Origin of the sequence: Vreelandella rituensis, from assembly GCF_003336665.1 — a bacterium.
Lineage (GTDB): Bacteria > Pseudomonadota > Gammaproteobacteria > Pseudomonadales > Halomonadaceae > Vreelandella > Vreelandella rituensis.
In genome coordinates, this window is the sequence record NZ_QPIJ01000039.1 from 1 (window position 1) to 44907 (window position 44907).

The following is a 44907-nucleotide window of genomic DNA, read 5'->3' on the forward strand; positions in this document are numbered from 1 at the left end:
CGATACCCACCATCTTGGGGGTAATGGACAGTGATTCGGCGTCCACTTTGCACAAGCAGCTAATGAAATAGCGACCGGCGCGGTCTTGGGACACGGTAACGGTGCTGGGGGCTGACGGAAGTTCGCGGCTCCAGCGGATGGGCAACGCCAATCCGATATGCATATGCCCTCCCTGGCATCCTGGCTGGGTTAAATCCCATCCATGGCGGTTGCCCTACCTTATATGGATAATGGCTCCCACCCCATTACGCGAGTAACTGACATGCCGCGCCGGTTCCTGCAGCGCTACATGCCCCGACCCGACACGCTCAGCCGCCAACGTTCGCTGCGCTTCATGGCGCCGTTGATTGCTGATCCAGCGCTTTGGGTGCTCTCGCGACGCAGCGTGGCCAATGCATTCAGCGTCGGGTTGTTCTGCGCCATGCTGCCCATTCCCTTCCAGATGGTGGTGGCTGCCTTGGGTGCAAAGTGGAGTCGCTGCAATCTGGCACTTTCCGTGGGGCTGGTATGGATCACCAATCCCCTGACCATGCCGCTGTTTTTTTTCGGCAACTATCGTCTGGGCGCCTGGTTACTCGATACGCCGCCGCGAGAGGCGCCCAGTCGTGTATCGACTCAATGGATTGCCGAGCAGATGACCGACATCATGCCTGCACTCCTGCTGGGCTCGGTAGCCACCGCCCTGCTATTGGCCGTGGCCGCCAATGTCGGCATACGCTTGATCTGGCGCTGGCATGTCTCGCGACACTGGAAACGTCGCCGGCTGAAGCGCCAGCAACGCCGTGAGCACATCGAATCGGAATTCGACGATTAACCAACTTCTTCCACCAACTTTCCACCGTCGAGCTTGAGTACTCGATCCTGATGCGCAGCCAGACTGACGTCATGGGTGACGATCACGAAAGCACAGGCACTTTCACGGGCCAATTCGTCCATCATCGCCAGAATGCTCGACGCCGTGGTCTGATCCAGGTTACCGGTCGGCTCATCCATAAGCATCAGGCTCGGGTCGGTGACCAAAGCGCGGGCAATCGCCACGCGTTGACGCTCACCGCCGGAAAGCTCACCCGGCTTGTGCTCGGCGCGCGCCTGCATCCCCACTCGTTCGAGTATTGCCATGGCGCGTTTTTCGGCGTCTTTTTTACGCAGGCCGCGCACAATCAGCGGCAAGGCGGCATTTTCCACGGCGGTGAACTCCGCCAGCAGATGATGAAACTGATAGACGAAACCGATATAGCGATTGCGAAAACGGCCTAACGCCGCCTCCTTCAGTTTGTCCAAGGGTTCACCGCCAATCATCACACGGCCGGCGCTGGGCCGATCAAGGCCGCCCAGCAAATTAAGCAACGTAGTCTTGCCCGAACCGGAGCTTCCCACAATGGCGACACGCTCGCCGGCGTGCACTTGAAGATCAAGCCCATCCAGCACGGTAATATCCTGAGGCCCTTCATGGTAGATGCGCGTCAAGCCCTGGCAGTCCAGCATGATGCTCGGCTGACTGGAAGCAGTTGGCGCAGCGGCCGGCGGCGTGGCGGTAGTTGGCTGTATCATGGCACCCTCACTCATAGCGCAGAACATCGGCCGGCTGAACACGCGCTGCGCGCCAGGCCGGATACAGGGTGGAAAGGAAGGTCAGGCCGAAGGCCGCCAACACGATATCGCGGACATCCGCCCAGTGCAGGCGTGACGGCAGATCACTGATGAAATACACCCCGGCATCCAGGAACTGAATACCAAAGGTGCTTTCCACCCAGCCGATCAAATCGGAAATGGTCCACGCCAGAACCACCCCCAGCGTCACTCCCACCGCAATGCCGATCACCCCGATCGCCAGACCCTGGACAATGAAAATACCCATGATCGAACGCGGTGTGGCCCCGATGGTGCGTAAAATGGCGATATCGGCGCGCTTGTCGGTCACCACCATCACCAAGGTGGAAACGATATTGAAGGCGGCAACGGCAATGATCACGGTCAACAGTAACGCAATCATGCGCTTTTCCATCTGGATGGCCTGGAAGAGGTTACCATGGGAAAACGTCCAGTCGCTGCCGCGGTAGTTGGGTCCCAGCTCATTGACGATGGACCGGGTTACGCTACCGGCAACGAACAGATCATCCAGCTCCAGGCGCACCCCGTCCACCGCATCGCCCATGCGCGCAAGCGTCTGCATGTCTTCGAGATGAGCATAGGCCAGGTTGGCGTCCAGCTCCGCTCCCACGCTGAAAATGCCGCTCACGGTGAAGCGTTTAAGGCGTGGAAAGACTCCGGCGGGTGTGATCGACGCCTCAGGGACCAACAAGGTCACTCTATCACCGACACCCACCCCCAGGTTGCGGGCCAGCATGGCGCCCAGCACCACATTCCATTCTCCCGGCACCAGGTCGCTCAAATCCCCTTCAAGCATGTGCTGACCGATGATCGAGACCTGATCCTCCCAGTCGGGATGGATGCCATAGGCCATGACGCCTTCATTGCGCCCACCCATCGAGAACATGCCCTGCTGCTCGATGAAGGGGGCAGCGCCGACCACTCGCTCACGCTGCACCAGACGCTCGGCAAGTGTTTCCCACTCGACCAGGCCGTCGCGGGCTTCGATCTTGGCGTGCGGCACCATCCCCAAGATGCGGGTACGCAGTTCATGGTCAAAGCCATTCATGACCGACAGCACCAGTATCAATACCGCCACGCCCAGCATCAAACCCAGCATGGACGTCAGGGAAATAAACGAAATAAAATGGTTCCGGCGTTCGGCTCGCACATAGCGCAACCCAACCAGGAAAGGTAAACGATCAAGCATGGAGGTCATTCCTTGTCAACGAGCGGCCATGGTACGTTTTTTTGATATGGCCTGCATGAGAAATAGCGAGGATTGGCGGGGGATTTGCTTGCAACTCACCAGCGCAGCACATACATTGCGCCGGTTTTCGATCCCCGCCTTGCGCGAGGGTTCCCTGATCGCCGGACGGCGTTTTCCCGAGTACGGAACATCATGACCTATCGCTTGCTTCCCGAATGGCACCCGCAAGACGGCGTGCAACTCACCTGGCCACGCCCCGACGGCGACTGGGCCACGCTGTTACCCCGTATCGAAGCGACACTGGAACTCATGGCGCTGGCGATCAGCCGCAAACAGAAGGTGTTGATAAGCGTACCCGATGACGCCACCCGCCAGCGCCTGGAAAAAACCTTTGAGGCTTATCGCATACCGGCCGAGCGCCTGCAACTCGTCGTGGCCGAAACCGACGACACCTGGGCGCGGGATCACGGTCCTTTGGCGGTCGCTCATGAGGATGGCCTGCTGCTGCTGGATTACACCTTTACCGGCTGGGGCGGCAAGTTTCCCGCCGAGCGTGACAACCGCCTGACCGGGCAACTGGCCAAGGCGGGTGTATTCGCCTGCCCGGTAGAGCGACGCGAGCTGATCCTTGAAGGCGGCGCTCTGGAAACCGATGGTCAGGGAACCCTCTTGACGACCGAGGCCTGTCTGCTCAACCTCAACCGCAACCCGCAACTCGACCGCGCCGCCATCGAAGCCAGGCTTGGCCGGGAATTAGGTATTCAGCGGGTCCTGTGGCTAAGCCATGGGCATCTGGAAGGCGATGACACCGATAGCCACGTGGATACCCTGGCACGCTTTTGCGACCCGGCGACCATCGCCTATGTGCAATGCGACGACCCCGATGATGCCCATTACCCGGGGTTAAAAGCCATGGAAGCCGAACTGCAGGCTTTTCGTCAGGCCAATGGCAAACCTTATCGCTTGATCCCGCTGCCTTGGCCCCAGGCATGTTTCGACCCTGAGGACGGCCATCGCCTACCCGCCACCTATGCCAACTTCCTGATCATCAACGGCGCCGTGCTGGCACCCACCTATGCTGACCCGGCCGATTTCGCGGCCCTCAAGGCGCTGGCCCGAGCATTTCCCGAGCGTGACATCATTCCGATCGATTGCACCAGCGTCATCCGCCAGCATGGCAGCCTGCATTGCCTGACCATGCAACTCCCCCAAGGAACGCTGGTCGAAGGCCCGCTCCCTCTTACCTGAGATTGCCCACCAAGGAGTCCTTTCATGGCGAAAACACTCAGTGTCGGCCTGGTTCAGCAACCCGCCTGGCCGGACAAGGCCAAAAGCCTCGCGGAAAGCGAAGCGGGCGTCCGTGAACTTGCCGCCCAAGGAGCCGAGCTGGTATTGCTGCAGGAACTACACAGCACGCATTATTTCTGCCAGTACGAAGATACCGCCCTGTTTGACCTGGCCGAGCCGTTGGATGGCCCTTCCGGGCAATTTCTGGCACGCCTGGCCCAGGAGCTGGATATCGTTCTTGTGGGCTCGCTGTTCGAACGCCGGGCGGCTGGGCTGTATCACAACACCGCCGTGGTCTACGACCGTGACCGGGGGCGTGTCGGGCATTATCGCAAGATGCACATCCCCGACGATCCGGGCTTTTACGAAAAATTCTACTTTACGCCGGGCGATGCGGATGCCGCGCGTCACGAAGGTTTCACCCCTATCGACACTTCCGTGGGGCGTTTAGGGGTACTGGTGTGCTGGGATCAATGGTACCCGGAAGCCGCTCGCCTGATGGCCCTCGCCGGTGCCGAGCTACTGCTTTATCCCACCGCCATCGGCTGGAGTCCAAGCGACGACACGGCCGAGAAATACCGCCAAAAAGACGCTTGGACATTGATCCAACGCTCGCATGCGGTGGCTAACGGGGTGCCCGTGGTGGTCGCCAACCGTACTGGCCACGAACGCGACCAGTCGGAAGTAGGAGAAGGGATAGATTTCTGGGGAGGCAGCTTCATCAGCGGACCCCAGGGGGAGCTGTTAGCGCATGCCGGAGAAGGGCCGGAACGCCTGCTGGTCCAACTCGACTTGGCGCGTAGTGAAGAAGTCCGGCGCATCTGGCCGTACCTGAGAGACCGGCGTGTGGATGCTTATGCGGATCTGACCCGGCGCTACCGCGACTAGACCTTTCCATACAAAGCCATCCCGAGCCAAGCCATCCCAAGCAAAACAATAGCCCCGCAAGCTTTGCTGGCGGGGCTATTTACGTTACGTTTCGCTTACTTCCAGAAGCTACTTCCAAAAATCTCGAATCGAGGCAATGCCTTGGGCACCAACGGCGCGGGCGTGGTGAGCATCGAAGCGCGTCATGCCGCCGAGAGCGAACACCGGCATACCGGCGCGTTCGACCAGCTGCTGGAAATCGTGCCAACCCATGGGAGCCACTTCCGGGTGAGAAGGTGTCGTACGCAGCGGCGAAAGCGTGACGAAGTTGCTACCCAACACCACCGCTTGGCGCAATTGATCACGATCATGTGTCGACGCAGCGAGCAATTTATCGTCGGCAATCGGGCGACGCTCCAGTGACATCAAACGCTCACTAGTGAGGTGAATGCCGTCAGCATCCACGTCGTCGAGCAGGTCAGGTTCGCCATTGAGCAACAAGCGCGCCTCGTAGGCCTTGCACAACGCAAGCGCGCGTTCCGCTCGTGCCAGGTAAGCCTCTCGACTTAAATGCTTGTCGCGCAACTGCACCAGGCGTACCTGATCCTCCCGCAGGGCTCGCTCCAGACGCTTATCGAACAGCGCCTCGTCATCCTCCTCCGCGGTGATCAGGTATTCGGTGGGCAGTTTGACGGCTTGGAGAATCGGCAAGTTGGCGGCGGGGAATGGATAGTTGGCCAACTCATGCATGGCCACCCAACGTACCGCTTGGCCTTCACGGCCGAAAGGCTCTCCGGAAAACTCATGGACCTGCCATACATCCAACAGGATATGCTTATCCGGATATTCGTGGTGTACACGGATCAATGGCTGAGCGCGAACAATCTCCACGCCTAACTCTTCGTGCAGCTCCCGCTTCAGCCCTTCAAGCCCAGTTTCATAGGGGGCCAGCTTACCGCCGGGAAATTCCCATAACCCACCATGGTCGACACTGGAAGGACGGCGAGCGATAAGCACCTGTTTTTTATCGGCACTAATAATTGCCGCCGCTGCTACGTGTACCCGTCGTTTTACCATTGCATTCATTCTGTGTTGTCCACTTTTTAACGTAAACCTGGACGGCCTCACCGCCAAAGCAGGTCAGCTACGGTAATCGGCATTGATTGAAACATAGTCATGCGACAAGTCCGAGGTCCACACCGTGGCGGCCTCTTCCCCACGTCCCAGGCCGATATGAATGATGATTTCCTCTTGGGCCATCACCTCGCTGCCCGCCGCTTCACTGTAATCCGCGGCACGACCGCCATTTTCCACCAGGTGGACGTTACCCAGGTTGATCACCACTCGGCTGACATCGAAATCGCTGACATTGGCCCGGCCTACCGCCGCCAGGATCCGACCCCAGTTGGCGTCACTGGCGTACAGCGCCGTCTTGACCAGCGGCGAATGAGCCACGGTAAACGCAACCTCCAGCGCTTCTTCGCGGCTGGCCGCATCGGTTACCTGCAGGGTCACGAATTTGGTCGCGCCTTCGGCGTCACGGATGATCGCCTGGGCAAGCTCGGTCATCACTCGCTGCAGGGCGTTGCGAAAGACGGCCACCTGTTCCTCGGTGACCACTGCGGCACCGGCGCCGGTGGCGACCAGCAGGCAGGCATCGTTGGTGGAGGTGTCGCTATCCACCGTGATGCAATTGAACGAGCGATCGACGGTTTCCTTGAGCAATTGCTCGAGCAAAGGCTGCTCGATGGCCGCATCAGTCACCACAAAGCCCAGCATGGTGGCCATGTTGGGCTTGATCATGCCCGAGCCTTTGGTAATGCCGTTGATGGTTACCTGGTGGTCACCGATAGCCACCGTCTGGCTTGCCCCTTTGGGGCGCGTATCGGTGGTCAGTATTCCCTCCCCCGCCAGCCGCCAGGCTGGGCCGGCACTATCACAGGCATCCAGTGCCGCCGGCAGCGCCGCCAGCAGGCGCTCCATGGGCAGCGGCTCCCCGATCACACCGGTGGAAAACGGCAACACACTTTCGCTGACCACACCAGCCAGGCGGGCAAGTTCGGCACAGCTAGCACGCGCATCGCGCAACCCAGCCTCACCGGTACCGGCGTTGGCATTGCCGGTATTGATCAACAGGTAGCGCGGTGCTTTGCTCTCAGCATGGCAAGCTGCAAGGTGTTCACGCGCCACCGTGACCGGGGCCGCACAAAAGGCGTTGCGCGTGAAGACAGCGGCCACTTTAGCGCTTTCCGGTAGTTCAATGACCACCAGATCGCGCCGCCCGGCTTTCTTGATACCCGCCATTGCGGTTCCCAGGCGCACCCCTGGCAAGGGTGGCATATCGGGAAAATCAGCGTTACCCACAGCCATGAACGTTTCTCCTCAAGGTTTGGCAGTTCGGCTTATAACGCCGTCAATCAGTTCAACTTACCGCAACATTGCTTGTATTTTTTACCGGAACCGCACACACAGGGATCATTTCGTCCCACTTTGGGACCTTCACGACGCACCGGACGCGCATCAATACCCGCCGTTTCACGCGCAGGCTGTGCTTCTCCACTTTCTTGGGTGGCGTTCGGGTCGTCGTGGCGGCTATCAGCCGTTGCCTGTTCACGTGCCAACGCCTCACGACGCTGGCGCTCGATAGCTTCGACCTCTTCCGGCTGGCGCACTTGCACATGGCTGAGAATACGCGTGATATCCACCTTGATGTTGGTCAGCAAGTGCTGAAACAGTTCAAAGGACTCGCGCTTGTATTCCTGCTTGGGGTTCTTCTGGGCGTAGCCGCGCAGGTGGATCCCGCGACGCAAGTGATCCATCGATTGCAGGTGTTCCTTCCAGCGCGTATCCAGCACTTGCAACATGACCTGCTTTTCGAAGCGCCGAATCAGAGTCTCACCCGCCGAATCAATTTTGGCCTGATACGCTTCACGGTGCATGGTTTGCAAGCGCTCACGCAGCTGCTCTTCGTGGAAACGATCATCCTCTTTCGCCCATTCCACTACCGGGGCATCCAGATTGAACTCAGTCTTGAGATAGGCTTCAAGCCCGGGCAAATCCCACTGTTCAGCCAGACTCTGCGGCGGCACGAAATCGCTGATGGCAGCTTCCATGACTTCTTCACGGATGCCCTTCACGGCTTCGGAAACATCGTCAGAAGCCAAGATTTCGTTGCGCTGTTCGTAGATGACGCGACGCTGATCGTTGGCCACATCATCGTATTCCAGCAATTGCTTGCGAATATCGAAGTTACGCCCTTCGACTTTCTTTTGCGCCCGTTCTACGGCGTTGGAAACCATTTTATGTTCGATGGCTTCACCGCGCTCAAGGCCCAGCGCCTGCATCAAGCGCTTGACTCGATCCGAGCCGAACAGACGCATCAGGCTATCTTCCAGCGACAGGAAGAAGCGTGTCGAACCCGGGTCACCCTGACGCCCGGCACGGCCGCGCAACTGGTTATCGATACGCCGTGATTCATGGCGCTCCGAACCCACCACGTGCAAGCCTCCCGCCGCCAGTACCGCCTCATGGCGCGCCTGCCATTCAGCCTTGAGCGAGTTGATTTGTGCCTGGGAGGGGTTGTCCAGCTTGGCGACTTCAGCTTCCCAGTTACCCCCGAGCACGATGTCGGTACCCCGACCGGCCATATTGGTGGCAATGGTCACCGCGCCCGGCCGGCCGGCCTGAGCGATGATCTCGGCCTCGCTCTGGTGCTGCTTGGCGTTGAGCACATTGAACGGAATCCCCGCTTCTTTCATCAAGCTGGCCAGGTATTCAGAGGTCTCGATGGACGCGGTACCCACCAGGACCGGGCGACCCGCGTCAGTTTCGGTCTTTACATCCTTGATGATGGCTTCGTACTTTTCTTCAGCGCTCAAGAACACGAGATCATTGAGGTCTTTACGCGTCAGCGGCCGGTTGGTGGGAATGACGATCACATCCAGGCCGTAGATCTGACGAAACTCGAACGCTTCGGTATCCGCCGTCCCGGTCATACCAGCCAGTTTTTCGTAAAGACGGAAATAGTTCTGAAAAGTGGTGGAGGCCAGTGTCTGGCTTTCGCGCTGGACAGTGACGCCTTCCTTGGCCTCCACTGCCTGGTGCAAACCTTCCGACCAGCGACGTCCCGGCATGCTACGGCCGGTATGTTCATCGACGATGACCACCTGACCTTCAGTGACGATGTAATCCACATCACGATGATAAAGATGACGAGCGCGCAGTGCGGAATGGATGTGCTGCAGCAGATTCAGGTTCTGTGCGGCATAAAGCGATTCGTCTTCGCCGAGTAACTTCTCGGCGCGCATCAAGTCTTCTACCTTGTTGTGACCTTCCTCGGTGAGCTCGACCTGCTTCTGCTTTTCATCCAGCAGAAAGTCACCCACCACGGATGACTCGTCGCCTTCTATTTCTTCGCCTTTTTCCAGCTCCAGCGCCAGCCGGTCAGCCACCTTGTAAAGCTCGGTGTTCTCATCCACGGCACCGGAAATGATCAAGGGGGTACGTGCTTCATCGATCAGAATGGAATCCACTTCATCGACAATGGCGTAATGCAAGCCACGCTGAACCTTGTCTTCCAGCGAAAACGCCATGTTGTCGCGCAGATAATCGAAGCCGAATTCGTTATTGGTGCCGTAGGTAATATCGCACCGATAAGCATGGCGCTTTTCATCACCGTTCTGGCCCGAAAAGATAACGCCGATCGAGAGTCCCAGAAACTCGTACAGGGGACGCATCCATTCAGCATCACGCCGGGCCAGGTAGTCGTTTACGGTCACTACATGCACGCCTTTTCCGGGCAATGCATTGAGATATACCGCCAATGTGGCCACCAGGGTCTTGCCTTCCCCGGTTTTCATCTCTGCAATACGTCCCTTGTTCAAGGTCATACCACCGATCATCTGCACATCGAAGTGGCGCATTCCCATCACACGTTTACTGGCTTCACGTACGTTGGCAAATGCGGCTGGAAGCAACGAATCCAGCGGTTCGCCATTATCCAGCCGTTTGCGCAGCTCCCCCGTCCTGGCCTGCAAGTCGGCATCGCTCAGTGCTTCGAGTTCGGCTTCCAGAACGTTGATGTGATGCACGCTCTTATGCATGCGTTTAACTTCACGATCGTTCTTGGAGCCGACTACTTTGCGTAATAAATTATTAATCATGAACTATCCAGTAAATCACGTATGTCCGTCCCGGGCATGGCCCGAGCCCCACGTATGTCGTAGTCATTTTGCCGAATGGCATCAGGTCGAGACAGGAGGACCGCGTTGTGTCAACACATCATGAGCGGCGGGCATGGGCAATTTCATGCCGAGGCCAAAGGCCGGTGGAAGCAGCACGGCCAGTACGGGAAGGATACGCAACACCCGGGAGCGGGGATGCGCCTTGCGACGCTTGGCAAACCAATGCGAACGAGCACGCAAGATAGCCGGCATCCAGAAACATACCGAGACCACGCGTTCACCAATACGCAAGGTGTCGGTTTGGCCAAGCCCCGCAGGCAGTAAACAGCTAACCAGCAGGCCGGCCAACCACCACCGGGCAATCCCATGGCGACGTTGGCGCCTCGGTGCGGCAGCCGGCAAGACAGAAGGCAACGACATGCTGTGGACTGGCTCCTGAGCGTGTTAGGCTCTTGCGCTGAATGAATACCGGTGCGACGCTACACGCCGAACCGAAGCAATCTGAATCCGGAAGAACTGTCTTTAAGAACTATCTCGAAGAGCTATCTCTGAAAGCAGATCCTGCAAAAAAATTCAGGAAAATACTTCGGAGAATACAAGATGAGGGAGTTTCCCCAGGAATCAAGGCCATGAGTATAAAGGTTAAGCGTTCACGCGCCCAGCCCATCTCCCGACTCCTGAACGAACCAGGCGGGCTGGGCCACTTGATGCGCCAGTCGCGCCTGATTGATCTGGCCCAGCGCCATTTACGTGCACACCTGCCCGAGGAAATGCGGGAATACGTCTTCGTAGGGGGGTATAGCCAAGGACGCTTGACCGTAATTACCAACCGTGCCGTCTGGTTGACCTGGCTACGTTTCGAACAATCTCGGCTGATTTCACTGCTTCATCAACTGCCGGGCTTCGAATCGATTACCGGCCTGACACTCAAGGTGCGCCCCGTTCGCCCACCGAAAGCGCCTGTTCGCAATACCCGTACACTTTCCGGTACAGCAGGCGATACCTTGGCGCGCTGCGCCGATGATGTCGCTGACCCTGGGCTAAAAGATGCATTGCAACGGCTTGCGAGCCACGCGACACCTCCCCGGACACCATGACTCCGCCACAGCATAGATTCGATCACCGTGACTGCGCCCCACCCTAAGTCGCTCCGCGACCACGGGTGAGGCTTCCAACTTCTCAGGCAGCAAGCGGCGCGTGGCCGGATTTACGCATGCCTCCGCTGGCTGAGGCCGACAGACCTGTGGCCTTTAATTTTAAAATGCCTTGCTGCCGGATATTGATCGCGGCATTGATGTCGCGGTCAATACCGATGGTGCCGCAGGCTGGACAATCCCAGCGACGAACACTCAGCGGCATCGACTCAACCTTATGCCCGCAGCAGGCGCAGGTTTTGGAACTGGCAAACCATTGGTCAATCTTGACCAGATATTTTCCCTGTTCCTTGGCCTTATAATCCAGCTTCTGGATCAAGCCTGACCAACTGGCGTCGGCAATATGCTTGGCCAGCTTGCGGTTCTTGAGCATGTTTTTGACGTTCAGTGTCTCGACCACCACCGCTTGGTTGTCGTCAATGAGTTGTCGAGACAGCTTGTGCTGGAAATCAGCACGCGCATTCGCCAGGCGCTCGTGCGCCTTGGCGAGTTTTAGCCGCGCTTTCGCACGGCCTTTGCTGCCTTTTTGGCAGCGCGAGAGGACTTTCTGCTTGCGCCGAAGGTTCGACTGAGCGCGTTTTAAAAAGCGGGGATTAGCCGTTTTTTGGCCCTTGGAGTCGATGGCGAGGTGCGTCAAACCCATGTCCACGCCGATGACCGTCTGAACAGTTTGCGGCGGCGCCGGGGCATCCGCGCCATCTTCCACCAGTAGCGAGGCAAAGTATTTGCCGGTGGTGGTGCGGGTCAGCGTGATGCTTTTCAGCATGCCGGTAAGCTCCCGATGAATCCGCGCTTTGATCGGCGTAAGCTTGGGCACCTTGATCCAACCATCACCCACTTTGATGCTGGTGCAGTGATAGCTCGACTGCTTACCGTGCTTGCGCTTAAAGCGCGGATAGCGCGCCTTGAGCTGGGGGTTGAAAAAGTTCTGGAAGGCACGATCCAGGTTGATACAGGCTTGTTGCAACGCGATGGAGTCGTAGTCTTTTAGCCAATAATACTTCCGCGATTTCTTGGCCACCGCCAACAAGGGCTTGAGGTCTTTTTTAGCGCGTAGTTTGGTGCCATGCCGGTTGTACTGCGAGCTGATAATGTGCAGTGCCTTGTTGTACGTAAACCGCACCGCCCCGAACTAGCGGTTCAGAAACTCCGCCTGCTCAGGGGTGGGGTAAATGCGTACCTTGGTGGCTTTCAGCACGGCGTTTCCAACTCATGGGCTGTATGGATGTAGCTATGTTGGTATCTGCTGTTGGTATGCTTTAAAAATACTGTATAAACTACTGTATATCCAGCTTGACTCTGGAGTACGCCATGAAAAAAGCAGACCTCAAATCCCTCGAGCAGACACTGGCTAGTCTCCCTGTTGATCTCAAGAAATACTTAGCAGATCAGCTTCTTGCGCAAATTAGCTCCCAAGTGGTTACCCTTCTCGACACCACGAGACCTTTCCCCCCGTGCCCGCACTGTGGCGGCGAACACCCCGTCAAGTGGGGGCGTAGCGGCGGCCTGCATCGGTATCGGTGTCGAAATCCCGATTGTCACAAGACGTTCAATGCCCTCACAGGCACCCCCCTAGCCAAAATGCAGCATCGTGACAAATGGTTCGATTACTTGCGCTGCATGCGCGACAGCCTGACATTACGCGTCTCGGCAGCCCGAGTGGGGATTGATTTGAAGACGGCCTTCCGCTGGCGTCATCGGTTTCTGAAAGAGAGCGCCAGTGCCAACGGCAATGCCTTGTCCGGCATTATCGAGGTAGATGAAACCTTCTTTGTGGAATCCTGCAAGGGGAAGCGTCACCTCACGCACCGGGCGCCTCGCAAACGCGGTGGCCAAGGCAATAAGAAGAAAAAAGCAGATAAAATTCCGGTCATTATCGTGCGTGATCGCCATGGCCATGTCAGTGACCTGGTGGACCCGGCGCTCCAGAAGGCCACTGTCCACGACTTTCTGGCGCCGCTAATCGATCGCGATTCGATTTTATGTTCGGACGGGCACAGCTGGTATAAGACCTTCTCTGCTGAGCATGGTATTGCCCATCATCGGCTAATCACACTCGATAACCAGCGAGTGATCGGCAAGGAATACCACATTCAGAACGTCAACAGCTATATCAGCCGTTTGAAGGGCTGGATAGGGCGCTTTCATGGGGTGGGGACAGCGTACTTACCGAATTACCTGGCATGGCGGCGGTTGTTTGAAACCGCTAAGCCATCCGAGGAGGCGTGGCTTCGCGTGGCGATAGGCGCTGACCAACAACAGATACCAACATAGCCATGGATGTATAGTATCAGAGCCGACCCCCACTGCAACACCCCAGCAGCGCTATCGCGCTGCCCGCTTGTATACGCCCTTCAGGCGAGGGTTTACGCGGGTTTTTGCTAACTTGAACACCCAAAAGCAAAAGGCACCGCGAAAGTCGCAGTGCCTTTAAACATCATGGAAAAAAAAGTCGCTACCTTATGCCATCGCCGGCGCTGAATAGGAAATTGGAGCGATGGCTTTTTCCTCTTCAAAGGTAACGATTTCATAGGCATCCGGCTGAGCCAACAACTCACGGCACAACTGGTTATTCAATGCATGGCCTGATTTCACGCCGCGGAATTCGCCGATCAGACTATGCCCCAACTGGTAGAGGTCGCCGATGGCGTCCAGCACCTTGTGCTTGACAAACTCATCTTCGTAGCGCAACCCGCCTTCGTTCACGATCCGATAATCATCGATCACGATGGCATTATCCAGGCTTCCACCGAGCGCCAGGTTATTGGAGCGCAGAAATTCAAGATCGCGCATGAAACCAAAAGTGCGTGCTCGGGCCACTTCCTTGACAAAGGAGGTCGTGGAAAAATCGATCAACGCTGTCTGCTTCTGCTGGTCGAACACAGGATGATCGAAATCAATCGCAAACGACACCTTGAAGCCATGATGGGGCAGGAACGTGGCTTCCTTGTCATCCGCCTGAACCGATACTTTGCGCTTGATACGGATGAATTTCTTAGGTGCACCCTGCTCCAGGATACCCGCGGACTGAATCAGGAATACAAAAGGGCTGGCGCTGCCATCCATGATCGGTACTTCAGGGGCACTGACATCGACGTAAGCATTGTCGATGCCCAAACCCGCAAATGCCGACATCAGGTGCTCCACGGTTGCCACCTTGACCCCCTCAAGCGACAAAGCCGTGCACAATGTGGTGTCTTCGACCAGCGCGGCCCGTGCCGGCACTTCAACGACAGGGTCGAGATCGGTCCTGACGAAAACGATACCAGTATTGACCGGAGCTGGGCGCAGCGCCAAGTGCACCTTCTTTCCAGAGTGCAACCCCACTCCAGTGGCACGGATGACGTTTTGCAGGGTGCGTTGTCTGATCATGGGCGATACCCGGGTTCTAGTGACGGTGACAAAATAAACATAAAAACGGAAAACCAACTTAACGAACAGTGTTCACTTTAACAGAAAACGAGCATTTCCACAAAAGAAACGCCCGTTTGCTATTGCAATACACTGCTTGGCAAGGATCAAATTACTCAGGTCAATCCGCTTGACGGCGTAAAAACGCCGGAATGTCCAGATAGTCGTCCGCCTCACTGGCTCGCCGCTTTTCTGGGCGCGGCTTTGCCGGCTCCTTGGCCTCTGCACGTGCCGTGGCCTGCTGGCGCATGACGGTAGGCTGCTGTAGCTTGCGATAATCCGATGAATCAGCAGCGGTACGTCGAACAGGCTCACGCGCTGTTTTCTTGGTCTGCTGACCATCCAATCCAGCCGCCACGACGGTAACACGCAGTTCGTCAGACATTTCCATGTCGATGGAAGTACCCACGACAATAGTCGCTTCCTGCGAAGCAAACTCCTGCACCGTCGCACCGACATCATTGAATTCGCCAATCGACAGGTCAGGGCCGGCAGTGATATTGACCAGGATGCCTCGAGCACCGTGCAGATCGATATCTTCCAGCAATGGGCTGCGAATGGCCTTTTCTGCCGCTTCACGGGCACGATTCTCACCGGTCGCGCCACCTGTACCCATCATCGCCATGCCCATTTCCGACATGACTGTGCGAACGTCGGCAAAGTCGACGTTGATGATACCCGGGCTGGTGATCAGCTCGGCGATACCTTGTACGGCACCCAGCAACACATCATTGGCAGCACTAAAGGCGGTCAACAGTGTTGCGTTCTTGCCCAGGACCGACAATAACTTTTCGTTGGGAATAGTGATCAAGGAGTCGACATGCTCGGAGAGCTCTTTCATGCCCTCTTCTGCTGCGCGCATGCGCTTCGGCCCTTCAAACGGGAAAGGCCGGGTCACGACGGCAACCGTCAGAATACCCAACTCCTTGGCTACCTGAGCCACCACCGGCGCGCCACCGGTTCCCGTGCCACCACCCATGCCGGCAGTGATGAACACCATGTCGGCACCACTCAAGAGCTCAGCGATGCGATCCCGGTCTTCCATCGCGGCCTGGCGCCCCACATCGGGGTTTGCGCCAGCACCAAGCCCTTTGGTTATCTCGCTGCCCAACTGCAGCACAGTTTTGGCGGAAACACGCTTGAGTGCCTGAGCATCTGTATTGAAACAGATGAACTCCACGCCCTCGATATTGCTTTCCACCATGTGATTGACAGCATTACCACCACCACCGCCAACACCCACTACCTTGATGACCGCACTGCTCGAGGGTGCGTTATCTATCAATTCGAACATAAGCCCCGTCTCCTGAACCGCACTTGCGGCCCTGTCAGAAATTTCCTTTGAACCAGCCTTTGATTCTTGCCAGCGCCGTATTGCCATCCTTGGCATCGCGCCGGGAGACGTCATGACGCCCCGTTGATGCCGAGCTTACTCCCACTTGGCTTTGCCGACCATGGCTATTAGGCCCTTCTTTAAGAGCATAATGCAGTAAACCGACGCCCGTGGCATAAATCGGGTTACGAACCACATCGGCAAGCCCTTTCACATTCTGCGGTGACGCGATACGCACCGGCATGTGAAAAATTTCTTCGGCAAGCTCACTGACACCTTCCATACGCGATGTTCCGCCGGTCAATACGACACCTGCGGCCACCATATCTTCGTAACCACTACGCCTCAGTTCGTCACGAATTAAAGTAAAAAGTTCTTCATAACGCGGTTCGACCACTTCCGCCAACGCTTGACGCGATAAATCCCGCGCCGGTCGATCACCCACACTCGGCACCTTGATCATTTCATCACTAGCGGCAAGCTGTGTCAGTGCGCAGGCATACTTAACCTTTATCTCTTCAGCGTGCTGAGTCGGCGTGCGAAGCGCCATGGCAATATCATTGGTAACCTGGTCGCCCGCAATGGGAATCACCGCCGTATGGCGAATGGCACCCTCGCTGAATACCGCCATGTCAGTGGTACCGCCCCCGATATCCACCATGCAGACACCCAGTTCGCGCTCATCTTCCGTCAACACCGCCATGCTTGAGGCAAGTTGCTCCAGAATGATCGCATCCACTTCAAGCCCGCAGCGCCGTACGCATTTTTCAATGTTCTGCACGGCATTCATGGCCGCTGTCACCAGATGCACTTGTGCTTCAAGGCGCACTCCCGACATACCCAAGGGCTCGCGGATTCCACCTTGTGCATCGATAGAAAATTCCTGGGGCAAGACGTGAAGTACCCGCTGACCTTCGGAAATGGCCCGTGCACGTGCGGAATCAATGACACGTTCAATGTCCGAAGGCGTGACCTCCCGCTCTTTGATCGCCACCACGCCATCGGAGTTCATTGAACTGATATGACTACCGGCAACGCCGACATATACCGAGTGAATATCGCAGCCGGCCATTAATTCCGCTTCCTCGACCGCGCGCTGAATCGATTGAACCGTGGATTCGATATTAATCACAACGCCACGTTTCATACCACGAGAAGGATGCGAACCAATACCGGCAATTTCAATTCCTCCGTCATCAGTTCGTTGACCGACTATTGCGACGACCTTGGACGTTCCGATATCCAGCCCGACCACCATGTTGGATGCGTTGGATAAGCCTGCCATGAGTCGGGTGTTCTCCTTCTGGTTACTTCAAAATAGTAGTCTTTAGCCCCTGATGCTAACGACAACAAAACATAACAATTTATTTAACACAAGATATCCAGCTGGCGTTTTTAGCAAACGTTCTTCGCCGCTGCCTGCATTGACGAACCACCCAAGGGCAAGGCGGCCAAGAACTAGCGGGAGATAAGCGCAAAGTTATCAGTAAAATAATAAACTTGGCATACAAAATTCACCCACTTTTGGCACTTGAAGATCCATAGTATAGGAACACAGGATGCTATACGACTGGTTCCACCTACAATACTGTTCCTTCAAGACAATTAAAACCCTGCATAGAGCGTTGGCAACCACTTACTTTTAAGTGAAAGGAACCTAAGGCTCGAATTTTCGCTTCGAGCCATACTTTATAATTAGCAAATCCAAAACCCTTCAGCCACTAAATGCTTAAGGCGTTTTAACGACTTACTTTCAAATCAACGACCTTTAGGCGCAGCCTCATCCGGGGCAGCAGTAGAATCAAACTCGCTTTCTCCGTGCCAGGCGACAGCCACCCCGTTAGGATAGCGCAAGTCTATGTAGCGTATTTGGTTCGCCTGGCGATGCAGTTCACGCTCCCAGGAAGCCGACAAACGCGCCAGACGCACCTCATGTTGACGGCGTCCCAACATTACCCAAACTCGATCATCCATCTGTAGCCGCCATGCACCGCGCGGTTCAAGCCTAAGTTGCGTCAATTTCAACGCTAGAGAGTCGAATTTGGGGACAAGACGTTGATAATAACCCAGCACTTCTTTACCACTGCCCGCCGGCCCCGCCAGATCGGGCAGTTCCGCCGGCACCGGCAGGGGCGAAAATCCAAAGGGCTCACCCTTTGGGTTAAGCAGAAAGTCATCGTTCCAGCGTGCCACCGGCTGTTGTTCCACCAGCTCGAAGGCCAAGGCATCGGGCCACTCCCGCGACAACCTGACTTCTTGCAGCCAACCTATCTCAAGCGCTTGTTCGCGCAATTCGCCCAAGTCTACCGACAACCAGGTCGACCCTTGCACCAAGGGGGCAAGCTGAGTTTTCAGATAGTCCGCGCTGACATGCGTCCATTCACCGTGAATGGACACTCGCTCGATCGGGCGATCCAGCCATAGCCACAGCGCCCTGCCGCCAGCCCCTAGCAGCAGACCCAGCAATAACACGCCCCACCAGGCATTACGCCGTGTCATTGTCCGCTCTGCTTCCCGGCTGTCTCGAGTATCCGACAAACCAAGGCATCAAAGTCGATACCGGCGTAGGCGGCTGCCTGAGGCACCAGGCTGTGGTCGGTCATACCCGGAACGGTATTGACTTCCAGTAACCAGAAGCGCCCCTGAGCATCACGCATGACATCCACACGCCCCCAACCTTCTCCGCCGATAGCGGCATACGCTTCCTGGCAGAGTCTCGCAAGCGCGGCTTCATCGGCTTCATTCAACCCGCAGGGTAGGTGGTAACGGGTGGTATTGGAAACGTACTTGGCCTCGTAATCATAGAAGCCGCCAGGTACCTCGACTCGAATCGCCGGCAGCGCTTGATCACCCAGCAGAGCCACTGTGTACTCCTCTCCCTGGATGAAACGCTCGGCCATCACTCGAGCATCGAAGCGAGCCGCATCCTGATAAGCGGCTTCCAAGGCAGCCTGGCTTTTGACGATACTGATTCCCAAGGTTGAGCCTTCGTGCACCGGTTTGACGATCAAGGGCAAGCCCAGCATCTCTACCACTTGACTCCAATCCGAGTCGGGCTCCAGCATGATGCTTTCCGGAGTAGGCAGGCCAAGTGCTTGCCATACCTGCTTGGTGCGTTGCTTGTCCATTCCCAGCGCGGAAGCCAGCACACCGCTTCCGGTGTAAGGAATGTCGAGCAATTCCAGAGCGCCCTGAAGGGTGCCGTCTTCACCGCCACGGCCATGCAAGGCAATGAAAACCCGTGAAGGCGACAGGGTTTCCAGCCCTCCCAGGCCGCCTTCAACCGGGTCGTAGCCAAAGGCTGAAACCCCTGATCGACGAAGCGCTTCCAGCACTGCGGCACCACTTTTAAGCGACACCTCGCGTTCGGCGGATCGACCGCCGTAAATCACCATGACGTCGCCCAAGCCTGAATCCTGAGAAAGCGATAATTTGCTCACAGCACCACCTCCTCCATCACCAGTTTCGCTTGCGCCAAACGCTGGGCAATACCCCCTACATCCCCCGCGCCTTGAGTGATAAGAATGTCTCCCGGGCGCAAGATACGCGCCAATAACGGGGGTAATTCGTTTTTATATTCCACAAACAAGGGATCCACCTCGCCACGCTGACGAATCGAGCCTGCCAGGGTACGTCCCTCGGCTCCGGGAATCATCGCCTCTCCAGCACTGTATACATCCAGCAGTACCAAGGTATCCACGCCCGATAGCACACGCACGAAATCTTCGTAGAGATCTCGGGTCCGGCTGTAACGATGAGGCTGGTACAGCATGACCAGGCGACGCTCCGGCCAGCCGGCGCGCACCGCCTGGATAATCATGTCCACTTCACGGGGGTGGTGTCCGTAGTCGTCCACCAGCATGACCTCGCCCTCGACACCCGGCAGGGAGAAATTTCCATGCACCTGAAAGCGCCGGCCGACACCGGCAAAGCCTGCCAATCCCCGCAGGATCGCAACGTCGTTCACGCCGGCATCGGTAGCCACGACAATCGCTGCCATGGCATTCAAGGCGTTATGGCGTCCCGGCATCGCCAAATGCACATCAAGAGATGCAGCCCCCCCCGGCCGCAGGGCGGTAAATTGCACCTCGCCGCCGGCCTGGCGGAAATCGACGATGCGATAATCGGCATCCTCGTCAAAGCCATAAGTAACGAACTGACGCTTGACCTGATCACGAAGGCCGCGCACATGGGGGTCATCGATACACAGCACTGCCAGACCATAGAAAGGCAGGTTATGCAGAAACTCGATGAAGGTGCTTTTCAAGCGCTCGAAATCACCGCCGTAGGTCGCCATATGATCGGCATCGATGTTAGTGACGATCGACATCATGGGTTGCAGATGCAGAAAGGAGGCATCCGATTCATCGGCTTCCGCCACTAGGTAATCGCCCTCTCCCAAGCGCGCATTGGTCCCGGCGCTGGTCAATTTCCCACCGATCACGAAGGTCGGGTCCAACCCGCCTTCCGCCAACAAGGTGGCCGTCAGGCTAGTCGTGGTAGTTTTTCCATGAGTTCCCGCCACAGCGATACCATGGCGAAAACGCATCAGTTCGGCCAGCATTTCGGCGCGGCGCACTACCGGTACTCGGTGTTCGTTGGCCCAACGTATTTCCGGGTTGCTCTCGTCGATCGCGCTCGACACCACCACCACATCAGCACCGCTGACATGGGTTTCCGCATGCCCGATCATCACGCGAACTGCGCAGTCACGCAGGCGCTGCAATACCGCCGACTCCTTGAGGTCGCTGCCGCTGACGGCATACCCCTGGTTGGCAAGAACTTCGGCGATGCCGCACATGCCCGCCCCGCCGATACCCACGAAATGAATGCGGTGGATACGGCGCATTCCCGGCCCCTGGGGTGTGGCGGGAATCGGCCGGGAAAGGGGCTGAATCGAAGAATCGGTCACGCGGTGTCTCCTTGAAATGCTAGGGCCATGCAGCCGGCTGCCAGGCGTTGGGTGGCGTTGAGGCGAGCGGCCTGGCGTGCCTTGGCAGCCATGGCGGCCAGTATCTCTGGCTTGAGCAGCTGAGTCAGCTGCCTCTTGAGTTCGTCTTCAGAGAGTGCCGATTGCACCACGCAGACGGCGGCACCGGCATTTACCAATACCTGGGCATTGATTCGCTGATGATCATCCACGGCGTAAGGGAACGGCACCAGCAAGGAGGGCTTGGCAGCGGCAGCGAGCTCCGCCACCGTCAATGCACCGGCACGGCACACCACCAAGTCGGCCCAAGCGTAAGCTTCCGCCATATCATCGATAAAGGCGCTGACCTTCGCCGGCACAGCATATTTACGATAACTCGCCGAGGTATCCTCATCCCTGTCACGCCCGGCTTGATGCCATACCTCGGGACGCTGCTCGGTGGCAAGTGTGACCAATGCCTGTGGCAGACGTTCATTCAGCGATACCGCCCCCAGCGAGCCCCCGACCACCAGAAGGCGCAAGGGGCGTTTCTGCATCTCCTCGACCGTGCGGGGATTGTCCCCCAATGCGGCGATGTCCTCACGCACCGGGTTACCCACGACCTCTGCACGGTCACCGAATGCGTCAGGAAAAGCAGCATAGGTTTGCCGAGCCAGACGTGACAACACGCGGTTGGTTAACCCCGCCACGGCATTTTGTTCATGCACCACCAACGGCTTGCGACACAGCCAGGCAGCAAGCCCCCCGGGGCCGCTGGCGAACCCTCCCATTCCCACCACCAGCTGAGGGTCGAAGTCAGTGATCACTCGGTGTGCTTGCCACACCGCACGGCTGAGGTTGAGCGGCGCTTTGAGCCAACCACTCAGCCCCCTGCCTCTCAAGCCGCTGATAGCGACATGATGCAAGGGGAAACCTGCTTCCGGCACCAGGCGGTTTTCAATCCCTCTTGGACTTCCCAGCCACTGTACTTCAACGCCCTGGGCGCTTAATGAGCGCGCCAGAGAAAGCGCGGGAATCACATGGCCGCCGGTTCCCCCCGCCATTATCAGAATGCGTCGAGCTGATGTCGTAATCACTGTTTGCTCCTTTGAACCGATCGCGACCTGACACCGCTCCGCGACAGCCGAGGCTCATGACGCGCCTTGTAAGGAGTGGATGCACGCTTGGGTTGGCGACGAGTTTCAACATCGGCGCGCAGCAAAAGCCCCAGCATGATGCCGGTAACCAATAGACTCGAGCCGCCATAACTCATCAGCGGCAGCGTCAATCCCTTGGTAGGTAATAGGCCTGAGCTCACCGCCATGTTAATGAAAGCCTGAGCGGCAATGATAAAACCGATGCCGTAACTCATGTAGGAGGCGAACAGGTGACCGGCCATTTCCGCGCGCCGCCCGATCAACATGGCCCGGACAATCAGCAGGGCGAAAAGCAGCACCACGCTAATTGCCCCCAGCATACCCAGCTCTTCGGCCACCACAGCGAAAATGAAGTCGGTATGCGCTTCGGGTAGGTAGTGCAATTTCTGTACGCTGTTACCCAAACCGGTGCCGGTCACATGGCCACGCCCGAAGGCAATCAGCGCCTGAGTCAATTGATACCCCGTGGCGAATTGATCCGCCCAAGGGTCTAGAAAACTGGTCCAACGCGCCAAGCGATAGGGCTCATTGGCCACCAGCAGCACTGCGCCGGCAGCCAAAAAGCCACCGCTTCCCAATAGTAACGTCAAGGAAGCGCCAGCCATCATTAACATGCCTATCACGCAAGCGGCAAATACCACCATGCCCCCGAAATCCGGGGCCAGAAACAATAGCCCTATAGGTACGGCGAGCACCGCCAGAGGGCGCCACAAACTGAAGGCACGATGGCGTAGCTCATAGGCAAATCGCGACATAAACGCCGCCATGTAGATAATCACTCCCACCTTGGCAAACTCGGAGACCTGCAAACTGGGTAGTGGGCCGGGCAAGGCAATCCAACGTTTGCTGCCGTTGATCTCCTGACCGATCACCAGGACCAAGAGCAACATGGCGATACTGATGACCAGCAACAAGCTGGCATTCTGTCGCCAGACCTCAAGGGGAACACAGAGCGTGAAAAAAAGCGCCCCGATGGCCACTATCAGGAAGACTCCATGTTGCTTGCTGTAGTGATAACTGTCTTCCAACAAGCCGATGGAAGCCGAACTGACCATCACCCAGCCCAGTCCCGCTAACAATATCGCGGCCAGGATCAACCACACATCGCACGGAAGTTGGCGGGTTGAAACCGCTTGGCAAAAACGTTTCCAGCGATTCATGTCGCCTCCTGCTGGCTGGCCTGGGTCGCCAACCTGGACACCTCGCCGCGAAAGATATCGCCACGTTCCTGATAGTTGGCAAATTGATCGAGACTCGCACAGGCCGGAGACAGCAACACACAATCTCCTGGCTCGGCGACGGCATAGGCAGCTTGAATGGCCTGGTGCATCTGGTCCATTTCTCTAACATCGACACTGTCTTTCAAGGCCGCGCAGAGATGTTCTGCATCAGTCCCGAACACCAGCACCAAGCGAGCACAGCGGGCCAAGGGGCCGGCAAGCGGCGTGAAATCCGCCCCCTTGCCCACGCCTCCCGCCAGGAGAATCAACCGCCCGGAAAGAGTACCACCGATCCCTTCGATGGCTGCCAGAGTAGCGCCCACATTCGTGCCCTTGGAGTCATTGATCCAAGTGACGCCGTTGATCTCACCCACCACCTCGGTACGATGAGCAAGCCCCTTGAAGCGCCTCAACACCCCGAGCATGGCGTTGCGTTTGAACCCCAGGGCCTGACCCATCGCCAGGGAAGCCAAGGCATTGGCCTGATTATGGCGTCCCGGCATTTTCAACTCGGCTATCGGCAACCAGGGCGTGGCGCCTTGCATCAACCAAGGTTTGCCTGCCTGGTTGGCGATGCCCCATTGATCCCCCTCGGGGGTAGTCAGGGTAAAACACGCCTGTGAAACAACCGGGCGAGACGGCCAGGTATAAGCATCATCGGCATTGACCACCACATGTTGGGCACCGTTAAAAATGCGTTGCTTGGCGGCCTGATATGCCTGCATATCTCCATGACGGTCGAGATGATCTTCACTCAGGTTGAGAAAGGCCACGCTTGCCGCGCCCAGATGCGGCGTGGTTTCCAATTGAAAGCTGGAGAGTTCCAGAATATACAGCGGTGCCTCGGGCTCATCGGCGAGCAGATCGAGTGCCGGCGTGCCCAGGTTTCCGCCCACGGCAGCCTTTATGCCAGATTCCACCGCCATTTCTCCCAACAGGGTGGTCACCGTGGACTTGGCATTGGATCCGGTAATCGCCGCAATCGGAGCCTTGGCAGCGCGTACGAACAGCGCGATTTCACCCACCAGACGCGGTTCCCCGGTAACGGGATTGATTTGCTCTGCCAACACTTCCAACCCCGGTGCCATGGGGTCAATGCCGGGGCTGAGCACCACTTCTTCCACTTCGGAAAGATCCAGTTCAGAAAGCGCGCCGCAATGCACCTTCACGCCGGGATGAGCGGCATGAAATTCGTCAATGCCCGGCGGAGTGACCCGCGTATCCGCCACCATGAAAGCGACCCGGCAACGTTCGAGATGGCGACAAATCGCCCGCCCGGAAATGCCAAGCCCGACCACCAGTGTCAAACCCTTGGGTACCTTGACCATCGAAGGTTCCTTGTCGCCTTGAACGGCGCCCGACAGGCGGTTCAACGAAGCTTGAGTGTCGCCAGGCCCAACAGCACCAGCACCACGGTGATGATCCAGAAACGCACGATCACGCGAGGCTCCGGCCAGCCCTTGAGTTCATAATGGTGATGTAGCGGGGCCATGCGGAAAATGCGTCGCCCGGTGAGTTTGTAAGAGCCCACCTGCAGTATCACCGACAGCGTTTCCACAACGAAAATGCCACCCATGATGAACAGCACGATTTCCTGACGCACGATCACCGCCACGACGCCTAGCGCCGCCCCCAGCGCCAAAGCACCTACGTCACCCATGAACACCTGAGCGGGATAGGTATTGAACCAGAGAAACCCCAGCCCGGCCCCGGCGATCGTGCCACAGAATACCGCCAGTTCGCCGGCACCTGGAATAAACGGCATGTGCAGGTAGTCGGCAAAGACGCTATTACCGCTGACATAGGCGAATACCGACAACCCCATGGCCACCAGTACCGTCGGCATGATCGCCAGGCCGTCAAGGCCGTCGGTCAAGTTGACCGCATTGGAACTGCCCACGATCACGAAATAGGTCAGAACGATATAAAACAGCCCCAGGGGTAGCACGAAGTCCTTGAACAGCGGCAGGATCAGGCTGGTTTCCACCGGGCTTGCCGCTGTAAAGTACAGTAGTCCCGCAGCGCCCAACCCCACGACCGACTGCCACAGATACTTCCAGCGGGCCGGCAAGCCGCGGGGATTCTTCTCCACCACCTTGCGATAATCATCGACCCAGCCAATCGCGCCAAAGCCGAGCGTGACGCCCAGCACGATCCATACATAGTGATTGCTCAAGTCGCCCCATATCAGCGTACTGAAGGCAATCGCCAACAAGATCATGACGCCGCCCATCGTCGGCGTTCCCGCCTTGGATAGGTGCGATTGCGGACCATCGTCGCGAACGGCCTGGCCGATCTGCCCCTCGACCAGGCGCCGAATCACCCAGGGTCCTAACCACAAGCAAATCAACAAGGAGGTCAAGACCCCCAGAATGACGCGCAAAGTGAGATAATTGAATACCTGAAACGCACTTTGAAAATGCGCTAGAAAATTCGCCAAATAAAGTAACATGAACGGCGTTTACCTTGGTTTATCCGAACGTAATGCAGCAACGACAGTGTCCATTGCCGCACTACGCGATCCCTTTACCAGAAGACTGGCTCCGGGCGGCAGAGTATTAATGACATGGCGCACCAGCGCCGCATGATCGGTGAAATGTAGCCCTCCAGCGCCGAATGCCCGGCTAGCCGCCTGCGCTGCCTCACCGAAGGTCAACAAGACCTCGATTCCCAGCACGCGGGCCTGCTCACCGACCTCGATGTGCAGACGTTCAGCCTCGCTTCCCAGCTCACCCATGGCGCCGAAAGCACACCAATGCGGGCCGGGCAGGCTTGCCAGCGTTTCCAGAGCGGCTTGCATCGCGCCGGGATTGGCATTGTAACTGTCATCCAGAATGCATGCACCGTGCGGCCCTTCTACCGCACACAGCCTGCCCGGCAAGGCGCTCACCTGACTCAAGCGGGAAATCACCTGAGAGGATTCGACTCCCAAGGCCAAGGCAGCCGCCGAAGCGGCCAGTGCATTACTCACATTATGCTTGCCCAATAAAGGCAATGACACCCGACCAAGCTCGCACCCTGCCACCACCAGCGTGAAAGCATAGCGTCCCACGGCATCGCGGGAAAGCGCCCGAGCGTGAACCCGAGCACGCTCATCCAGGCCGAAACTCCATACCTGGCGAGGCGCAGCAAGCGCCGCCCAGAAGTGGTAATAGACATCATCATGATTGAGTACCGCCACTCCATTCGCCGAGAGACCTGTGAGAATCTCGCCTTTGGCCTGGGCGATATTCCCCATCCCGCCAAACTCGCCTATATGGGCGCCGGTAACATTGGTGATAACCGCCACCTGCGGCTTGGCCATGGCAGCCGTCCAGGCGATCTCACCCAAATGATTGGCGCCCAGCTCAACCACCGCCGATTGATGACACTCATCAAGCTCCAGCAGGGTCAGTGGCGCACCGATAGCGTTGTTGAGATTACCCTGGGTGGCCAGGGTCGTTTCGCGACCGCCCAGCAGTACCGCAAGAATTTCCTTGACCGTGGTCTTGCCGCTATTGCCGGTCACCGCCACCAGCGAATTGCCCCAGCACTCGCGCCGGTAACGTCCCAATAGCCCCAGCGCCAGCTGTGTATCGCTACACTGAATTTGCGGCAATACGTCTGTGACCGGCCTTGCCACCAGGGCGGCGGCAGCACCCTGTTCGCGCGCTTGAGCAATAAAATCATGAGCATCGAATCGCTCGCCTTTCAGCGCCACGAACAAGCACCCAGGAATCACCCGGCGGGTGTCGGTGACGATAGCGGTAAATGCCAGATCCTCCGCTGGCGGTGGTATAGCCAGCGCTTGAGCCACCTCTGCAAGCGTCCACGACCTCATGACGCACGCCGCCGAGCCAATGCCTGTTGCACTTGCTCGTCATCGGAATAGGGGTGACGAACGCCATCGACTTCCTGATAGGTTTCGTGGCCTTTGCCAGCAATCAACACAACGTCTTCGGGTGCCGCCAAAGCCAGCACCTTAGCAATTGCCTCGCGGCGACCGGCAATGGACAGCACGCCTTCACGCCCGGCGGCTGTGAACCCAGCCAGGATCTGCTCGCGAATCTGTACAGCGGATTCGCCACGCGGGTTATCGTCGGTTACCACTACCTTGTCGGCATGCTGCTCGGCAACACGGGCCATTTCCACACGCTTGCCCGTGTCACGCTCACCGCCGCAGCCGAAGACACACCACAAGGCACCCTGGTCACCCAGATGGGCACGCAGCGCCTGCAAGGCATTGTCCAGCGCATCCGGCGTGTGGGCATAATCGATTACCACACTAGGAGAGCCTGATTGACGCATCAACTGCATTCGCCCAGGCACCGGCAACAGTTTCTCGGCAGCGGCAAACAGTGCGGACAAGGGTTCCCCCAGGCCATAAAGCGTCACAATCGCCAGCAGGACGTTATCCAGGTTGAAGCGCCCCATCAAGGCCAGCGACAACACCATTTCGCCTTCCGGGGTGGCCACTATCGCCTGCTGACCCAGCGCATGCGGCTGCCAGTCCAACACCCTTAGCGTGACGGCCTCGTCCTGCCCGACGGCAAGCACTCTGACGTCCTTAGAGCAACCGGCCAGCATCAATCTCGCCAGAGGATCATCGGCATTGACCACCGCCAGCGTCAGTTCGACGCGGCGAAACAACTTGGCTTTGGCGGCGGCATAGGCGGCCATGCTGCCATGATAATCAAGATGATCACGGCTCAGGTTGGTGAAGACGCCGACTTTCACCTTCACTGCATCGAGCCGCTGCTGATCGAGCGCATGAGAGGACGCCTCAAGCGCGATGCGTGTTACGCCCTGCTCGGCAAGCTCCGCCAGCCTGGCCTGCAACGCCAAGGGGCCGGGGGTGGTTAATCCGCTGTCTACCAGAGCGCCCGGACGCCCCACACCCAAGGTGCCGACTACTGCTGCTGAGGTACCCAACTGCTCGCTGAGAGCGGCGATATAATGCGTGACCGAACTTTTCCCGTTGGTTCCCGTGATGGCCATGACATCCAGTGAGTCAGCCACCTTGTATAGCACCCGTCCCAGCTCCCCTAGACGCATGCCGAGATGGGGCAACTGAATGACGCATCCATCCACCTTGACCTCGCCACTTTTCACATGCGCCAGCACCAATGCCGCTCCCGCCGCCAGGGCGGCCTCGATATACTCACGACCGTCATATTGAGTACCGGCCACGGCAACGAACACATCGCCTTGGCTAACGCAGCGCGAATCCATCACTAGGCGCACCCTGTCAGGTAGCGACGGAAGAGCCGAAGGAAAGGTGGCGGTAGGCCATAGGTGACGTAAAGTGGTCAAGAGGTCATTAGGGGATGGCAGCATAAGTTCTCCTGAAGCGATATTAACGCGTCTGTTGGTCCGGCGGCACATCCAGCAAGCGAAGCGCATTGCCGGTCACACTGGAAAACACCGGTGCCGCCACTGCGCCTCCATAGAATTCCCCTGCCTTGGGGTTGTCGATCATCACCACGGTCACGATGCGTGGGTCGGATATCGGTGCGATACCCACAAAAACACTGCGGTATGCATTTTCTGCGTAACCTTGACTGTTATTCTTGCGAACGGTGCCGGTCTTGCCTCCCACCCGATACCCATCGACCCGTGCCCGACGCCCCCCTGAAGAAGCTCCCACGGAGGTTTCCATGACTTGCAGGAGATCGTTGGCAATCGCCGGCTCAATTGCCGGTATCCCGGCAGGCGCTTGGGACAGGCGCAACAGAGAGGGCGGCAAACGCTCTCCACCATTGGCTATCGCCGTGTAAGCACTGGCCAGTTGTAAAGCGGACACCGACAAGCCGTAACCATAGGAAAGAGCGGCACGTTCGCTGCGCGACCAGCGCACCGGTGCCGGCAGGCTTCCGGTGGCTTCACCCGGAAAGCCGGTACCGGGGCTTTGTCCAAGACCCAGTTGATTGTACTTGTCCCAGATAGTGGTATCGGATAATTCCAAGGCCAGACGTGACATGCCAATATTGGAGGACTTTTCCAGAATGCCCGCCAAGTCCAGCTCCCCGTAATCACGGATATCATGGATGGTGAACCGATCGATACGCATCCATCCAGGTGAGGTATCCACCACCACGTCGCGATCGAAGACGTCACTTTCCAGAATCGCCGCCATAGCCAGAGGTTTGACCACCGAACCCGGCTCGAATACATCGACAATGGCTTGGTTACGCAACCCACGCGGGTCGAGCCCTGCGCGATTGTTGGGATTGTAGGAAGGCAGGTTGGCCATCGCCAGCACTTCACCGGTACGGGCATCCATCATCACCAGCATACCGCCGTCGGCTTCATGCTCCGCCACCGCCAAGCGCAGTTCACGGTAGGCCATGTACTGCAACCGCTGATCGATGGAAAGCGTCAGCTCTCCACCCGGCTGCGCCTCTTCAACGACGCCCAGCTCGCGTACCAGGCGGCCACGGCGGTCCTTGATGATACGCCGCTGTCCCACATGACCCGCCAGGTAAGGCTGATACGCAAGCTCCAGCCCTTCCTGACCTAAATCATCGACATTGGTCACCCCCAGCAACTGCGCCGCCACCTCGCCAGCCGGGTAATAGCGTTTGTACTCATGCTGAGGATAGACCCCGGGCGTGCGCAGATTAAGCACCCGCTGGGCATCATCAGGGGTCATTTGCCGGCGCAAGTACATGAATTCATGCTCGCTATAGCGTGCCAATCGAGCATCAAAATCCTCGAGTGATATACCCAGCGCCTGAGCCAGCATCATGCGCTGGATAGCATCCTCGGGTATTTCCTGAGGATTGGCCCAGAGCGTTATCACCGGCGTGGAAATAGCCAACGGCTCACCGTTACGGTCGGTGATCATACCGCGATGCGCGGGAATATCTTCATGGCGCAGGGTGCGAGCATCTCCCTGGCTTTGCAGAAAGGGCCGGTCCACCACTTGCAGCAACACGACACGTCCCATCAATAACGCCGCCGCCACAAGAATGAGCCCCAGCATCAGGGTGATCCGCCACTTGCCCAGCGGTGGCGCTACCGGCGACTCTCGGGGAGTAGCGCTGTGTCGCGACATATTCATGGGCTGATGACCTCGACATCATGGACATCGGGAATACGCATGCCCAGCCGCTGCGTGGCAATCTGCTCGATGCGTGCCGGAGTCGACCAAGCCCCCTCTTCCAGCAGCAACTGGCCCCATTCGGTCTGCAACTGATTTTTTTCCTGCTCCAGTTGCTGCAATTGACCAAATTGGGTACGCGTCATATGGCTGGTAGTCACAACCGCCAGGGCCGACACCATACAGCCGGCGAACAATCCAGCGATGATCAACGACCATAGACCGAGCCTCAGCCTGAAAGGCCACTCGTTACGCAGGGAAGCAAGAAGACGTCCGGGCTGGAAAAGTATCATCATGACCGCTTACGCCAGTTTTCGTGCCGCTCGCATGACGGCACTACGCGCACGTGGGTTGGCATCAATTTCACTCGGCCCGGGTCGCTGACCCTTGCCCAGACCCACCAGGCGGCGATTGAGCTGATCATCGCGAAGCGGAACGCCACGCGGCACGTCAGTGTCACCACGAACGTGCCTGCGAATGAAACGCTTTACCCGACGGTCTTCCAGGGAATGAAAGCTGATCACAACGAGGTGCCCGCCTGGGGCCAGCGCCTCAAGGGCGGCCTCAAGGGCGGCGTCGAGCTGTTCAAGCTCTTGATTGAGATAAATGCGCAGGGCCTGGAAAGCCCGCGTGGCGGGATGCTTACCCTTTTCCCACGCCGGGTGAGCGGCTTTCAACACCTCCGCCAGATCGACGGTACGCTCAAAGGGCTTTTCGCTACGGCGCTCCACTACCGCGCGCGCCAAACGTTTGGCAAAGCGTTCTTCACCGTAGGTCTTGAATACCTGAGCGATTTCCGATTCCTTGGCATGTACCAGGAAATCAGCGGCACTCTGCCCATGAGAGGGATCCATACGCATATCGAGCGGGCCATCGCGCATGAAACTGAAACCACGCTCGGGATCATCCAGCTGGGGGGACGACACACCAACATCCAGCAGCACGCCGGCTAGCTTGCCATGCACGCCCTGCTCCCTGGCGAATTCACCCAACCGGGCAAAATCACGTTGGGTGATGGAAAAACGCGGATCATCGAGGTGACGTGCTTCCTCGATTGCCTGGGGATCGCGATCCATGGCCAACAGGCGGCCGGAAGCGCCCAAGCGCGCCAGAACCGCACGCGAATGGCCGCCACGACCGAAAGTACCATCCAGGTAGACACCCTCGGGATCGTTAACCAGTGCCTCCACGGCCCCGTCCAGCAATACACTGGCATGGCGAAAGCCGGAAACGACCTGTTCAGCGTCAGGTGAAGGCATCTACATCTCACACGGTTGAATGGGTGCACAAGCGTGCAGCCCTGATAAGAGGGGGAGTCGGCCGATAAGCCGGGTTCTGTCGTGGACAGTCATTCCTCTAGGCATTGCGTCACCACAATGCTCAAGCAACCTACCCGAACCCAGCGCGGGCCACGCCAACGGGTTCCTATTTGGTCTTGCTCCGAGTGGGGTTTACCATGCCACGCACTGTTGCCAGGCGCGCGGTGCGCTCTTACCGCACCCTTTCACCCTTACCGGCCTCGAAAGGCTTAGGCGGTCTACTCTCTGCTGCACTTTCCGTCGGCTCACGCCGCCCAGGGGTTACCTGGCACTCTGCCCTATGGAGCCCGGACTTTCCTCCCCTGAGGTTTTGACACCTCAGCGGCGACTGTCTGGCCAACTCCGGCGGCAAGCATACCAGCGCCTTGGCTTACCCTCAATCCCCGCTTTTGATTGCTTGCAGGCGCGCATACCAGACTTGCTTGCGCCCCCCCATCAAACGAGCCGCCACCGATGCCGCCTGTTTGACGCCAACGCCTTCGGCAAGCAAGGCATCGAGTAACGTCTGGGCCTTTATTTCCTGGAATTCCAAATCCATCTCAGCCTTGTTGCCCTCGACCATTACCACGAATTCACCGCGCGCCTGATTGGGATCTTCCTCCAGCATCGCCAGTAATTCACTCGCCGTGCCTTGCAGGAAAGTTTCAAACGTCTTGGTGAGTTCTCGCGCCAGCACGATCCGTCGCTTATCGAACTGTTCATGCAGGGCTTCCAACGTCGCCTGGATACGATGCGGCGACTCATAGAACACCAATGTTTCTGCTCGAGTTTTCCACTCGACCAACTGCTGACGACGCGCACCTTGCTTGGCAGGAAGAAAGCCACAAAATACGAAGCGGTCGGTAGGCAATCCCGCCCCGGAAAGCGCCGTGACCAAGGCACAAGCGCCCGGAAGGGGCACGACATGACGGTTGCGCGCTCGCAATTCACGCACCAGCACGAACCCTGGGTCGCTGATCAAGGGGGTGCCCGCATCACTGATCAGGGCGATATTTTCACCGGCTTCCAAGTAAGCATCCAATGTTTCCACACGCTGGGCCTCGTTATGCTCATGCAGCGACAGCATGGAGACTTTTACACCCAGATGTGACAATAACCGTGCGCTGTGGCGCGTATCTTCCGCTGCCACTCGATCCACTTCCCCCAAAATGCGTGCGGCACGTGGTGTCATGTCCTCTAGATTCCCAATTGGCGTGGCAACCACGTACAATGTGCCGGCCTTCCTGTGTGTCATCATGACTCCTGATTTGTGGATGGCTTGTCCTCACGGTGCGCTATGCTTGTCCAATAGCCCACTACCAGGTGACTTACCAACGAAAGCGTAAACGGGAATTGAGGAAGGATACATGAAACATTCATTGCGTGGCCTGCTGGCCACCACGCTAATAACTTTGCTGGTCGCCGGTTGCACCCTACAACCTCCCTCCCCCGTAGAGCGCCTTCCCGAAGGCGATCCCAACCTGCTGCTGGAACAAGCCGCTCAACAAGCCCCCGAACAAGCAGCCACAACTCGCCTGGAAGCAGCCGATATTCTCGCTCGCCAAGGCCGGCGGGAGCAGGCCTTCGAGATTGCCGGCGACATCGAGGAAGCCAACCTAAACCAGCAAGCACGCGTGCGCTGGGCGCTGCTGTTTTCGGAATTGGCCAGAGGCGAAGACGACGCCAGAGCCGTTCTTAGAGCCACGCAAGTGCTGGACGATGAATTGCCCATGAGTGCCACCCAGCAACGCACCCTGACTGAACGTAGGGACTGGGCCAGAGAAACATTGGATCAACCAGACCCCGATCTCTTGGCATTGCCCGAACTGGAAGGCCAGGAAATACGCCATATTGCGGTTTTTCTACCCGAGACAGGACCGCTTTCCAACGTGGCCGACACGATCACCATGGCCATGCAACGCCATCAGCAACTGAGCGACACCTCGGTACAGTTAAGCTTCATGGATACCTCAGGGGAAAGTCTGGATGCGCTTTATGACCGCGCGCGTCAGATGGGTGCCCAGTTAGTGGTCGGCCCGCTCGACAAGGAAAAAGTCAGCCAGCTCGAGCAACGTGACAGCGTCCCGTTACCTACATTGGCATTGAACTATGGCAACGGCGAGCGCAACCAGGCACGCCGTTTATTCCAATACGGCCTTTCTGCTGAAGACGAAGCCCGTCAAGCCGCTGAGCGCGCCTGGCAGGACGGACATCGCCAGGCTGCTGTCATGGTGCCCGACAATGAGTGGGGGCGTCGTGTCGGCGAAGCCTTCTGGAATCAGTGGCAAAGCCAAGGCGGCGACATCACCAATGCAGTACGCTACCAGCCCGAGAATGCCGTGTCCGCTGCGGTCCGCACCGCTCTGAATGTCAGCGGCGAACGCGCGCGCCTGGGCAATATCGATACTCTGTTTTTGCTCGCCCTGCCCGAGTATGCCCGCCAGGTACCGCCTACGCTGGACTATTATTACGCTCAGAACCTGCCGATTTACGCGACATCTCATCTGTATGAAGGCCGCCTGCAGCCACGGCTGGACAAAGACCTGGATGACGTGATGTTCATGGATATTCCCTGGCAGATTCCGGACGCCGCCGTGGGTGGTGAGGAAGCCTTACCATTTTATAACACCTATCAGAGTCTGCAAGACGAATCCGATGCCTCCATGTTCCGCTTGATGGCAATGGGGGTGGACGCCCTGGAAATCGCCCTGGGACTTGCCACTCCCGCCATATTGGAAAACGGCTTGCAAGGCAGCACCGGCACCTTGCGCCTCACTGCTGACGGGCGCATTCGTCGGGAGTTACCTTGGGCCAAATTCCAGAATGGCGTCCCCCGCCCCATTCTGATTCCCGGCCTGAACTGAAGCATGCCGACCGACCCACAAACCGATTCACGAACGGCCCGCGCTCGGGGCGCGGCCATCGAACGCATCGCCGCTCAGTGGCTGGGCCGGCAAAGCTTGGTCTTGCTGGCCAGCAATCACCGCGGCGAGCTTGACCTGGTGATGCGTGACGGCGAGACCCTGGTGTTTGTCGAAGTCAAACATCGCGTCAATAGCCGCTACGGCCATCCACTAGAAACCGTCACTCCGCGAAAGCAACAACGCCTGGTGCGTGCGGCGCGTTTTTATCTGGCGCGCAACAAGCTATCATGTGGTTGCCGCTTCGATGTACTGGCCGTCACCGGCACGCTCCCCGACCTGTCTTTTACTTGGGTCAAGGCAGCCTTCGATGCGTTTTGACCCCTTTGGACCAGGAAGCCCTCATGGACTTTCAGACACGTATACTCGAGCACTTCAATGCCAGCATCGATACCAAGACCTATGCCAGCGAAGTGCTTCCTCCCTTCATCGAAGTAGCCAGCCAGATGATGGTGCAGAGCCTGGTTAGCGAAGGCAAGATACTCGCCTGCGGCAACGGCGGGAGTGCAGGCGACAGCCAGCACTTCTCCTCCGAGCTATTGAACCGTTTCGAGCGTGAACGCCCCAGCCTCCCGGCACTGGCCTTGACGACCGACACTTCCACCTTGACGTCGATCGCCAACGATTACAGCTACAACGAGGTATTTTCCAAGCAGATTCGCGCCCTAGGGCAGCCGGGCGACGTCCTGCTGGCCATCTCGACCAGCGGCAACTCCGGCAACATCATTCAAGCGATCCAAGCCGCGCATGACCGAGACATGACGGTGGTTGCCCTGACCGGCCGAGACGGTGGCAACATGGCCTCTCTACTCGGGCAGGACGACTGTGAAATCCGCGTACCTGCAACCTCGACAGCCCGAATCCAGGAAGTGCATCTATTAGTAATTCACTGCCTGTGTGACTTGATCGATGAACAACTATTTGGTGGTACCGACTAGCTTGTTGATCATCCAGTCCTCAGATCCCAAGAACATCGCTGTAGCAAGGAGTGTATGCATGAGTTATCAATCACGTACTAGATGGATGGCCGTGGCCGGCGTCTGCCTGTCACTGTTGATCAGCGGTTGTACCACCAATATGGCCGACCAAACCAACTACGGCCAACGCAGCGAGGATGTAGAAGCCATCGACAGCACCGTGGAACGCGAAGTTGGCCGCGCCTTGGCACGCGCCGATGCTCGTCTGGACGATGCGCGCATCCGCCCGCACAGCTTCAATGGCAAGGTATTGCTAGTAGGACAAGTGCCAAGCCAGGAACTCAAGGAGCGCGCCGAGGAAATAACCGAGAACCTGCGCGGTGTGAATGAAGTCCACAACGAGCTGACTGTGGCAGGCAATCTGTCCGCCAGCCAACGCCTGACGGATGCCTGGCTGACCACGAATGTCATCAGTCACCTTGCCACCAACGACCGCATCGATTCTTCCAAGCTCAAGGTAACCACTGAAAACGCCAGCGTTTATTTGATGGGCATCGTCAGCCGCGAGGAAGCGGAGCGTATTGTTAGGGCGGCTTCGAACGTGGCCGGCGTTCAGCGCATCGTCAAGGCGTTCGACTATCTGGACTGACACCTCCCTGTAGCGTCGCCTAGACAGTCATATTCAGCACAACGAAACAGCCCCCGGCAAATAGATTGCCGGGGGCTGTTTCGTTTCAGCTCATGAGAACGAAGTCTCTACCCATCATCAATCACTTTATGACTCGCAACGTCGGGCGCTTTCTGGATGTCTTTCCATCAGAACCAGGCTTAGTATCCGAACCAGGCTTGTTATCGGAACTACCCGAATCCTTCGGCTCAGTAGGCTCGGGCGAAGCCTGATCCCCCTTCCCCTCGGTCGTCTGAGTAATACTCAGTTCAGGGCGCCGGCTTTCACGAGATGCCGACTCGCTTTCACTAGTCTCCCCAGCAGGCACTAGGACCGGTTCATGACCGAAAACCATTCCTACGCCGTTCTCGCGCGCATAAATGGCAATCAGCGCCTCAGTGGGTATCATCACTTGCATCGGCTGGCCGCCAAAGCGTGCATTAAAACCCACAGCCTGGTTTTCCATGAAGAAATCGCGCACTGCCGTGGGCGCCACATTAAGCACGATTTGCCCATTCTGAACAAATTGGCGCGGCACTTCGACACCGGGCAGGTCCGCATCCACCACCAGATAAGGCGTCAGTTCATTGTCCAGTAGCCACTGATAAAGCGCTCTGGCGAGATAAGGACGGCTTGAATGCATCGCGCGCTCCTTCCTAGAGTTGAAAGCCCCGGCTTGAGTCTATCTCTCCGGGGCCGACGGGTTCAGGATCGCATTTCTTTTTCACGTTCGCTCAATGACGCCTTGAAGGCATCACGTTCAAAAACGCGCTTCATGTAGCTCAGTAATGGCTGCACCTGCTTTTCAGGCAACTCGATATTGAGATCGGGCAAGCGCCACAAGATCGGCGTCAGACAGCAATCTACCAGAGTAAATTCTTCGCTCATGAAAAACGGCATGTCTTCAAAGATAGGTGAAATACCGATCAGGCTCTCACGCAGCTCCTTGCGTGCCTTGTCCGCTTCTTTTTTTCCGCCAGTACGGATCTGCTCGACCATGGGGCACCACTCACGCTCGATACGGTGCATCCACAACCGGCTTTGCGCTCGCGCCACCGGGTATACCGGCAACAGCGGAGGATGCGGAAAGCGCTCATCCAGGTATTCCATCATGACCTTGGATTCATACAGCACTAAATCACGATCCAACAGTGTCGGAACACTGTTATAGGGATTCAGGTCAGCCAACTCTTCCGGCGGTTGTTCGTCGTTGACTTCCACAATATCCACGGCGACACCTTTTTCGGCCAGCACGATACGCACGCGGTGACTGAAATGATCATCACTACCGGAATAAAAAATCATCGACGACCGTTTGGCCACAACACCCATGAAACCATCCTCGCATCAAATCAAGCATTGATAATAACACGCCCACACCAAGTTAGGCGAAGGCATGTACCAACACTTACTCTATATAAAAACACAAAGGGCGCCCGGCTTTCACCGTGCGCCCTGATGATCTGATCAGTCAATGATCAGTGTACATCTCGCCAATACTCGCGCTTGAGCAAATAAGCGATAACCCCAAAGATAAAGATGAATATCAGCACCTTGGGAGCCAAAGCCTGCGCCTGGAGCTTGGAGGGTTCGCCCACGTAAGCCAAAAAATTGGTCAGGTCGTAGGCCACCTCTTCGAACTCTTCCGGCTCCATGCTACCCGGCTGAGTCACTTGAAGCACGCCACACGCCTGGTACTTGCCCGTCAAGGGATCAAGCTCAGCGCCTTCGACAGGGTGATCCGTCGCGGCACAGACCTTCTCCTGCACCCCTTGCAAGGGCTCAAGCACGTTAGGCATGGCCACCAACTCAAAGACGGTGTTGTTGACCCCGGAAGGGCGACTTGGATCCTTGTAGAAGCTCAGCAAGTAAGAATAAATCCAATCGTTGCCTCGCACCCTTGAACGCAGCGTCAGGTCCGGCGGCGCCGCACCAAACCAGTTCTCACCATCTTCATTTTGCATGGCGTTATGCATCTGATCATTAAAGGCCAGGCTGGACGAGAAGATTAAATTATCTTCCACCAGATCCTGTGGCATTCCAAGATCTTCAGCAGCCCGCGCAAAGCGTTGATGCTCCAAGGAATGGCAGCCCATGCAATAGTTTACATAAAGCTGCATCCCACGCTGTAGTGACTCCTGATCCTGCAGATCGGGCGTCATCGAGTGAGGAACGTCTCCTGCGGGAGCCCCCCATGCCGTGAAAGGCATCAGAGCAAATAGCAGTGCAAACAGTTGCTTTTTCATTAGCCAGTCACCCTTTCCGGAACGGGTTTGGTCTTCTCCAGCCTGGTGTATATAGGCATCAGCAGGAAGAAGGCGAAGTACAGGGCGGTACAAATCTGGGCCACCACGGTACGTGCAGCTGTTGTAGGCAATGCCCCGAGAATCCCCAGGATGATGAAGCTTATGGCAAATACCGCCAGCGCCACCTTGGACATCCAGCCCTTATAACGAATGGATAGAACCGGACTACGATCCAACCATGGCAGCACGAACAGAACAGCAATGGCACCACCCATAAAGAGAACGCCAAGGAACTTCGCATCCAGGCCGAACAGGCTGAACGTAATGGCGCGCAAGATGGCGTAGAAGGGCGTGAAGTACCATACCGGCGCAATGTGATCAGGCGTCACGAGCGGGTTAGCAGGCTCGAAATTGGGCTTCTCGAGGAAATAGCCACCACCTTCCGGAAAGTAGAAGATTACGACAGCGAAAACAAACAGGAAAATGGCAATACCCACCAGGTCTTTCACGGTGTAGTAAGGATGGAATGGTATGCCATCCAACGGCTTGCCAGTTTCATCTTTCTTGGCCTTGATGTTGACGCCATCCGGGTTGTTGGAACCCACTTCATGCAAAGCGATAATGTGCAGTACTACCAGCGCCAGAATAACGATGGGTAGCGCCACCACATGCAAGGCAAAGAAGCGGTTCAAGGTGATACCGGAAATCAGGAAGTCACCGCGTATCCACTGAGTCAGATCTCCACCGATCACCGGAATCGCAGAGAACAGCGAAATGATCACCTGGGCTCCCCAGTAGGACATCTGTCCCCAGGGCAGGAGGTAACCCATGAAAGCTTCCGCCATCAAGGCAAGATAAATTGTCATGCCGAAGATCCAGATCAGCTCACGAGGCGCCTTGTAGGAGCCATACATCAACGCCCGGAACATATGCATATAGATCACGACAAAAAATGCCGTGGCCCCGGTGGAGTGCATATACCGGATCAACCAACCGAATTCCACATCCCGCATGATATATTCAACGGAGGCAAAAGCACCTTCAGCAGAAGGGTTATAGCTCATGGTCAACCAGACACCGGTAAGTATCTGGTTGACCAGGACCACCATGGCCAGCACACCGAAAATATAGAAGAAATTGAAATTCTTGGGAGCGTAATACTGGGTCAGGTGCTCCTGAATCATCTGCGTGGCGGGAAAGCGGTCGTCAACCCAGCGCATGAAGCCGCTTTCCGCCTTGGCTTTGTTCGGGTTACCCATCAGGCAGCCTCCTCATCTTCGCCGACGATAATGTCGTCGCCTTCAAAGCGGTACGGGGGCACTTCCAGATTGGTGGGTGCCGGCACATTGACGAACACACGGCCCGCCAGATCAAAGTAGGAACCGTGGCATGGACAGAAGAAACCACCCGGCCAATTATCCGTTACCGCCGCCTCAGGTTCGGGGCGATACAAGGGCGAGCAACCCAAATGAGTACAGATACCGATCAGAACGCCGATTTCCGGACGGATGGAGCGCAGCTCGCTATCAGCATACGCAGGCTGCTGCGGAACACTTGAATCTGGATCAGCCAGCAGCTCCGGCTCGATGCCCAGCGTGCGCTCAATCATTTCGGGCGTACGATTGATAACCCATATGGGACGTCCGCGCCATTCGACGGTCATCCGCTGCCCCGCCTCAAGCTTGGAAATATCTGCTCGAACCGGCGCACCCGCCGCTCTCGCCCTGGCACTGGGCTGCCAGGAAGCCACAAAGGGGACCGCAACCCCGACAGCACCTACCGCACCTACCACGGTAGTAGCGCCCACGAGGAAACGGCGCCGGCCTTTGTTTACGCCGTTATCTGCCATTAAGGTTTCTCCCATCAGCTTATCCGTTACATTACCCCAAGGAAGGCGTTCCGGGGGCAACGGATATCAAATGTGCTCTATGTTAAAAAAACATGCCGCTTCGCACAAGGACAATAAGCCTTGACCAAGGTGGTAGACAGAACGTAATTCATTGATATTCAAACAAAAACGCCCAGGCCAAATAGACCCGGGCGTTTTGCCGCATAGCGTAAAATTAACGCTTGGAGAACTGCGGGCGACGACGCGCTTTGCGCAGGCCGACTTTCTTACGTTCAACTTGGCGCGCATCGCGCGTTACATAGCCAGCTTCACGCAGGGCGGGACGAAAGTCCTCATTATAGACCATCAAGGCACGTGTGATGCCGTGACGGATAGCCCCTGCCTGTGAAGAACCACCACCACCGGCAACAGTGACGTAGGCATCGAACTGGTTCAGGGTGTCGGTCAACTCGAGAGGCTGACGAACCACCATACGGCCGGTAACTCGGCCGAAATATGAATCCAGGTCGTGATTATTGACGACGATCTTGCCGGAGCCCGGCTTTAGAAACACACGGGCAGTGGAAGTCTTGCGGCGCCCGGTACCATAATACTGTTGAGTCATGGCGAAGCTTTCCTCAGAGGTTCAGTTCAAGCGGCTGCTGGGCAGCATGCGGATGCTCGGCACCGGCATATACTTTGAGCTTGGTGTACATGGCACGGCCCATGGGACCCTTGGGCAGCATGCCCTTGACCGCAGACTCGATAACGCGCTCGGGAGCGTAAGCAATCATCTTGTCGAAGGTCATGGAACGCAGGCCGCCCGGATAACCGGTGTGGCGATAATAAGTTTTCGCCTTGGCCTTGTTACCGGTCACATGGACTTTCTCGGCGTTGATCACGACGATGTAATCGCCAGTATCAACGTGAGGGGTAAATTCGGGCTTATGCTTACCGCGCAAACGGCGAGCAATTTCGGTAGCCAGACGACCGAGCGTCTTGTCCTTAGCGTCGACAACATACCAGTCGCGCTGGACGGACTGCGGCTTAGCACTGAACGTCTTCATGGATGGAATCACCAGATTAAGTGTATTGGGTTCTTTCCTCGATAAACCGAGGATAAACCGTCCCTATTTTTTTTGGTTGCGACTTCTACTAGCTTGTCGCCATTAGAGCCAACAACATAATGCTGTAATGCGAGGCAGCATTCTACATCAACCCTTGCCCCAAGTTAAGCACCGCCAGCAACATTTCAGTCGTCACGGCAAGAGGCGCTCAAGGCTTGTGAGCCAAGGCTAGATATTCGTGGGACTGCATCTCCTCCAGGCGCGACAGCGTACGCTGGAACTCGAACTTCAAACGTCCATCCAGATACAGCTGCGCCACTGGCACTTCCGCCGACATCAATAACTTGACACCCCGATCATAGAACTCATCGACCATATTGATAAAACGCCGTATCTGGTCGTCCTTGCTCGAATCCATTTGTTTTACATTGGAAACCAGTACGGTATGAAACTCACGTGCAAGCTCGATATAGTCGTTCTGACTGCGCGGCCCGTCACATAATTCGGCAAACTCGAACCACACAACATCGTCATGAAGGCAGCGCGCTGTGAGAACACGATGATTGATTTCCAAAGGAGCATCAGCCTCCCCTGGGTGACCGGCAATTTCACGAAAGCTGCGCGCCAATTCTTTTTCGGCCGCCTTATCCAGCGGAGAATGAAAGATTTCCGCCCTCTCCAGGGCTCGCAGCCGATAATCCACCCCCGAGTCGACATTAACTACCCGACAGTGGCGCTTTATCAGTTCGATTGCCGGCAGAAAGCGAGCACGCTGCAAACCTTCCTTGTAGAGCTGATCAGGGACGATATTGGAGGTAGTCACCAGCACCACACCACGCTCGAACAATGCTTCCAGTAGATTTGCCAGAATCATGGCGTCGGTGATGTCCTTGACGAAAAATTCATCGAAACAAATGACACGTGCCTCGGAGGCAAATTTTCCGGCAATCAATGCCAAAGGGTTTTTCTCTCCCTTGTAGTGCCTCAATTCATTATGCACCCGCTGCATGAAGCGATGAAAGTGCGTGCGCATCTTCTCGGGAAAGGGCAAAGCTTCATAGAAAGTATCCACCAGATAGGTCTTGCCCCGCCCTACTCCTCCCCAGAAATACAAGCCACGTATTGCGGGCTCCGAAAGAGCGCTATTCGCATCAGGCTTTCTTCCCAGCAACCCTGCCATCCGGGCCCTTATTCCTTTAGTCGCCACCCCGGATTTTGGTGTAGACGCGGGCATTGCCACCAACTCATCGTACAATCGCTGCAAATGGGCAACGGCGGCTTCCTGAGCCGGGTCGTAGGCAAAATCGTCCCGCGCCAGATCGACACGGTAGCGCTCTACAGGCGTAGCGGGTCTGACCGCCCCCCCCTCGGTCGTTGGCATTGCATTCATCCAGCTTCCCCCGACGGCGTGAAATTTAGAGGGCGCAGTGACTCCGACTGCGCCCTCAAGAGGCGGTAATTATACGCCGCCTGCATGCTAAGCGCATGATTGGATTGACCCGACTATCGACCTGCCATCTATAATGGTGTTGCCGGGGTTTACTTAACACCCTTTTATCGGGATATTCATTACGCCAGTATCCGGCATGTTTACAGGCGCAGGGAGAATAACGTGGAAGCAAACACCCAGCTGACGTTTGCCATTATCGGCATCGTAATCGGTATTGTGATTGGAGTAGTCGGCTATCGCTTATTTAGCAAAAGCCACCGCGACATCCAGAAAATGCGGCAGAAACTATTGGAGCGAGACCATCAGCTAGCCGAACTTAAAGGCGGCATGGGAGAGAACCTGCTCAGCATCCAACAGCGTCTCGACAATATTCGTCATGAAGCGGATCAACTGGAAAATCAACTCAATGACGATGCCAGCCGCTGGCAACTCGAAGGCATTTCATCTCACCTGGACGTGCCAGGGCAGGACGCACACTCTCAAGCAACGAACTTGACTCCAGGTGAAAAGCCACCCAGCGTGCCGCGTGACTATGCGGACGGAAGCAGTGGCACGCTTTCCGAAGACTTCGGCCTCAGAGATAACCAGCAAGCTCCCCAGCCTCCGCGCTATTGAGTTTTATGATAGCGAGTGCCGTTTTTTTTTGCGTCTGGCGGCACTCGCTATCGACCACCGCGTCATCGTCAAGCGCAACACGTGCTATCGTTACTATCTATAGCAGACACTGCCAAACTATCCACCCCCGCTAAGCGGGGTTTGGAATGTCCGCAAAACGGTGGATGACACCATACTTGCGAGACAGCCACTCACCTAATGCCTGAATACCGTAACGTTCGGTGGCGTGATGCCCGGCAGCCAGATAATGAATACCCATTTCCCTCGCCAGGTGCGTGGTTCGTTCCGATATCTCGCCGGAGATAAATGCCTGGGCTCCGCTTTCAAATGCTGCGCCGATCATGTCCTGAGCTCCCCCTGTACACCAGGCCACTCGCTCGATGGGCTGTTCGGAAGGTGCTTCAATCAACAATGGCTCACGGCCTAGCTTTTGGGTCAGTTGCTGCGCTAACTCACCGCCTGTCATGGACTGCGGCAAACGCCCTTTCCACAATAGGCCCTCCCCCAGCTCAGCATCGACACACCCCTCTACCTGCCAACCAAGATGGCGCGCCAACTCAGCGTTATTACCCAGAACGGCGTGGGCATCCAGAGGCAGATGGTAAGCCACCAGATTGATGTCGTGGGTCAGTAACGTCTTGATGCGTCGTTGCTTCATACCGGTGATTGCCACCGGTTCGTTTTTCCAAAAATACCCATGATGCACCAACAGCATATCGGCGTTCCAAGCCACCGCCTCGTCCAGCAAGGCCTGACAGGCGGTCACTCCAGTCATGACACGCGTCACATGCTCGCACCCAGACACCTGCAAGCCATTGAGAGTAAAATCCTTGAAACGGCTTATATGCAACTCTTCATCACAAGCAGCTACCAACCTTGCGCTTTCCACCATGCACCTTCTCCTCGGATTAGTCTTTTCATGCCGCTTAGTGAATGCTCCCGCGAATCATGCTACGCATTGATTCGGGGCTTCATCGCTCCGCCACAACGTGGAGAGCGTGACCGGCATCCTCGGTGAGCCAGGGGAACGTTTGCCGCCTGACGCCTGCCCGTCCTTTCGGCGGGTCAGTTTGTGTTTCCATGCCCAGTAACGGGCACCCATGTTGTAGCTGGCGCCAAGATCGGCGTTGTACTGCTTGCCGCTCTGGAAGGTGGCCAGTTCGTATTGCGTCTTGTGTCGCTTGACGCGACCGGAGCCGTCGAAGGCCCAAGCGGACGTACCCCGCGCATAGACATAAACCACCTTCCCGCCGGCTTCTTTCATCTTGTGCTCGATCAGCGTGGCGAGCCGCCGATGCAGCCATTGGTGAAAACGCTGGCGTAAGCTAGAGCGTTTTTTGCCAGCCTTGGGACGCCAGCCCTTCAGGTCTTCCAGCACGATCATGTCAGCACCTTCGGCCAAGGCAAAATCGACCAGTTGGCGTGACGTCTGTTGCGCCATGTTCTCGTTAATGCGCTGCACTTTGCGGTACCACGTTCGGCCAAAGCCTTTTGAC

General features: G+C 57.1%; 44 protein-coding genes, 1 other RNA gene and 1 pseudogene. 10 read left to right on the top strand and 36 right to left on the bottom strand.

Going from position 1 to position 44907, the window contains the following annotated elements; translation table 11 throughout:
- A pseudogene (locus DU506_RS22240) lies at positions 1-145 on the bottom strand (RNA-guided endonuclease TnpB family protein); the annotation flags it as partial.
- A gap of 117 nt (positions 146-262) precedes the next feature.
- On the opposite strand from DU506_RS22240, the gene DU506_RS14580 reads away from it, so the two are divergent.
- Positions 263-814 (top strand): DUF2062 domain-containing protein, encoded by a 552-nt coding sequence (locus DU506_RS14580; RefSeq protein ID WP_114487638.1) that lies wholly within the window; start codon positions 263-265, stop codon positions 812-814.
- Here DU506_RS14580 and DU506_RS14585 read toward each other — a convergent pair.
- Together DU506_RS14585 and DU506_RS14590 are read right to left on the bottom strand one after the other, a co-directional pair.
- Complete coding sequence (locus tag DU506_RS14585; protein ID WP_235825648.1) at positions 811-1551, bottom strand: ABC transporter ATP-binding protein; 741 nt, start codon at positions 1549-1551, stop codon at positions 811-813. The two genes, DU506_RS14580 and DU506_RS14585, sit on opposite strands and share 4 nt — an antisense overlap.
- Positions 1552-1558: 7 nt before the next feature.
- The gene (locus DU506_RS14590; protein ID WP_114487640.1) at positions 1559-2800 is read right to left on the bottom strand and encodes a lipoprotein-releasing ABC transporter permease subunit; all 1242 of its coding nucleotides are present in this window, start codon (positions 2798-2800) and stop codon (positions 1559-1561) included.
- Between the two features lie 192 nt (positions 2801-2992).
- Here DU506_RS14590 and DU506_RS14600 point away from each other — a divergent pair, with 192 nt between their 5' ends.
- Positions 2993-4048, top strand: a complete 1056-nt coding sequence (locus DU506_RS14600) for an agmatine deiminase family protein (RefSeq protein ID WP_114487642.1) — start codon at positions 2993-2995, stop codon at positions 4046-4048.
- 24 nt (positions 4049-4072) lie between these two features.
- On the top strand, positions 4073-4975 hold the full coding sequence (locus DU506_RS14605; RefSeq protein WP_114487643.1) for a carbon-nitrogen hydrolase: 903 nt from the start codon (positions 4073-4075) through the stop codon (positions 4973-4975).
- Between the two features lie 108 nt (positions 4976-5083).
- Here the strand turns inward: DU506_RS14605 and DU506_RS14610 are convergent, their stop codons facing one another.
- The 4 genes from DU506_RS14610 to DU506_RS14625 all read right to left on the bottom strand — a co-directional run bounded on the left by DU506_RS14610 (position 5084) and on the right by DU506_RS14625 (position 10557).
- Positions 5084-6040, bottom strand: coding sequence for a Nudix family hydrolase (locus tag DU506_RS14610; RefSeq protein WP_235825650.1), 957 nt, complete (start codon positions 6038-6040; stop codon positions 5084-5086).
- Positions 6041-6094: 54 nt separating this feature from the next.
- A complete protein-coding gene (gene argJ, locus DU506_RS14615) occupies positions 6095-7324 on the bottom strand; it encodes a bifunctional glutamate N-acetyltransferase/amino-acid acetyltransferase ArgJ (protein WP_114487645.1) in 1230 nt (409 codons plus the stop codon).
- A 47-nt stretch (positions 7325-7371) separates the two neighbouring features.
- Positions 7372-10116, bottom strand: a complete 2745-nt coding sequence (gene secA, locus DU506_RS14620; protein ID WP_114487646.1) for a preprotein translocase subunit SecA — start codon at positions 10114-10116, stop codon at positions 7372-7374.
- Positions 10117-10197: 81 nt separating this feature from the next.
- The gene (locus tag DU506_RS14625; RefSeq protein WP_114487647.1) at positions 10198-10557 is read right to left on the bottom strand and encodes a hypothetical protein; all 360 of its coding nucleotides are present in this window, start codon (positions 10555-10557) and stop codon (positions 10198-10200) included.
- A 209-nt stretch (positions 10558-10766) separates the two neighbouring features.
- Here DU506_RS14625 and DU506_RS14630 point away from each other — a divergent pair, with 209 nt between their 5' ends.
- Positions 10767-11234, top strand: a complete 468-nt coding sequence (locus DU506_RS14630) for a DUF721 domain-containing protein (RefSeq protein WP_114487648.1) — start codon at positions 10767-10769, stop codon at positions 11232-11234.
- 82 nt (positions 11235-11316) lie between these two features.
- On the opposite strand, the gene DU506_RS14635 is transcribed toward DU506_RS14630, so the two are convergent.
- Together DU506_RS14635 and DU506_RS22830 are read right to left on the bottom strand one after the other, a co-directional pair.
- On the bottom strand, positions 11317-12414 hold the full coding sequence (locus tag DU506_RS14635) for an RNA-guided endonuclease InsQ/TnpB family protein (RefSeq protein WP_235825653.1): 1098 nt from the start codon (positions 12412-12414) through the stop codon (positions 11317-11319).
- 9 nt (positions 12415-12423) lie between these two features.
- Positions 12424-12489 (bottom strand): helix-turn-helix domain-containing protein, encoded by a 66-nt coding sequence (locus DU506_RS22830; protein WP_415843611.1) that lies wholly within the window; start codon positions 12487-12489, stop codon positions 12424-12426.
- A 113-nt stretch (positions 12490-12602) separates the two neighbouring features.
- Here DU506_RS22830 and DU506_RS14640 point away from each other — a divergent pair, with 113 nt between their 5' ends.
- Complete coding sequence (locus DU506_RS14640) at positions 12603-13565, top strand: IS1595 family transposase (RefSeq protein ID WP_114487649.1); 963 nt, start codon at positions 12603-12605, stop codon at positions 13563-13565.
- Positions 13566-13751: 186 nt separating this feature from the next.
- Here DU506_RS14640 and lpxC read toward each other — a convergent pair whose 3' ends face one another.
- From lpxC to rsmI, 17 genes are all read right to left on the bottom strand, one after another.
- A complete protein-coding gene (gene lpxC, locus DU506_RS14645) occupies positions 13752-14663 on the bottom strand; it encodes a UDP-3-O-acyl-N-acetylglucosamine deacetylase (protein WP_114487650.1) in 912 nt (303 codons plus the stop codon).
- A 160-nt stretch (positions 14664-14823) separates the two neighbouring features.
- Positions 14824-15996, bottom strand: a complete 1173-nt coding sequence (gene ftsZ, locus DU506_RS14650) for a cell division protein FtsZ (protein ID WP_114487651.1) — start codon at positions 15994-15996, stop codon at positions 14824-14826.
- A gap of 34 nt (positions 15997-16030) precedes the next feature.
- Positions 16031-17320 (bottom strand): cell division protein FtsA, encoded by a 1290-nt coding sequence (ftsA, locus tag DU506_RS14655; protein WP_114487652.1) that lies wholly within the window; start codon positions 17318-17320, stop codon positions 16031-16033.
- Between the two features lie 473 nt (positions 17321-17793).
- Positions 17794-18534, bottom strand: a complete 741-nt coding sequence (locus DU506_RS14660; protein ID WP_114487653.1) for a cell division protein FtsQ/DivIB — start codon at positions 18532-18534, stop codon at positions 17794-17796.
- Complete coding sequence (locus DU506_RS14665; RefSeq protein ID WP_114487676.1) at positions 18531-19430, bottom strand: D-alanine--D-alanine ligase; 900 nt, start codon at positions 19428-19430, stop codon at positions 18531-18533. The genes DU506_RS14660 and DU506_RS14665 overlap by 4 nt, the downstream gene beginning before the upstream one ends.
- Before the next feature lie 41 nt (positions 19431-19471).
- The gene (murC, locus tag DU506_RS14670) at positions 19472-20884 is read right to left on the bottom strand and encodes a UDP-N-acetylmuramate--L-alanine ligase (protein ID WP_114487677.1); all 1413 of its coding nucleotides are present in this window, start codon (positions 20882-20884) and stop codon (positions 19472-19474) included.
- A gap of 59 nt (positions 20885-20943) precedes the next feature.
- The gene (gene murG / locus DU506_RS14675; protein ID WP_114487654.1) at positions 20944-22041 is read right to left on the bottom strand and encodes an undecaprenyldiphospho-muramoylpentapeptide beta-N-acetylglucosaminyltransferase; all 1098 of its coding nucleotides are present in this window, start codon (positions 22039-22041) and stop codon (positions 20944-20946) included.
- Positions 22038-23261, bottom strand: a complete 1224-nt coding sequence (gene ftsW, locus DU506_RS14680) for a putative lipid II flippase FtsW (RefSeq protein WP_114487655.1) — start codon at positions 23259-23261, stop codon at positions 22038-22040. The genes murG and ftsW overlap by 4 nt, the downstream gene beginning before the upstream one ends.
- On the bottom strand, positions 23258-24649 hold the full coding sequence (gene murD / locus DU506_RS14685; protein ID WP_114487656.1) for a UDP-N-acetylmuramoyl-L-alanine--D-glutamate ligase: 1392 nt from the start codon (positions 24647-24649) through the stop codon (positions 23258-23260). The genes ftsW and murD overlap by 4 nt, the downstream gene beginning before the upstream one ends.
- A gap of 41 nt (positions 24650-24690) precedes the next feature.
- Positions 24691-25773: a phospho-N-acetylmuramoyl-pentapeptide-transferase gene (mraY, locus tag DU506_RS14690; protein WP_114487657.1), complete on the bottom strand. Its 1083-nt coding sequence runs from the start codon at positions 25771-25773 to the stop codon at positions 24691-24693.
- A 9-nt stretch (positions 25774-25782) separates the two neighbouring features.
- Positions 25783-27141, bottom strand: a complete 1359-nt coding sequence (locus tag DU506_RS14695; RefSeq protein ID WP_114487658.1) for a UDP-N-acetylmuramoyl-tripeptide--D-alanyl-D-alanine ligase — start codon at positions 27139-27141, stop codon at positions 25783-25785.
- A complete protein-coding gene (locus DU506_RS14700) occupies positions 27138-28637 on the bottom strand; it encodes a UDP-N-acetylmuramoyl-L-alanyl-D-glutamate--2,6-diaminopimelate ligase (protein WP_114487659.1) in 1500 nt (499 codons plus the stop codon). The genes DU506_RS14695 and DU506_RS14700 overlap by 4 nt, the downstream gene beginning before the upstream one ends.
- Positions 28638-28656: 19 nt before the next feature.
- A complete protein-coding gene (locus tag DU506_RS14705; protein ID WP_415843610.1) occupies positions 28657-30363 on the bottom strand; it encodes a peptidoglycan D,D-transpeptidase FtsI family protein in 1707 nt (568 codons plus the stop codon).
- Positions 30360-30695 (bottom strand): cell division protein FtsL, encoded by a 336-nt coding sequence (gene ftsL, locus DU506_RS14710; protein WP_114487678.1) that lies wholly within the window; start codon positions 30693-30695, stop codon positions 30360-30362. Before ftsL ends, DU506_RS14705 begins: the two co-directional genes overlap by 4 nt.
- Positions 30696-30704: 9 nt before the next feature.
- Positions 30705-31661: a 16S rRNA (cytosine(1402)-N(4))-methyltransferase RsmH gene (gene rsmH, locus DU506_RS14715; RefSeq protein ID WP_114487661.1), complete on the bottom strand. Its 957-nt coding sequence runs from the start codon at positions 31659-31661 to the stop codon at positions 30705-30707.
- A 49-nt stretch (positions 31662-31710) separates the two neighbouring features.
- An RNA gene (gene rnpB / locus DU506_RS14720) (RNase P RNA component class A) lies at positions 31711-32065 on the bottom strand.
- Positions 32066-32097: 32 nt separating this feature from the next.
- Entirely contained in the window at positions 32098-32955 is an 858-nt protein-coding gene (gene rsmI, locus DU506_RS14725) for a 16S rRNA (cytidine(1402)-2'-O)-methyltransferase (protein WP_114487662.1), read from the bottom strand.
- Between the two features lie 112 nt (positions 32956-33067).
- Between rsmI and DU506_RS14730 the strand changes: the two genes are divergently transcribed.
- From DU506_RS14730 to DU506_RS14745, 4 genes are read left to right on the top strand one after another with little or no spacing between them, the layout of a single operon-like run.
- On the top strand, positions 33068-34564 hold the full coding sequence (locus tag DU506_RS14730) for a penicillin-binding protein activator (protein WP_114487663.1): 1497 nt from the start codon (positions 33068-33070) through the stop codon (positions 34562-34564).
- Positions 34565-34567: 3 nt separating this feature from the next.
- Entirely contained in the window at positions 34568-34942 is a 375-nt protein-coding gene (locus tag DU506_RS14735) for a YraN family protein (RefSeq protein ID WP_114487664.1), read from the top strand.
- Between the two features lie 23 nt (positions 34943-34965).
- A complete protein-coding gene (locus DU506_RS14740) occupies positions 34966-35559 on the top strand; it encodes a phosphoheptose isomerase (protein ID WP_114487665.1) in 594 nt (197 codons plus the stop codon).
- Between the two features lie 58 nt (positions 35560-35617).
- Entirely contained in the window at positions 35618-36187 is a 570-nt protein-coding gene (locus DU506_RS14745; RefSeq protein WP_114487666.1) for a BON domain-containing protein, read from the top strand.
- 121 nt (positions 36188-36308) lie between these two features.
- Here DU506_RS14745 and DU506_RS14750 read toward each other — a convergent pair whose 3' ends face one another.
- The 8 genes from DU506_RS14750 to zapE all read right to left on the bottom strand — a co-directional run bounded on the left by DU506_RS14750 (position 36309) and on the right by zapE (position 42727).
- Positions 36309-36848 (bottom strand): ClpXP protease specificity-enhancing factor, encoded by a 540-nt coding sequence (locus DU506_RS14750; protein ID WP_114487667.1) that lies wholly within the window; start codon positions 36846-36848, stop codon positions 36309-36311.
- A gap of 62 nt (positions 36849-36910) precedes the next feature.
- Positions 36911-37537, bottom strand: coding sequence for a stringent starvation protein SspA (gene sspA, locus DU506_RS14755; RefSeq protein WP_114487668.1), 627 nt, complete (start codon positions 37535-37537; stop codon positions 36911-36913).
- A 146-nt stretch (positions 37538-37683) separates the two neighbouring features.
- Entirely contained in the window at positions 37684-38451 is a 768-nt protein-coding gene (locus DU506_RS14760; RefSeq protein ID WP_114487669.1) for a cytochrome c1, read from the bottom strand.
- Entirely contained in the window at positions 38451-39710 is a 1260-nt protein-coding gene (locus tag DU506_RS14765) for a cytochrome b (protein ID WP_114487670.1), read from the bottom strand. The genes DU506_RS14760 and DU506_RS14765 overlap by 1 nt, the downstream gene beginning before the upstream one ends.
- Positions 39710-40300, bottom strand: a complete 591-nt coding sequence (gene petA, locus DU506_RS14770; RefSeq protein WP_114487679.1) for a ubiquinol-cytochrome c reductase iron-sulfur subunit — start codon at positions 40298-40300, stop codon at positions 39710-39712. Before petA ends, DU506_RS14765 begins: the two co-directional genes overlap by 1 nt.
- Before the next feature lie 214 nt (positions 40301-40514).
- Entirely contained in the window at positions 40515-40904 is a 390-nt protein-coding gene (gene rpsI, locus DU506_RS14780; protein ID WP_114487671.1) for a 30S ribosomal protein S9, read from the bottom strand.
- Between the two features lie 13 nt (positions 40905-40917).
- Complete coding sequence (rplM, locus tag DU506_RS14785) at positions 40918-41346, bottom strand: 50S ribosomal protein L13 (RefSeq protein WP_114487672.1); 429 nt, start codon at positions 41344-41346, stop codon at positions 40918-40920.
- Positions 41347-41554: 208 nt separating this feature from the next.
- Positions 41555-42727: a cell division protein ZapE gene (zapE, locus tag DU506_RS14790; RefSeq protein WP_181870780.1), complete on the bottom strand. Its 1173-nt coding sequence runs from the start codon at positions 42725-42727 to the stop codon at positions 41555-41557.
- Between the two features lie 231 nt (positions 42728-42958).
- Here zapE and DU506_RS14795 point away from each other — a divergent pair, with 231 nt between their 5' ends.
- Positions 42959-43411 (top strand): ZapG family protein, encoded by a 453-nt coding sequence (locus DU506_RS14795; protein ID WP_114487674.1) that lies wholly within the window; start codon positions 42959-42961, stop codon positions 43409-43411.
- A gap of 130 nt (positions 43412-43541) precedes the next feature.
- Here DU506_RS14795 and DU506_RS14800 read toward each other — a convergent pair whose 3' ends face one another.
- Together DU506_RS14800 and DU506_RS14805 are read right to left on the bottom strand one after the other, a co-directional pair.
- Positions 43542-44303: a Nif3-like dinuclear metal center hexameric protein gene (locus tag DU506_RS14800; RefSeq protein WP_114487675.1), complete on the bottom strand. Its 762-nt coding sequence runs from the start codon at positions 44301-44303 to the stop codon at positions 43542-43544.
- A 54-nt stretch (positions 44304-44357) separates the two neighbouring features.
- The coding region (locus DU506_RS14805; protein WP_147273759.1) for an IS200/IS605 family accessory protein TnpB-related protein at positions 44358-44907 on the bottom strand (550 nt) is incomplete at its 5' end.

Coding starts and splice junctions, on each gene's coding strand:
- DU506_RS14585 (WP_235825648.1), bottom strand. CDS start 1,551: ATGATACAGCCAACTACCGCCACGCCGCCGGCCGCTGCGCCAACTGCT.
- DU506_RS14605 (WP_114487643.1), top strand. CDS start 4,073: ATGGCGAAAACACTCAGTGTCGGCCTGGTTCAGCAACCCGCCTGGCCG.
- zapE (WP_181870780.1), bottom strand. CDS start 42,727: ATGCCAACGACCGAGGGGGGGGCGGTCAGACCCGCTACGCCTGTAGAG.
- petA (WP_114487679.1), bottom strand. CDS start 40,300: ATGGCAGATAACGGCGTAAACAAAGGCCGGCGCCGTTTCCTCGTGGGC.
- DU506_RS14610 (WP_235825650.1), bottom strand. CDS start 6,040: ATGAATGCAATGGTAAAACGACGGGTACACGTAGCAGCGGCGGCAATT.
- DU506_RS14600 (WP_114487642.1), top strand. CDS start 2,993: ATGACCTATCGCTTGCTTCCCGAATGGCACCCGCAAGACGGCGTGCAA.
- lpxC (WP_114487650.1), bottom strand. CDS start 14,663: ATGATCAGACAACGCACCCTGCAAAACGTCATCCGTGCCACTGGAGTG.
- DU506_RS14740 (WP_114487665.1), top strand. CDS start 34,966: ATGGACTTTCAGACACGTATACTCGAGCACTTCAATGCCAGCATCGAT.
- DU506_RS14665 (WP_114487676.1), bottom strand. CDS start 19,430: ATGGTGATTTACGGCGGTCGATCCGCCGAACGCGAGGTGTCGCTTAAA.
- DU506_RS14700 (WP_114487659.1), bottom strand. CDS start 28,637: ATGCTGCCATCCCCTAATGACCTCTTGACCACTTTACGTCACCTATGG.
- argJ (WP_114487645.1), bottom strand. CDS start 7,324: ATGGCTGTGGGTAACGCTGATTTTCCCGATATGCCACCCTTGCCAGGG.
- DU506_RS14695 (WP_114487658.1), bottom strand. CDS start 27,141: ATGAGGTCGTGGACGCTTGCAGAGGTGGCTCAAGCGCTGGCTATACCA.
- ftsW (WP_114487655.1), bottom strand. CDS start 23,261: ATGAATCGCTGGAAACGTTTTTGCCAAGCGGTTTCAACCCGCCAACTT.
- DU506_RS14730 (WP_114487663.1), top strand. CDS start 33,068: ATGAAACATTCATTGCGTGGCCTGCTGGCCACCACGCTAATAACTTTG.
- DU506_RS14640 (WP_114487649.1), top strand. CDS start 12,603: ATGAAAAAAGCAGACCTCAAATCCCTCGAGCAGACACTGGCTAGTCTC.
- DU506_RS14735 (WP_114487664.1), top strand. CDS start 34,568: ATGCCGACCGACCCACAAACCGATTCACGAACGGCCCGCGCTCGGGGC.
- DU506_RS14590 (WP_114487640.1), bottom strand. CDS start 2,800: ATGCTTGATCGTTTACCTTTCCTGGTTGGGTTGCGCTATGTGCGAGCC.
- rplM (WP_114487672.1), bottom strand. CDS start 41,346: ATGAAGACGTTCAGTGCTAAGCCGCAGTCCGTCCAGCGCGACTGGTAT.
- DU506_RS14750 (WP_114487667.1), bottom strand. CDS start 36,848: ATGCATTCAAGCCGTCCTTATCTCGCCAGAGCGCTTTATCAGTGGCTA.
- murD (WP_114487656.1), bottom strand. CDS start 24,649: ATGGTCAAGGTACCCAAGGGTTTGACACTGGTGGTCGGGCTTGGCATT.
- DU506_RS14660 (WP_114487653.1), bottom strand. CDS start 18,534: ATGACACGGCGTAATGCCTGGTGGGGCGTGTTATTGCTGGGTCTGCTG.
- sspA (WP_114487668.1), bottom strand. CDS start 37,537: ATGGGTGTTGTGGCCAAACGGTCGTCGATGATTTTTTATTCCGGTAGT.
- mraY (WP_114487657.1), bottom strand. CDS start 25,773: ATGTTACTTTATTTGGCGAATTTTCTAGCGCATTTTCAAAGTGCGTTT.
- ftsL (WP_114487678.1), bottom strand. CDS start 30,695: ATGATACTTTTCCAGCCCGGACGTCTTCTTGCTTCCCTGCGTAACGAG.
- DU506_RS14765 (WP_114487670.1), bottom strand. CDS start 39,710: ATGGGTAACCCGAACAAAGCCAAGGCGGAAAGCGGCTTCATGCGCTGG.
- ftsA (WP_114487652.1), bottom strand. CDS start 17,320: ATGGCAGGCTTATCCAACGCATCCAACATGGTGGTCGGGCTGGATATC.
- DU506_RS14580 (WP_114487638.1), top strand. CDS start 263: ATGCCGCGCCGGTTCCTGCAGCGCTACATGCCCCGACCCGACACGCTC.
- DU506_RS14630 (WP_114487648.1), top strand. CDS start 10,767: ATGAGTATAAAGGTTAAGCGTTCACGCGCCCAGCCCATCTCCCGACTC.
- DU506_RS14760 (WP_114487669.1), bottom strand. CDS start 38,451: ATGAAAAAGCAACTGTTTGCACTGCTATTTGCTCTGATGCCTTTCACG.
- murC (WP_114487677.1), bottom strand. CDS start 20,884: ATGCGCCGTATCCACCGCATTCATTTCGTGGGTATCGGCGGGGCGGGC.
- DU506_RS14705 (WP_415843610.1), bottom strand. CDS start 30,363: ATGAATATGTCGCGACACAGCGCTACTCCCCGAGAGTCGCCGGTAGCG.
- DU506_RS14745 (WP_114487666.1), top strand. CDS start 35,618: ATGAGTTATCAATCACGTACTAGATGGATGGCCGTGGCCGGCGTCTGC.
- DU506_RS14625 (WP_114487647.1), bottom strand. CDS start 10,557: ATGTCGTTGCCTTCTGTCTTGCCGGCTGCCGCACCGAGGCGCCAACGT.
- DU506_RS14800 (WP_114487675.1), bottom strand. CDS start 44,303: ATGGTGGAAAGCGCAAGGTTGGTAGCTGCTTGTGATGAAGAGTTGCAT.
- ftsZ (WP_114487651.1), bottom strand. CDS start 15,996: ATGTTCGAATTGATAGATAACGCACCCTCGAGCAGTGCGGTCATCAAG.
- rsmI (WP_114487662.1), bottom strand. CDS start 32,955: ATGACACACAGGAAGGCCGGCACATTGTACGTGGTTGCCACGCCAATT.
- rsmH (WP_114487661.1), bottom strand. CDS start 31,661: ATGCCTTCACCTGACGCTGAACAGGTCGTTTCCGGCTTTCGCCATGCC.
- rpsI (WP_114487671.1), bottom strand. CDS start 40,904: ATGACTCAACAGTATTATGGTACCGGGCGCCGCAAGACTTCCACTGCC.
- secA (WP_114487646.1), bottom strand. CDS start 10,116: ATGATTAATAATTTATTACGCAAAGTAGTCGGCTCCAAGAACGATCGT.